We start from the raw sequence: 56,491 nt of genomic DNA, 5'->3' as shown, positions 1-56,491 counted from the left end.
CGTTCCTTCAGCGTTGCGGCGAGTACCTGGGCGTTCTCGATCACGCGCGCGGCGTAGTCCTTGAACTCAGGGCGCAGCGCTTCACCGAAGGCCACGGCCTTGGCGGCGACGACGTGCATCAGCGGGCCGCCCTGAAGGCCGGGGAACACTGCCGAGTTGATCTTCTTGGCGAGCGCCTCGTCATTGGTGAGGATCATGCCGCCACGGGGGCCGCGCAGCGTCTTGTGCGTGGTGGTGGTGGCGATGTGCGCGTGCGGGAACGGCGAGGGGTGCAGGCCAGCGGCGACGAGGCCGGCGAAGTGCGCCATGTCGACCTGGAACAGCGCGCCCACGGCGTCGGCGATTTCGCGCATGCGCTTGAAGTCGATCACGCGCGGATAGGCGGAGCCGCCGGCGATGATCAGCTTGGGCTGGTGCTCCTTGGCCAGGGCCTCGACCTCATCGTAGTCGATCAGGTGGGTGTCCTTGGTCACGCCGTACTGCACGGCCTTGAACCACTTGCCCGAAAGCGCGGCGCGCGCGCCGTGGGTGAGGTGGCCGCCGGCATCGAGGCTCATGCCCATGATGGTGTCGCCCGGCTTCACGGTGGCGAGGAGAACCGCGCCGTTGGCCTGCGCGCCCGAGTGAGGCTGGACGTTAGCGAACTGGCAGTCGAACAGCTGCTTGGCGCGTTCGATGGCGAGCGTCTCGACTTCGTCCGAAGGCTCGCAACCCTGGTAGTAGCGCTTGCCGGGGTAGCCTTCGGCGTACTTGTTGGTCAGCACCGAGCCCTGGGCTTCCAGCACGGCCTTGGAAACGATGTTTTCCGAGGCGATCAGTTCGATCTGCTTGCGCTCGCGGCTGAGTTCGTGGCCGATGGCCTTGGCGACGGCGGGGTCGCTCTGGGCAACGCCGTCAGTGAAGAAACCGGCGGAACGGATGGCGGTATCTACAGTCATGTTCGGGTTTCTCCGTTTCAGAAGACGGGGTTGGAAAGCTTTTCGACGCGGCCCGCGTGGCGTCCGCCACCGAACTCGGCCGAAAGGAAGGCATCGAGGCAGGCCTTGGCCATGTCTTCGCCGGTCAGGCGCGCGCCCATGGCGATGACGTTGGCGTCATTGTGCTCACGCGCCAGCGCGGCGGAGAGCGGCTCGGATACGAGCGCGCAGCGGCATGCGGGATCGCGGTTCACGGCAATCGAGATGCCGATGCCCGAGCCGCAAAGCGCGACGCCGAACTGGACCGTACCGTCGGCAACGACGGAGGCCAGCTTGTAGCCGTAGTCGGGATAGTCGACACGGTCCGCGGTGTCCGGGCCGAGGTCGGCGACTTCGTGGCCTTGCTCGATAAGGTATTCACGCAGGGTCGCCTTGAGGTCGATGGCGGCGTGGTCTGAAGCAATCGCAATGCGCATGGGATCGGGCTGCCTGTCCTGATGCGGAGATTCGTTGCGCCTCCCCTTAGTCGTGACTTCGTCGCATTGCGAGTCTTGCGCGCGAACGGATTCGAAAGGGACTGGTTCCCCGTGAGGGAAGTGGCATTGTGCGCGGGGAATGTTACCGGAATTTCAGGAGGATCGCATGAAAAACGGCAAGTGGCTGATGGCGGCGATCCTTCTGGCCATCGTGCTCGCTATCCTGGGCACGACACCGCCGCGCCCCGCGCCGGTTTCCGCGCCGCCCGCGGAATTCTCGGCCATGCGGGCCATGGGCGATATCGAGCGCATTGCCCGCGCGCCGCATCCCAGCGGCTCGGACGAGCACGCGGCCTTGCGCGGTTATCTGATGCAGCGCCTGGGCGGATTGGGGCTGACCGTGCGTACGCAGGACGGGCAGTTTCCGGAAGGCGCGCGCGCGGCGCTCAACCGGCGCAGCGGGGCGAAGGCGCAGCGCATTCCGCTGGTCAATGTGCTGGGGCTGCTGCGCGGCAAGGAGCCGAATCTCCCGGCCGTGGCGCTGATGGCCCATTACGACAGCGTCTGGGGCTCTCCGGCAGCGGCGGACGACGGCGCGGGTGTGGCCTCGATTCTTGAAACGGTGCGCGCGCTTTCGCTCGATCGCGACCGGAAACGCGATGTGCTGGTGATCCTGACCGATGGCGAGGAAGCCGGGCTGAACGGGGCGAAGATGTTCTTTGCCGAGGCGGGCGAGGCAGGGCGGATCGGCGCGATCGTCAATCTGGAGACCCGCGGGGGCGGTGGGAAGGCCAATCTGTTCCAGACTTCTGCGCTGAACGGCGAAGCGGCGCGGATTTGGGCGGCTTCCGCGCCGCATCCGGCGGGCACTTCGCTGGCGACGTTCATCTACAGCATTCTGCCCAACGACACCGACCTGAGCGTCGCCCTGCCGCGCGGCTATGCCGCCTGGAACTTCGCCTTCATCGGCAGGCCCGGGCTCTATCACTCGCCGCTGGCGACTGCGCAGAACCTTGATCGCGGCGCGCTTCAGCAGATGGGCGAGCAGACCCTGGGACTGGCGCGCGCCTTGACGCAAACCTCGGAACTGCCGCGGGGGGCGCCGGACATCGTGTTCTTCGATGTCTTCGGCCTGTTCGTGTTCCACTATGCGCCGTGGTGGGGCTGGGCGATGCTGGCGGTGGCTTTCGCGGGCTATGGCATGATGGCCATGCGGCGGTTCGATCCTCCGACGCTGGCGGGCGGGGCAGTGCGGATGCTGGCGCTTGTCGTGCTCACCGGCGGGTTGCTCTGGGCGCTGAACCTGGTGTCCGGAGCGGACGGCCCGGTGAACTATTACGACCGGCTGGCGGCGATCCCGAGGCTTCAGGTGGTGGCCTTGTGCGGTTCGCTCGCGGTGGGGCTGGCGTTGCTCTGGCGGCGGCCCGATTCGGCATCGGGCGAAGTGGGGCTGGTCCTGCCGGTCTGGCTGGCCGGAGCGGCGTTCCAGGTTTTCGCGCCGACGGCGGCCTATGTCCTGACCGTGCCCTTGCTGCTGGGCGGTGTGGTCGCCTTGCTGCGAGGCGCGATGCCCAGGCGCGACCCGGTCCTTGCGAGCGTGATCGTTGCGGCGCTGGTGACAGGCTATGCGCTGCTCCTGGGCTATTCGCTGATGCAGGCGGTGGGGCCGGTCGTTCCGATGGTTTGCCTGGTGCCGCTGCTGATGGCGGTGCCGGTGCTCGTGCCGCTAAGGCGGCCGCTGCCGAAAGGGGCGGCGCGAGGGGCGGCCGCGGCGCTGCTGGTGCTGGCGATCGGGATCGCGCTCTGGGTGCGGTGGGACGCCCCGGCAGCAAGCGTGGCGGCCTACGACCAGGTTCGTAAGCTCGGGGTGAAGGGCTAAGGGTTATTCCGGATGAGGAAAGACTGTAGTCTTGCGATTACCGCAAGCTGCGGGCAGCCTCGTGGCGGTTTTGACCCGCAGAAGGGAGAGCGACCGTGAAGCGTATTGTGCTGTCGACATTGGGTATGGCCGGCATTCTGGTGATGGCGGGATGCATGGAGACCATGCCGGGACCGGACCGCCCCCATCGGCCGCCTCCGCCGCGCCCTGAGCAACCGGCGATGTGCACGCGGGAATATGCGCCGGTATGCGCGGTGAAGCGCGGTAAGCGCCAGACTTTCAACAATGCCTGCATGGCGCGGGCGAAGGGCTACGACGTGGTCGATCAGCGTCCTTGCGGACGATAGCCCGGCGGACGAAGACCGAAAAAAAAGCCCCGCTTCGGCGGGGCTTTTTCCTGAGATTTCGCTGCTTTCACTGATCGAGGAACGAGCGCATCTTGCGGCTGCGGCTCGGGTGCTTGAGCTTGCGCAGCGCCTTGGCCTCGATCTGGCGGATACGTTCGCGGGTAACCGAGAACTGCTGGCCGACTTCCTCAAGGGTGTGGTCGGTGTTCATGCCGATGCCGAAGCGCATGCGCAGCACGCGCTCCTCGCGCGGGGTCAGCGAGGCAAGGACGCGGGTGACCGTTTCCTTGAGGTTCGCCTGGATCGCCGCATCCACCGGGATGATCGCGTTCGTATCCTGGATGAAATCGCCGAGGTGCGAATCTTCCTCGTCGCCGATCGGCGTTTCAAGCGAGATCGGCTCCTTGGCGATCTTCATCACCTTGCGGACCTTTTCGAGCGGCATGGACAGGCGCTCGGCCATTTCCTCGGGCGTGGGCTCGCGGCCCTGCTCGTGAAGGAACTGGCGGCTGGTGCGGACCAGCTTGTTGATCGTCTCGATCATGTGCACCGGGATACGGATCGTGCGGGCCTGATCCGCGATCGAACGCGTGATCGCCTGACGGATCCACCAGGTGGCGTAGGTCGAGAACTTGTAGCCGCGGCGGTACTCGAACTTGTCGACCGCCTTCATCAGGCCGATGTTGCCCTCCTGGATGAGATCCAGGAACTGAAGGCCGCGGTTCGTGTACTTCTTGGCGATCGAGATCACCAGGCGCAGGTTCGCCTCGACCATTTCCTTCTTGGCGATGCGCGCCTCGCGCTCGCCCTTCTGGACCATGTTGACGATGCGGCGGAACTCGGGAAGCGCCATGCCGGTGGCGGCGGCGATGTCCGAGACTTCCGCGCGGATGCGCTCGACCGGATCGACTTCGGCCTCGGCGAAGGCCGCCCACTTCTTGTCCTTCTTGGCCATGTCGGTGAGCCAGGTGTCGTCCAGCTCGCGGCCGACATAAGTCTCAAGGAAATCGGCACGCTTGACCTTGTGACGCTCCGCCAAGCGCAGCATCTGGCCGCCCAGCGTGGTGAGGCGGCGGTTGAAGGCGTAGAGGTTGTCGACGAGATATTCGATCTTCGTCGCGTGGAACTTCACCGATTCGACCTGCGCGGTCAGGTCTTCGCGCAGCTGCTGGTACTGGTCTTCCTTGGCGGCCGGGAAGTCGATGCCCAGCGCCAGCGCGTCGAGACGCTCCGACTGGAGGCGCTCGAAGGCCTGGAACAGCTCGGTGATGAGCATGAACTTCTCAAGCGCTTCGGGCTTGAGGGCCGCTTCCATCTGGGCGAGGCTGAGGGTGTTGTCCTCTTCCTCTTCCTCGGCTTCGCGCTTGGGGATCGGGTTGCCGTCCTCGTCGACTTCGTCGCCGGACTCTTCCTCGACTTCGTCCTCGTCCTTGAACGAGGGGCCGGCGGTCTTTTCGCTGATCTCGCCGTCGTCGTCGCCTTCACCGTCCTCGGACAGGCTTTCCGGCGCGGGCTCCTTCGAGAGCATGGCGTCGAGATCGAGGATCTCGCGCAGCTGCATCTCGCCGTTGTTGAGCGCTTCGGACCACTGGATGATGGCGTGGAACGTGATCGGGCTCTCGCAGAGGCCCAGGATCATCATGTCGCGGCCGGCTTCGATCCGCTTGGCGATGGCGATTTCGCCCTCGCGGCTGAGCAGTTCGACGGCGCCCATCTCGCGCAGGTACATGCGCACGGGGTCGTCGGTGCGCTCGACCGTTTCCTTCTTCTTGGTATCGACCACCATGCGGGGCGAAACGTCGTCCGAATCGGACTCCTCGTTGTCGCGGTCGTCGTCTTCCTGCTGGCCTTCGGAATCTTCATCGCTCTCGACGATGTTGATGCCCATTTCGGAGATGGCCGCCATGATGTCCTCGATCTGTTCGGAGGACATCTGGTCTTGCGGGAGAGCTTCGTTCAGTTCGTCGTAAGTAATGACACCCCGGCGCTTGGCGCGGGCGATCAGCTTCTTGATCGCGCCTTCGTTCAGGTCGATCAGCGGTGCGTCGGTCCCGTCGTCGCCGCCGGTGTTGTCGTTCTTGCTCATTCTTCGCCGTTATCCCCGTGCATTCAACCCGATTATACCGTCAGGAAGAAGCCGCCTGTCTTGTCGCCATTTGCCTGAGCCGACTATCAAATTCCAGCTTTCTCTTGAGCAGGCGCTGCTGATCGGCAAATGCCTCTTCAGACAACTCGCTTTCGAACCTTGCCGTTGCCTGAGCCAATGCCGCATCCAGAACCGGACGCTCTACCAGGAGGTCTATTGCCTGGGCCAGATCCTCTGCCGCCTGGTCCGGGCCGGTATCGGTGTTCAGGAACCCGAAGCGCAATCCCGAGTATTCTGCGGTGCCGGGAATCTCCAGACCATTCTCGACCAATATGGTGGCGAGGTGGTCGCTTTCAAGCGCGCCGCTGGCCTGGCAGCAATCGAGCAGCAACCCGAAGCGCGGATCGAGCCCGGGGGTGCGGGCCAGTGCCTCGGCGTGGCGGCGAACCTGCGCAGGCCATTGAATAAGCCCGGCAAGCACTGCGGCCGAGAGCGCATCCCGCGCGCCTCCGCCGGTTGCCCGGCGCAGGCGTTCGAGCGATTCGGGGGTCGATTCGGCCTGGGGTTGCCAGCGGCCGTTCTGGAAGTTCCCACGACCGCCGCGCGGCTGGTTTGCACGGAATTGGCCGCCACCACCTCCGCCGCCACCCTGCTGCCAGCGGCTTTCACGCTTGGGAAAGGCGAATTCGGAATAGCGATCCTGCAATTCGCGCCGGTAGAGGCTGGCGATATCCGGGTGCTGAATCGCATCGACATGCGCCATCAGGCGGGCCTTGAGGCCGGCCTTGTCCTCGGGCGTGGTCAGCGGCTGCGCGTCGCGCTCCACTTCCCAGAGCACTTCGATCAGGCTTCTGGCCGCGCCGAGAATCTCTTCCATGGCCCGGGCGCCGCGCTGTTTGATGAGATCGTCCGGGTCGAGACCTTCGGGAAGGCGCACGATGCGCAGGGAATGGGCAGGGCGGAGCAGGGGCAGGGCGCGGGTGACGGCGCGCATCGCCGCGCGCTGGCCCGCCGCATCGCCGTCGAAGCAGAGCACGGGCATTTCGACATGGCGCCAGAGCATCTCGATCTGCTGCTCGGTCAGCGCCGTGCCCAGCGGGGCGACGCATTCGCCGATCCCGGCGGCCGCCATGGCGACCACGTCCATGTAGCCTTCCACCACCACCATCCGGCCCGACTGGCGCGCGGCAGGCGCGGCGCGGTGGAGGTTGTAAAGCGTGCGGCCCTTGTCGAAGAGGGGCGTGTCCGGGGAGTTCAGATACTTCGGGGCATCCGTTTTCTCCTTGGAGAGGATGCGCCCGCCGAAGGCGATGACGCGGCCGCGCGCGTCCTCGATCGGCAGCATGAGGCGGCCGCGGAAGCGGTCGTAGGGATCGCGGTTCTCAACTTCGATCCGCAGGCCCGCCTCGATCAGCATCGCTTCGGGGAACTTGCCCAGCGCTTCCTTCATCGCCTGCCGCCCCTCGGGCGCGAACCCGAAGCCGAAGCGCTGGAGGGTATGGGCATCGAAGCCACGCGTGCCGAGATAGGCGCGCGCCGCCTCTCCGCCGGGCGACGACAGGTTCTGCACGAACCAGGCTTGCGCGGCGGCCATCACGTCATGAAGCGTATCGCGCTTTTCCGCCGCTTTGGCTGCGCGCGGATCGGGAGCAGGGACGTCCATGCCCGCCTCGGCCGCCAGCTCCTTGACCGCGTCCATGAACGACAGGCCCTGATGGTCCGTCATCCAGCGGATCGCATCTCCATGTGCGCCGCAGCCAAAGCAGTGATAGAAGCCCTTTTCGTCGTTGACGGTGAAGCTTGGAGACTTCTCGTTATGAAACGGGCAGCAGGCCTTGAACTCGCGCCCCGCCTTCGTGAGGCGGGTCGAGCGACCGATCAGCGCAGACAGCGTTACCCGCGTGCGCAGTTGGTCGAGCCATTGGGGAGTAAGCACGGTCCTGCCGCCCGATTTCGTATCAGGTCAGGCCAGCGCCGCCTTCACCCAGCCCGAAGCCTTGCCCATGTCGAGCTGGGTGCCGTGGCGCGCCTTCAGCGCGGCGACGACCTTGCCCATGTCCTTCATGCTCTCGGCACCGACTTCGGCCTTGATGGCCTCGATCAGGGCCTTGGTCTCTTCCTCGGAGAGCTGCGCGGGCAGGAAGGTTTCGATCACTTCCAGTTCGGCCTTCTCGTCGGCGGCCTTTTCGGGACGGCCACCTTCCTCGAAGAGCTGGATCGATTCGCGGCGCTGCTTCACCATCTTCTGGAGCACGTCGATCACCATGGCATCGTCGTCCGGAAGAGAATCGGCGGTGCGCAGTTCGATGTCGCGGTCCTTGATCTTGGCAAGGATGAGGCGCACGGCGGCGAGACGCGGCTTGTCGCCCGTCTTCATCGCGGTGATCTGGGCGGCCTTGATCGAATCACGAAGCATTGTTTTCCTGCTGTTCTGATAGGTTTGGGGAAGTGTCGTGGCGCAAAACTAGCAAGCCGCGCGCCAAATTGCACCTCTCGCGCCTTGACGCGGTGCACAACCCTCTCTAGCGGGCAGCCCTTAGCACACATAGTCAGAAACGCCGTAAACGGAGCGACCCACCATGGCCGACGCCGCATATACGCTTGCGCCCAAACCTGAAGGGGCGACAGGCGTTCTCGTCCTGAGCGATGGACACGTGGTCTGGGGCCGCGGCTTTGGAGCCGTCGGCGAAGCAGTCGGCGAAGTCTGCTTCAACACCGCGATGACCGGATATCAGGAAGTGATGACCGACCCGTCCTACGCGGGCCAGATCGTCACTTTCACGTTCCCCCACATCGGCAATGTCGGTGTCAACGACGAGGATCTCGAATCCAGAGTCGATGGCGCCGTGGCCTGCGTCGTCCGCGAAGACGTGACGTTGCCCTCGAACTTCCGCTCTGCCGGTGAGTTCGGCGACTGGCTCGCGCTCAAGGGCAAGGTCGGTCTTTCGGGCGTCGACACCCGCGCGCTCACCCGCCGCATCCGCCTGCAAGGCGCACCCAACGCCGTCGTCGCCCATAACCCGGACGGCGAGTTCGACATTCCCGCGCTCATCCAGCGCGCCCAGGAATGGCCGGGCCTCGAAGGCATGGACCTTGCCAAGATCGTCAGCCGCGAAATTCAGGAGGGCTGGGAAGGCTCGACCTGGGAACTCGGCCAGGGCTTCGGTGCGGCGGAGGGCGACGCTCTCCCGCATGTCGTCGCCATCGACTACGGCGCCAAGGACAACATCTTCCGCAACCTGGTGAAGGCCGGTGCACGCGTTACTGTGGTGCCTGCCGAGACCTCGCTCGACGCGATCCTCGCGCTGGAGCCGGCGGGCGTGTTCCTCTCCAACGGCCCGGGTGACCCGGCGGCGACCGGCGAATATGCCGTTCCCGTGATCCGCTCGCTGCTGGAGCGCGACGTGCCGATCTTCGGCATCTGCCTCGGTCATCAGATGCTCGGCCTTGCGGCTGGCGCAAAGACCTCGAAGATGCACCAGGGCCATCGCGGCGCCAATCACCCGGTGAAGCGCCTGGATGACGCCGTCGTCGAGATCACCTCGATGAACCACGGCTTCGCGGTCGACAACCAGACCCTGCCGGAGAACGTGGAGGAGACGCATGTCTCCCTGTTCGACGGTTCGAACTGCGGTATCTCGATCAAGGGCAAGAAGGCCTTCGGCGTGCAGTATCACCCCGAAGCCAGCCCCGGTCCGCAGGACAGCTTCTACCTCTTCGAAAAGTTCGTGGGGATGCTGGCCTGATGGGATTGGCGGGTCGGGCTCTTCTGGCGGCATCCGTGCCGCACCCCGCATCGGCGATCATTGCCGGTGCGGCCCAGCGAGCTTTCGACCCGGCATGTCCCTTTGCCTATGCAGTCGGGAGCCCGGCCTTGGTGCCGGGAACCCACCAGAGGCAAGGGGCCATACGATGACCGACCTTATCGACCACATGATCGCTTACTATATTGCCGGACAGGCTGCCGAACTCACGGTTGCGCCGCGGTTCTACCCTTACGGTGAACTGCAGCTCATCTTCGAGGACAAGGTCTCGGTGGCCGTTCGCAAGTTCGGCCCCAAAGTGCGCAAGCACGCCAAGGAAGCCGGCAAGGTCTTCATCGACCGGATGCTCGAAACGGGCGCCTGGTCGACCACGGAGGGCGAGTACGGCGGTTCGATGCACCAGTTCCAGGCTGACCGATACCGCGCGGTGATCCGCGAGGAGCAGGACAGCAACCCGATCATTCTTCAAGCCAAAGCCGAAGGCCCGGATTACTGGGACAAGGCGTTTGGCGAGCTGGTGGCCTAGGCCGCCAGTCCGACATACAAGACACACAGGACACCCCAGGACAGCCCATGCCCAAGCGCACAGACATCTCCTCGATCCTCGTCATCGGCGCCGGCCCGATCATCATCGGCCAGGCCTGCGAATTCGACTATTCGGGGACCCAGGCGATCAAGGCGCTCAAGGAAGAGGGCTACCGGGTCGTCCTGGTGAACTCGAACCCGGCGACGATCATGACCGATCCGGACATGGCCGACGCCACTTATGTCGAGCCGATCACCCCGGAAGTGGTCGCCAAGATCATCGAGAAGGAGCGCCCGGATGCGGTGCTCCCGACGATGGGCGGGCAGACCGCGCTGAACTGCGCGCTGGCGCTGTTCAACGACGGCACGCTGGAGAAGTTCGGCGTGCAGATGATCGGCGCGGACGCCGACGCCATCGACAAGGCCGAGGATCGCCAGCGCTTCCGCGACGCGATGGACAAGATCGGGCTGAACTCGGCGCGCTCGGGCGTGGCCCACACTCTGGACGAAGCGTTCGCGGTGCTGGAAACCACCGGCCTGCCTTCGATCATCCGTCCCAGCTTCACGATGGGCGGCACCGGCGGCGGCATTGCCTACAACAAGGCAGAGTTCGAGGCGATCGTCCGCTCGGGCCTCGATGCCTCTCCCACCACCGAAGTGCTGATCGAAGAATCGCTGCTCGGCTGGAAGGAGTATGAGATGGAAGTCGTGCGCGACAAGCACGACAACTGCATCATCATCTGCTCGATCGAGAACGTCGATCCGATGGGCGTCCACACCGGCGACTCGATCACCGTGGCCCCGGCGCTGACGCTGACCGACAAGGAATACCAGATCATGCGCAACGCCTCGATCGAGGTGCTGCGCGAGATCGGCGTCGAGACCGGCGGTTCCAACGTGCAGTTCGCGGTCAACCCGAAGGATGGCCGCCTGATCGTCATCGAGATGAACCCGCGTGTCTCGCGCTCGTCCGCGCTGGCTTCGAAGGCCACCGGCTTCCCGATCGCGCGCGTCGCGGCGAAGCTGGCCGTGGGCTTCACGCTCGACGAGATCATGAACGAGATCACCGGCGCCACGCCGGCCGCGTTCGAGCCGACCATCGACTACGTCGTCACCAAGATCCCGCGCTTCGCTTTCGAGAAGTTCAAGGGCGCCAAGAACGACCTCACCACCGCGATGAAGTCGGTGGGCGAAGTCATGGCGATCGGCCGCAACATCAAGGAATCGATGCAGAAGGCCCTGCGCGGCCTGGAAACCGGTCTCGACGGTTTCAACCGCGTGGTCGAACTGGAAGGCGCCGGGCGGGACGTGATCACCGCCGCACTCTCCAAGGCGACGCCGGACCGTCTGCTGGTGGCGGCCCAGGCCTTCCGCGAAGGCTTCTCGGTCGACGAGATCCACGCCATCGCGCACTACGACAAGTGGTTCCTGCGCCACATCGAAGAGATCGTCGCCGAAGAGGCGCAGATCATGAAGCACGGCCTGCCGATCGATGCGCAGGGCCTGCGCCGCGTCAAGGCCATGGGCTTCTCGGACAAGCGCCTTGCCACGCTCGCCGTGCGCTCGGTCGGCGTGGCCGGCGGCATGGGCGAAACCCAGGCGAAGAGCTCGGGCCTCGTGCACGACGCGCTGCGCGCCATGGCCGGCGCCACCAGCGAGAACGAAGTGCGCAAGCTGCGCCAGAAGCTGGGCGTCCACCCGGTGTTCAAGCGCATCGACTCTTGCGCGGCCGAGTTCGAGGCGGTCACGCCCTACATGTATTCGACCTACGAAGCGCCGATCTTCGGTGAGCCGGAGAACGAGGCGAACCCGTCGGATCGCCGGAAAATCGTAATCCTCGGCGGCGGTCCCAACCGCATCGGCCAGGGCATCGAGTTCGACTACTGCTGCGTCCACGCCTGCTTCGCGCTTGCCGAAGTCGGCTACGAGACCATCATGGTCAACTGCAACCCGGAAACCGTGTCGACCGACTACGACACCTCCGACCGCCTCTACTTCGAGCCGCTGACCGCCGAAGACGTGCTGGAAATCCTGCGCGTAGAGCAGCAGAACGGCGAACTGGTCGGCGTGCTGGTGCAGTTCGGCGGCCAGACCCCGCTGAAGCTGGCCCAGGCGCTTGAGGACGCGGGTATCCCGATCCTCGGCACCTCGCCGGACGCGATCGACCTTGCCGAAGACCGCGAGCGCTTCTCCGCGCTGGTCGACAAGCTGGGCCTGAAGCAGCCGGCCAACGGCATCGCCCGCAGCCGCGATGAAGCGGTGAACGTCGCCAACCGCATCGGCTATCCGGTGCTGATGCGCCCCAGCTACGTGCTCGGCGGCCGCGCGATGGAAATCGTCGACAGCGAGCAGCAGCTTGACGACTACATCACCACGGCCGTGCAGGTTTCGGGCGACAGCCCGGTGCTGATCGACCAGTATCTGCGCGATGCGATCGAATGTGACGTCGACGCGCTTTGCGACGGCGACCAGGTCGTCGTGGCCGGCGTCATGCAGCACATCGAGGAAGCGGGCATCCACTCCGGCGACAGCGCCTGCTCGCTGCCGCCTTACAGCCTGCCGGCCGAGATTATTGCCGAGATGGAGCGTCAGGCCGAAGCGCTGGCCTTCGGCCTCAGCGTGCGCGGCCTTATGAACATCCAGTTCGCGGTGAAGGATGGCGAGGTCTACCTTATCGAAGTGAACCCGCGCGCCTCGCGTACGGTACCCTTCGTTGCCAAGGCACTCGGTCAGCCGGTCGCCAAGATCGCCAGCCGCGTCATGGCGGGCGAAAAGCTGGCCGATTTCCCGCCCTTCAAGCGCGACCTGCCGTACATGGCGGTCAAGGAAGCGGTGTTCCCCTTCGCGCGCTTCCCCGGCGTCGATCCGGTGCTGAGCCCGGAAATGAAGTCGACCGGCGAAGTCATGGGCATCGATGCCGACTTCCCGACCGCGTTCCTCAAGGCCCAGCTCGGCGCCGGCATGCGCCTGCCCGATAGCGGCACGGTGTTCGTCTCGGTGAAGGACAGCGACAAGGCGGTGATCCTGCCTGCGGTACAGTCGCTGGTGAAGGAAGGCTTCCGCATCGTCGCCACGTCGGGCACCCACAAGTACCTGAGCGAAGCCGGTCTGCCGGTGGAACTGGTGAACAAGGTGGCGGAAGGTCGTCCGCACATCGTCGACAAGATCGTCGATGGCGATATCGCGCTGATCTTCAACACCACCGAGGGCTGGCAGAGCCTGAAGGATTCGCAATCGATCCGCGCTTCGGCGCTCACAGGCAAGGTGCCGTACTTCACGACAGCGGCTGCCAGTGTCGCTGCTGCACAGGCAATTTCTGCACAGCGCGGGAGCCAGCTTGAAGTGCGTTCGTTGCAGGATTATTATAGCTGAAATCGATCTAGCCTCCCCACATCGCTGCAGATCGGCCCAGTCCCCGGGAAAACCCTGAGGGACGGGACAGGAAACTAGTCTCACCTGACTGGTTTCGCGGAGCGGGGAGGCAGCAGGAAGGAAGTGTTTGATGGCCAGTATCGAAAAGCTCCCCATGCTCGCGGAAGGGTATGAGAAGCTTACCGCCGAGATCAAGGCGCTGCGCGAAGAGCGCCCCCGGATCGTTGACGCGATCGAGGAAGCGCGCGCGCACGGCGATCTTTCGGAAAATGCCGAATATCATGCCGCCAAGGAGCGTCAGGGCCAGGTCGAAGCGACGATTGCGGATCTGGAAGACAAGATCACGCGCGCCCAGATCGTCGATCCGGCCACGCTTTCGAGCGACAAGATCATCTTCGGCGCGACTGTGACGCTGCTCGATGAAGACGACAAGCCCGTGCGCTACCAGATCGTCGGCCCTTATGAAGCCGATGCCCGCGTCGGTCGCATCAGTTACAACTCGCCGCTGGGCAAGGCTCTGATCGGCCGCAGGGTCGAGGAAGAAGTGGAAGTCACCGTTCCGGCGGGCGACAAGTTCTATCTGGTGCAGAAGATCGAGTTCGTCTGAGCGCCGATCTTCCGTTTTGCAGACAAAAGAAAAGGCCGGCAGAAATGCCGGCCTTTTTCGTTATCCGCGACTTGCGGGTGAAGCCCCCGTGAGGGCTTGCCGCTCGTCAGGCTTCCGGCTGGTCGGGCTGAAGCAGACGGTGCAGGTGCACGATCACATACTTCATTTCCGCATCGTCGACCGTGCGCTGGGCGGACGAACGCCAGGCGTCTTCTGCCGAGGCGTAGTCCGGGTAGACGCCGACCAGATCGAGTTCATTGAGATCGGCGAATTCAAGGCTGCGGGGATCTGTGACCCGGCCGCCCATCACAAGGTGAAGCTTCTGCATGGGACCGCTTTCGTGAGTGGGAAGAGAGATGCGGACCCCATACGTTTTGCCAGGTTACAGGGCAAGAGCGGATCGCACCGGCGATCCGCTCTCATAAATGATACTGCTTCTCAATAACGAAAAGAGGAGGTCAATGCGGTAGGCGCTGAGTCAGTCCGCTAAAGATCTCGGCAATGCGGTGACTGCCGGAAGTGGCGGTTTCGCTGGCCGAATGACTGATTTTGTGCGCCTGGCGGGCGGCCACTTCACCGGCTTCGCTTGCCCGCTTTGCCGACGCGCGCCCAAGGGCACTTGCAGCAGCCAGCGCTGCCATGCCGTATTTTTCAAGTCGCTCGGCGGCAAGTTCGCCGTTCTTCTCGGCGCTGTCGGCTACCAGGCCGGCCTTCTTGCGCGCACTTGCGCTCAGATCGTGTGCCTTCTCGGCAGCTTCCTTGCCCAGCAGGGCAGTGGCAGCGCCGGCCGCTTCGGCCAGGTGCGCTCCGCGCGACAGGACGCCACGGGTCATGCGGCGCGGCAGCAGTGCGCTGACGAGCGCCCCCGCCGCCAATCCGCCTGCCACCACCAGAACCGGATGGCTCTTCACGAACGCCACCACCTTTTCCGAGGGGCGTTGCTCGGCCTTGGCGGCCTTGAGCGCCACGACCTTGCCGGGATTGGAATCGCTGGCTGAGGTTGCGGGGAGGGTAGGGGTGGTCGTTTCAGTCTTGCTCACCGTCGGACTCCTTCGGGTGTCTGCCGGAACCGAACAGTCGATCGATCCCGGCCATGATCGGGTTACGCAGAAGCCAAAGCACCAGGGCAGTGAAGGTTCCGCCAATCGCGACGGGATGCTCTTCAACGACGGTGACCGCCTCGTCGAACATGTCGGCCGCCTGTTCGACAGCCTCGTCGATGATGCGACCGGCCAGACCGCGCACTTCGAAATCGGCCTTGAGCGCGCCGTAACGGGCATCGAACACGGCCTTTGCGGTGTCCCTGGCCGAACGATCGACTTCCAGTTGGCGGGCGAGGGCGCTCATTCCGAACCTTCCTTTTCCTTCAGGATCGCCATCATCCGCTTCACACGGCCCCGCGCGGAAAGCCCCATGAACAGGGCAACCAACAGGATCGCCACCGGCACCGCGACCATGGCCAGCCATGGCCCGATCAGTGTGCCGACGGCGATGACCGCGCCGAGAACGAGGGCCATGAGAGCGAAGAACACGAAGACGGCGGCGCCGACGCCGAGAACGGCGATGGATTTCGTCTCGGCGGCGAGATAGGCGGCCCGCGTTTTCTGGTACGTGACTTCCGCCTGCGCGAACGTTCGCGCTTCGCCCAGCAACAGGCGCACGTCTTCAATCAGGGAAAGGTCCTCGCCCTCCTGAAGGGGAGGGGCGAGGTTGGCTTGGGTGTCCAGCATCGTCGTGCGAACGATAAGCGCTTACTTGCCGCTCTTGAACAGACGAGCGAAGAGATAGCCGGCTGCCACCGCCATGCCGACTGCGGCGACCGGGCTCCTGCGCACGAATTCCTTGGCTTCCTCGCCAAGTTCATCGATCGACTTCTCGTCGAGCTTGGTCGCGGTATCGGCAAGGGACTTGGACGCGGTGCGGGCATAGTCGCCGTACTTCGCGCCTGCCTTCTCGTCGATCAGGCCGGCATTGTCGTCGATCATCTTCGACAGCCCGACGATCGCCTGGCTGGCCTTGGCCTTGCCTTGGTTCGCGAAATCGGCGGCCTTGACCTTGGCGTCGTCGGCAAAGGCGCTGGCCTTGGCCTTGGCATCTTCCGAACGGACCTTGGCTTCGCTCGACAATTCGCCCTTGGTCTGGCTGAACTTCTCATGGCAACCGTCGGCCATGGCCTGAACGCCGGCCTTCGCTTCTTCGACGGCCTTGGTGAAATGGCTCTTGGCGTCGTCAGTGCCGTTTCCGGTGCTCGTGGTGGTCTCGGACATTGCGAATTCCTTCCTTGCTTCCCGTTGCGCCGTATTCATTTCGAGGCCGCTCGGTGTCTTGAGCGATATGCGGCATGAGTAACACAACTTGTCGTCGAAATGGCAACGCAACTTGTCAGGCGTAGTTCCCCTGCTAAGACGCCGGACGAGAGTGCGCCCAAGCGTCTCAGGGGGCGCCTTGCAGGAGGAATATCCCGTTATGACCGCGATTATCGATATCCACGGCCGCGAAATTCTCGACAGCCGCGGCAATCCCACTGTCGAAGTCGATGTTCTTCTCGAAGATGGCAGCTTCGGTCGTGCAGCAGTTCCTTCGGGTGCTTCGACCGGCGCGCACGAGGCCGTCGAACTGCGTGACGGCGATACGTCGCGCTATCTGGGCAAGGGTGTGTTGAAGGCCGTGGACGCGGTCAATGGCGAGATCGCCGAAGAGTTGGTCGGCATGGATGCCGAAGACCAGCGGGATCTCGACCTGTGCATGATCGAGCTTGATGGCACGGAGAACAAGGGCCGCCTCGGCGCCAACTCCATTCTCGGCGTCAGCCTTGCCGTCGCCAAGGCGGCTGCCAATGCGCGCGGCCTGCCGCTCTATTCCTACGTCGGCGGCGTTTCCGCGCATGTCCTGCCGGTGCCGATGATGAACATCATCAACGGCGGCGAACATGCCGATAACCCGATCGATTTCCAGGAATTCATGATCATGCCCGTCGGCGCCGATTCGATCGCCGAAGCGGTGCGCTGGGGTTCGGAAATCTTCCACACCCTGAAGAAGGGCCTGCACGAGAAGGGCCTGGCCACCGCGGTGGGCGACGAAGGCGGTTTCGCGCCGAACCTTGCCAGCACCCGCGATGCGCTGGACTTCATCATGGCCTCGATCGAAAAGGCAGGCTTCAAGGCGGGTTCGGAAATCCAGCTCGCGCTCGACTGCGCCTCGACCGAGTTCTTCAAGAACGGCAAGTACGAGATCAGCGGCGAGGGCCTGAGCCTGACTCCGGTGGCCTTTGCCGATTACCTGGCCGATCTGACCGAAGCCTATCCGATCATCTCGATCGAAGACGGCATGGGTGAGGACGATTTCGAAGGCTGGAAGGCCCTGACCGACAAGATCGGCCACAAGGTCCAGCTGGTTGGCGACGATCTTTTCGTCACCAATCCCAAGCGCCTGACCATGGGCATCGACAAGGGCCTGGCCAACTCGCTCCTGGTGAAGGTCAACCAGATCGGCACGCTGACGGAAACGCTGGAAGCCGTCTCGATCGCGCAGGGCAACGGTTATACCGCCGTCATGTCGCACCGTTCGGGCGAAACCGAGGATGCGACCATCGCCGACCTCGCCGTCGCCACCAACTGCGGCCAGATCAAGACCGGCTCGCTCGCGCGTTCGGACCGGCTCGCCAAGTACAACCAGCTCATCCGTATCGAGGAAGAGCTGGGCAAGGCGGCGCGTTACGCCGGTGCCTCGGCCTTCGGCCGTCTTTCGCGCTGACGGAACGACGAGGCCGGCCCGGCGGGAATATCCGGCCGGGCCAGCCTTGCGGCATGAAAAAGGGCCCGGCCTCCGTATGGGGACCGGGCCCTTTTCGTCGCGGTTCTGCTGCCCGGGAATGCCGGGTCTGGCCGGAGAAAGCCGGGTGGCCGATTTCCGTCAGGAGAAATCGACCACCCGGTCACCGCCGCATATCCCATCCTTGTGCCTGGCTAACCCCCTGTGGGGCGGAACGGGTTGGTTGCAGGCATCTGTTATAAGGCTGCCAGGATCCCGGGGCGGGGATCGTCGAGCAGCACCACGGATCGGGATGCGGAGGCGAAGTACTCGAGCATCGCGGCGTAGCCCCGCGCGCTCAGTTTCACGTAGACCCGACGCGCGTCGCCAGGATCGGCTTCGCGGACGAGAAGGCTCTGTTTTTCGAGAATGGTGATCCAGCGCAGCGCCGTTGTCGAAGGCACGGCCGAGCCGATGCATGCACTGGTGACCGATACGCGCCGGCGTTCCTTGGCGGCGATGAAAAGGTCCAGGAGGATGTCCCAGGCCGGTTCGCCGAAAAGCTCTTCCGACTGGAAGATCTTGCTGCGGCGCCGACGGTCCTCGTAAGTCTGGCGCGCCAGTTCCACCCATACGGGGTGATCCTGGCTGGCCGTCTTGGTCGTCTCCCGCGTTTCGATGGGGATGCCGATGCCCATGATGTCCGTGGCGGCACTTGCTCCGATTTCGAGTTCGCGCGCCATGGCCAGAAGTTCATTGGCGATGCCGATCAGACGAATGGCCTTCGCCCGATTGCGCATCAACTGATCGGTCTTCTCCATAAACCAGTGCCACCAGCGCCTGGCCGCAAGCACATCGCACCACCATCTCCCGATGGAATACGATCGTGTTCGCGGCTGTTACTACAGGTGTTCGCGATGGATTGATTCCAGCAGTGCCAAATTCGGTGGAACTGGTAGAAACGGTAATAGTATTCGCGAACTGGTCCAATGTTAACCACAGCGGGGCAAGTCCGTCTTGCGCAGGCTAGTCCGGTTTGGAGCGAATTTGCTCGGATTTGTGCTGACCGCGCAACGCGTCGATGGCGGCCTGGAGATGGGCCGCAGCCACGAAAGCGCCCAATTCCTCGAGTTTTTCGAGTTTCGAGCCAAGTTCACCGATCAACTGAGTCATATTAGCGTCCCTCTTCACACTCTGGTTCTCCGACAGGCGAGAGTGGCTCTCGACTGGGTCCGAACGCCCCCGGACCAGGGTTTGCGACCCGCACCGCAAAGGGGGCGGAATTTTTTCGACCAATACCTCCGAATACGATCAATATCGGAGAGATTGCCCGTGCAATTACAGAATTTTCATCGCAATGGAACAAGCAGAATGGGAGTGTCCAACTTGTGAACACGTCATGAAATTTAGTTAAAGATGAGGAAGGGGGGTATTTAATCGAGACTATGCGCGTTTTCTGATTATACAGCGTCAAAAAATAAGCGGTTCTACATATGTTGCTGCTAGAGGAATTTTAAGTTACTAAGATTTTGCTTGAAATTATCTTATCGCACGAAGTCGTACTTCACGCTGGCCTGAATGCGGCTGGCGTCACGCGCGCTGCCGTCCTGCCGCTTCAGTCGGCCATAGAGTCCCTCGATACCCACCGAGAAAGAAGCGACCGGCGACCAGATCAGGTTGAGCGCGCCGTAGCGGGATTCGGAAAAGGCATCGTCGGGCAGCAGTCCCCCGTCGCTCACGCCCAGGATGCCGGCGACGATGCTGGTCCGCAGGGCGGTGGACCAGTTGTGGGTATAGGCGCCGTAGCCGCCCGCCTGCTCGATCAGGCGGAGGCTGCCGTCGGTTCGCAGCGCGGCGTCGAGGCCCAGGCCGCCGATATCGTTGACGTAATGCGCGGCGCCTCTGCCCCAGAGCCCCGCTGCGGAAAAGGCATTGGCATCGTCCAGCGACAGCGAGCCGGAGGCGGATAGCGCAAAGCCCATGGCATTGTCCCTGGCCCCGCCGTTATCGGTGCGATAGCCGATGCGGCGCACGGCCCCGCCGAGTTGCAGATGTCCGCTGGCGCCTTCGTAGCGCCCGACAAGGACGACATCGGGCATCGTCTCGGCACTGGTCTGGTCGTCGGCCAGCGAGAGGTCGGTATCGGGTTGCTCCAGAGAAAGCGTGAGGTGAGTGCCTCGTGCCACCTTGAACGACTGGCGAACCGAGGCCTGGCGCACGAAGATCGCGCCGCCGGGGCCCCAGTTGTCGAGCGTGTCGGGCAGCGCATCGGCGTCTACCAGCGCGGAATAGCCGTAGCCGCCGTAAGTGTTGCCCACTTGCCCATAGGCGTGATTGAGGTGGAAGCTGTAATCGGTGCCATCGCCGTAGAAGTCGTTCTCGACGTAGAACCGCAAGTTGCCGAGCGTGGACGGGCGGCGGATCTCAAGGCTGAAGCGCGTGGCGCGGGCGCTGACATCCGCGCGGTTGCGGGCCTTGTTGACGAAGGGGATGGAGGGCACGGAAAACTGGTCCCGGTCCCCCACGAAGCGGGGGTCGTAGATGAGATCGACTTTGGCGAAACCGCCGATACGCACGGCGGTCTCAGTGCCGGGGATCGGGATGAAGCCCTTCAACTCGGGGTCGTTCGGCGGGCTTTCGTTGTCCGGACGGGAGGCACCGGTGATGCGGTCGCCGATGGTTTCGCGGCCGGGCAGGGGGGAAGGCATCACGCCGAGGCTGCTGGCCCCGCTTGCCACTCGCGCGCCTGAAGGAGCGGAGCGCGGTGCTTCGGGTCTCTGCGGCGGGGCCGCGGGCGTCCTGCCCGTTTCAGCGACATGGACGGCACCGGCGCCCTGGTCGGTTGCGGAGGTGGTGGGGGGCGCTTCGGCGATCTGCGCCGCACCGGCGTTTCGATCCTGCTTCATCGCCGCGATCTCGGCCTTCAGCGCATCGACCGTGGCTTTGAGGTCGGCCACTTCGCCGCGCAGCGCAGCAACGTCGCTATCCTGCGCTTTAGCGGGCAGGGCGACGGCCGCCGAGGCTGCCGCGCAGACCAGAGCGAGGCTCCGGCCGGAAGAGTGGGCCATGTATTTCCCCCTTCAGATATGGCGCACGAGCATCCTCGCTTCGGGGCCGTAGCCCTTGATCGGATCGAGCAACCCGTCGCCGAGCAGTTCGAAGCCCTGCTTTTCCCAGAAGCCGTGGGCGTCCCCGACGGCGATCAGCACGACGCGGCTGAGCCCGCGCGCCTTTGCCTCGTCCAGCGCGATCCGCACTGCGCCGCCTGCAAAACCCCGCCCGCGCGTGGAGGCGCCAAGGGCAAGGTCGTGCAGGAAGTAGCAATCGAACGGCTCGGCAAGGCCGGTCATGGGTGTGTCGAGCACCGGCGGGCGGTCCTGCCGCCCGGGATGCGAGACGAGGTAGCCGGCGACTTTGCCGTCATCCCCTTCCAGCACGTGGCAGCCGGAAGGGTAATGCCGGAAGCAGGCGGCGAAGACTTGCGGATTCTCGGGGTAGTCGAGGTGGACCATGTCCGCCACGTCCGCCACGTGGGCCACGTCATCTTCGCGCATTTCCCGCCAGTGCATCGTCTTGTCGTTTCCCTATTGGACGCCGGACGGCGCCATCTGCTGCGCGGCCTCTCCCGCCTCCGCCGGCGCCTGTTCGCGCGAGCGGAGGTCGAGGTCGTCGTGGCGGCCGACCGATAGCCAGAACATCACGACAAGGGCAACGATCGTGACCCCAAGCGCCAGATAGCGCACCCAGATCGGGGCCTTGCCGCCGGGGTGGATGTGCTTCTCGTCCAGATCGCGCTTGCGGGTGATAGAGGCGGAGTAGAACACGATGGTGGCGATCACGAAGATCAGCGACCAGCGCGTCTGCTCGCCGTCCGAACCGACCAGCGCGATCATGCAGTAGATCGCGCCTGCGAGGCCTGCCGCCACGAAAAAGGTGTACTGGCCGTGCGGCATCTTGCCGTAGCCCAGCACCTTTATCGCGATGCACGAATAGATGTAGGGGAGCAGCGTCATGATCACCGCGATCGAGGCGATCTTGCCGAACTGCTCGCTGGCCGTGGGCGACATCGTGGCGAGCACTTGCACGCTCATGATGACGGCCACGATGACGAGGCCGAGCGACGGCACGCCGCGCTTGTTCACCTTGGCGAAGATGCCGGGGAACAGCCCGTCGTCCGCCGCTGCCTTGGCCGATTGGCCGACCAGCAGGGTCCATCCCGCCAGCGATCCGAGGCAGCCCACCGCCGCGCAGAGCGCCACGGTGCTGCCCGCGAAGTCGCCCAATGCCAGGCGCGCGGCGTCGGCAAAGGGCGCGGAAGAGGCGATCAGTTCCTTGTTGGGGATCATGCCCATGATGACCGAGGAGCTGAGCACATAGGCCACCGAGGCCAGCACCACGCCGCCCACGGTCGCGATCGGCACGTTGCGCGATGGGTTTGCGACGACGCCTGCGGAGACCGAGGCGCTCTCCACCCCGATGAAGGCCCAGAGCGTGAACGTCAGCGTGGCCATCACTGCGTTGGGGCTGCTCTGGCCGGAGACGTTCCAGGCGGAGGAGAAGATCTCCGGCTTGAACCAGAACCAGCCGAACAGCGCCATGCCGAAGATCGGCACCAGCGCGAACACCGTGGTGAAGCTCTGCAGCCGTCCCACCACCTTGGGCCCCAGGATGTTGGCATAGGCGAAGAACCAGATGATCGCGATGGAGCCGAAAGCCATCACGATCGGGATCTTCAACGCCGGGAAGAAATGGGAGAGATAGCCCAGACCCGCGACGGCCAGCGCCACGTTGCCCACCACGTTGGCCAGCCAGTAGATCAGGTTGGTCTGGTATCCCATGTAGTCGCCATAGGCCTTGCGGGCAAAGGCATAAGGCCCGCCCGCCGCCGGATCGATGGCGGAAAGCTTGGCGAAGACCAGTGCCAGCGCCACTGCGCCCACCACGGTCAGGAGCCAGCCGATCAGCGCGATCGAGCCGATGGCCGAAAGGTTGGCGGGCAGCATGAACACGCCCGATCCCATCATGTTGCCGGCCACCATCAAGGTGGCGGGAACGAGTCCGATCTTGCCGCTGTCGTCGGCCGCTGCTGTTGCCATTTTTGGTCTCCCCTCAGGACTTCTTGACGACCAGGACGTTGTAGACCCCGTCCTCCACTTCCACCCCGTGGGTATCGTGCCCGAAGCCGGGGAAGCGCAGGTCGTAAAGCTCCAGCGCCCGCAGATATCCGATCAGCGCGCCCTTGGCGGGGCCGGCGTTCTCACCCGGCATCAGCAGCGGGATGCCCGGCGGATAAGGCACGATGCCGGTGGCGAGGGTGCGCCCGGCCAGGCCGTCCAGCGTCACCTTCTCGATATTGCCGCGCACCAGTTCCTCATAGGCGGAAACCGGGCTCATGTCAGGCTTGGGCAGGATGCCGAAGGCTTCGGACATCGTGGCGGTGGTCTTGAGGTCGCCCATCGCCGCGAACATCAGGTCCGCCAGTTCGCGCAGACCCATGCCGGAATAGCGCTCCGGATAGTCGGCGACGAGCGAGGGGATCGTGCGTTCCAGCGAGACGTTGGCGTCGTAGTCCTTGCGGAAGTCCAGCAGGGCGTTGACCAGCGTGCCCCACTTGCCCTTGGTCACGCCCAGCGAGAACAGGAACAGCACGGTGAAGTCCGTGGTCTTCTCCACCACGATCCCTCGCGCGCCAAGGTAGGAGGTGAGGATGCTGGCCGGAATGCCCACCGCGCGCAAGCTGCCGTCCGGATCCATGCCGGGGGTGAGCACCGAGACCTTGATCGGATCGAGCATGCAGTAGCCCGGCTCGATCTCTCCGAAGCCGTGCCATGCGGCATTGGGGACGAGTTGCCAGCAGGTGGGATCGGTGGCGAGATGCTCGGGATCGCATTCGTGGAACGGCACCGTGCGGCCGCGCGCGTCGTGGACTTCGTCGGGCTGCCAGATGTCGAAGAACCAGGCGTTGTCGTCCGCGCTTTCGGCATTGAGGCGGGCGACCATCTGGCGGAAGGCCACTGCCTCGCGGATGGACACATCGGTCAGATGCTCGCCCGAGGAGTCCATCATCGCGGCGGAAACGTCGTTGGACGCGATGATCGGATAGCAGGGCGAGGTGGAGGCGTGCATCATGAACGCCTCGTTGAAGCGCGCATGGTCGATCGGATTGCGCCCGTCGCGCACGTGGATCATCGAGGCTTGCGACAGCGCGGCCAGCAGCTTGTGCGTCGATTGCGTGGCGAAGACGGTGGGCTTGGACTTGTCGCGCGTTTCCGGATCGCCGTGCATGCCGAAGCGTTCGCGGTAGATCGGGTTGAAGCGGGCATAGCCGTACCACGCCTCGTCGAAGTGCAGGCGGTCCACGGTGTCGCCCAGGAGTTCCTCGACGCGAGCGACGTTGTAGCAGAGGCCGTCGTAAGTCGAATTGGTGATGACCGCATGGACCGGCTTGGCGCCTTCGGGCGCCAGCGGATTGTCCGCCACCAGCAGGCGCAGATGCGCAGGCGTCAGATGTTCGGGCGGGATCGGGCCGATGATGCCCAGCGCATTGCGGGTGGGCATCAGGTAGCACGGGATCGCGCCGGAAAGCGTCATCGCGTGCTCGACTGACTTGTGGCAGTTGCGATCGCACAGCGCCACCTGGTCGCGCGTGACCGAGGCCATCAGGATCACGCGGTTCGATGTGGAGGAGCCGTTGGTGACGTAGTAGGTGCGGTCCGCGCCGAAGACGCCCGCCGCATAGCGCTCACCCGCGCCGATCGGGCCGGAGTGGTCGAGCAGGGAGCCCAGATCGCCGACCGAAATCGACAGGTCCGACCGGAACAGGCTTTCCCCGAAGAACTCGAAGAACGCGCGGCCGGCGGGTGAGGTGAGGAAGGCGGTGCCGCCGGTATGGCCGGGGGTGTGCCACGAATATTCGTAAGTCTGCGCGAACTTCACCAGCGCGCCGAACATCGGCGGCAAGACGGTAGAGCGATAGCGCTCGATCGCGGCGCGGATGCGGCCGCCGATGAAGTCCGCCGTGTCCTCCAGCAGCCAGATGAAGTCGTCCGCCTTGGTCATGGCATCGACGGGAATCTGCGATGCCGCGCTACGATTGGCGACGAGGAAGATCGGTACCGCGGCATTGAACCCGCGCATGGCGTCGAGCACGCGGTGTGCATCGACGTGGTCCTCGGTGAAGCCGAGTTCCCAATCGAGCAGCAGGCACTGGATCGAAGGGTCGGTGGCGGCGATGGCAACGGCGTCCTCGACGTCGTCGGACACGATCACCTTGATCTCGCGTCGCTCCAGTTCATCGACGAGCGCGCCAAGAGCGCGTCCTGCGGCGGAAACATCTTCGAAGTCTTCGCGCACCAAAAGCGCGCGCATCGCCAGTCTCAGGCTCGAACGTGATACCATCTGAAAAGCTCCTCAATCGCGTGATCCAGCCGATCCGGTGATGAGTGTGCTGCAACCGGGGACGCAGCATGCTTTATGTTCTTGGCGACCTGTTCGTTGAGTTCGTGCTTCGGAAAAATGTAAAACCAGGAATAATCGCGGATCGAGCGTGCTTTTTGAGTCGTGATCCGAAATATGACGGAATAAACCGACCGTTCTGATCTGGCAGGCGCCAAATCAATGTCGAAAAGCCGGCATCTGTCAGGAAGTGGTGATGACGCGGATACCTCTTTCACATCGCGATTTACCGCGATTCGATTGATCCCGAACACGAGCGAAACATTGATCGAAATAGCTTTTCGTTCAAGGGGAAATATGTAAATTCCTGAGCGTCCCATTTCTGGTGAACCATGATTGCTGGCAGCGATTTTCGAAATGGAATTGTAATTGGCTGGGCCGGCATCTTTGCGATCCTGCTCGCCGGACCCATAACTGCTTTCGCCCAGGCGGGTGGTAAAGAGGCTGTTCAGGACGACGGCGCCGCGGGAACGCTTTCTTTCGATGCCGCGCGCCAGCGGCTGGACCGGGTATCTTCCGCGCTGGGCGCTGCCTCCGACGAATTGAGCGCGGCAGAGTCCACCGCCCATGCCCTCAAGGCGCTGAATCGGCCGGTCGTATCGGGCTCGGTTTCGGTGATCTCCTACCAGAAATCGCTTTCGGTGGACCTGACCGGGCAGAAGGACAGCTTCAGTAATGCCGCGGGCCAGTTCCTCGAAGGGCTGCCCGGCGAATTTCCGCCGGAGTTCTCGGGGATCGTCCAGCAAGTGACGGGACGTGTGAGCGAGGCGCTGCCGGGCCTGCTTTCGCAGCTTCCGGACGAACTGGACTTTCGCGCGCGGCAGACGGTGATCCGGCCCAATGTCACGGCGGTCATGCCGCTTTACTCGGGCGGTGCGATCCCGGCGATCCAGCACGGCGCGGAGGCCGGGGCGGAGCTGGCGCGTGCCAGGCAGGCGGGCGCGCAGGATCTCTCGCAGGTCCGGCTGGTACAGAGCTACTTCGGCCAGCAACTGGCCTCGGCGCTGCTGGCCTCCGCCACGGGCACCCGCGACGCTTTCGACAAGCACCTCGGCAATGCCCAGGCCCTGTTCCGGGAGGGGGTGATCCCCCGGTCCCGCGTGCTGGAAATGCAGGTGGCGCGCGATGCGGCGCAGCGCGCGCTGGAACGCGCGGCGATGGAAGAACACAATGCCTCGGATTCGCTGGCCCGGCTTCTCGATGCGAGCGGCGGCGTTCGGCCGACGACGCCGCTGTTCGTCAACGGCAGCGGCCTGGAGCCGCTCGACGATTTCCTCGCTACCGCTACCGGGCCGGGCCAGCCCCAGATGCGCGCGGCACAAGCGACGCGCCATCTGGCGGATTCGGGCGTGGACCTGGCCAAGTCGCGGATGCGGCCTCAGGCTTTCGCGTTCGGATCGTACAATTTCAACCGCAGCGATGCGATCCCGGTCGACCCGGACTGGATCGTCGGCCTGGGCCTGCGCTTCACCCTGCTGTCCAACATAGACCGGCGCGACACGCTCGATGCAGCGAACGCGCGCCAGAGTGCGGCGGAGAATGCGGCGCGCGACATGCGCAAGACCATCGAGATCGAGACCAGCCGCGCCTATAACCTGGTGGAGACCGCGCGCCGATCGTTCCTGCTGCTGGACAGCAACATGAAGGCCGCCGAAGAGAACCTGCGCGTCCACGAGATCGGCTTCCGCGAGGGGGAGGATACCGCGAGCCAGCTTATCGATGCGCGCAACGCTCTCTCCCTGGCGCAGACCCAGCGCATTGCCTCCGCTTACGAATATGTCGTGTCGCTTTCCGCTCTGCTGGTCGCCAGCAATCGCGGGGACAGCTTCCGCGATTACCTCCTCCGACCGGACAGGATCACCGCCCCATGAGCGAAAGCGACGCGCCATCGATCCTTCCGGCAGGAGAAGCCGACGCGGGACCGGAAGGGCGCGACCGTTTTCGCCTGCTGGTGGCGGGGCTGGTCCTGCTGGCCGCCGTGCTGCTGGCAGGCCTGTGGATCGCGGCACGGCCCGCGCCGGACCAGTTGCAGGGCATGGTCGATGCGGACGAGATCAATGTCGCGACCAAGGCGCTGGCGCGGGTCGACCGGCTCCTGGCGGAAGAGGGCGCCACGGTGACGGCCGGCACCGTGCTCGCGATCCTGTCCAGCCCGGAGATCGACGCGGGAAGGCAGCAGGCGCAAGGCGTGCTCGCCGGGGCGGAAGCCATGCGCGATCTTGCCGACAACGGCGCGCGCAAGGAGGATGTGGAATCGCTGCGCGCCGTCTGGCAGGCGGCGCAGGCCGGGTCCGATCTTGCCGCCGTCACCGCGCGCCGGGCGGACAACCTCTATGCGGAAGGCGTGATCGCCGCGCAGCGCCGGGACGAAGCCCGCGCCGCGCGCGATGCCAGCGCCCGGCAGGCCGAGGCGGCAAGGTTGCAATATGTGAAGGCGCAGTCCGGCGCCCGTGCCGAGGAAAAGGCCGCCGCCCAGGCGCAAGTGCAAGTGGCGAAGGCGGGTGTTTCGATTGCCGATGCGCTGGGCGCGGAAAAGACGCTGATCGCCCCCATCGGCGGCGAAGTGACACGGCGGTTGGCCGAGCCCGGCGAGATCGTCGGTCCGGCAGTGCCGGTGTTCCAGATCATCGACACCGCCCATCCCTGGGTAGCGCTCAACTTGCGGGAAAATCAGTTCAATTCGCTGCAGAAGGGCCAGGAGCTGATGGGCCGCATTCCGGCCCTGGAAAACCGCAAGGCGCGATTCCGCGTCACTTACATCAGCCCGCAGGGCGATTTCGCGACATGGCGGGCGACGCGCCAGTCCTCCGGCTTCGACGTGCGCAGCTTCGAGATCCGCCTGCGTCCGGCCGAAGCGATCAAGGGTCTGCGTCCGGGCATGAGCGTGTTGTTCGACTGGCCGCAATGAGCACGCCCGGTCCCGGCTATCGTGCTGCCCTGCGCCGCGAACTGGCGCATCTGCGCCGCGATCGCTGGGACCTGGGAATGCTCACGCTGTTTCCGGCCCTGGCGATCCTGATCGTGGCGGCCATGCTGATCGCGGGCGTCCCCCGCGCCTTGCCCGTTGCGGTGGTGGACGAGGACAACGGCACGCTCAGTCGCGCCATCGTCCGGGCCGTGAGCGCAAGCCCCGCGGTGACCATTGCCGAGCGACCCGAGACTTTCGCCCTTGCTGAGCGCTCTGCGCGGGCCGGGCGGGTATGGGCCATCCTGCTGATCCCGCGCGGCGTGAGCGAGGGGCTGGAGCGGCAGACCACGCCGGCCATCCAGATCTTCTACAACGCCTCTTTCCTGACCATCGGCGCAAGCGCGGAATCCGGCATCCGCTCGGCCGTCGGCGCGGTCCTGGCTGAGCGCGGGCTCGACGCAGCGCGGGCGAGGGGGTTGCCGGCGATCCGAATTCGACCACCCGTGGTCCAGGCGACCGTCCTGTTCAATCCCCAGACCAGCTTCGAATGGTATCTCCAGGCGCTGATCCAGCCCGCCGTGCTGCACCTTCTTGCCGGCTGCGTCGCCGTGATGGCCATGGGGCGCGAGTTGCAGGGCCGTTCGCTGGCAAAATGGAAAGCGGAGACCGGCGGAGGGCTCCCGGCGCTGCTGGGCAAGCTCACGCCCTATGTCGGGGTGCTCTCGATCTGGGGGCTGGTCTGGATGATCTGGTTGGTGGGCGTTCGCGGCTGGACGATGAACGGCAGCCTGCTGCTGACCCTGGCCGCGCAGGCCCTGCTCATCGCCGGGACGGCGGCGCTCTCCGCCTTGCTGGTGGTTGGCGTGCGCAAGCCCAGCTTCGCCTTTTCCGCGACGGCGCTCTATGCCGGATCGGCGCTGGCCTATTCGGGCGGGACGCTGCCGCTGGGCGGGGGATCCGTCTTCGCGCGGGGCTGGAGCCAGGCGCTGCCTTTCACCCATTACTTGCGCCTGCAGATGGACCAGTTCCTGGGCGCGCCGGTTTTGCTGGCGCTTCCGCAGATCGGCGTGCTGTCGCTCTATCTCGTCGTGCCGCTGGGCCTTTGCCTGCTGCTGCTGCGCAAGCCGGAGCAGGCGGCGTGACATTCGCGCAGGGCTTCGTCTCCGTCTTCCGCGCGGTGCTCTCGACGTTCGCTCTGGCCTCGATCGTGGTTCTCGCGGTGGTTCTATACGGTTTCTACTACCCCGCGCCTTACGCCCACCAGACCGCGCGCCAGCTTCCGGTGGTGGTCGTGGACGAGGAGCGCAGCACGCTGACCCGCGCCTTGGTGCGCAAGCTGTCCGACATGCGGGAAGTCCGCGTGGCGGGAGAGGCGCTTTCGATTCACGAGGCCGAGCAGCGCGTGCGCCGCCGCGAGGCGGACGGGATACTCCTGCTGCCGCGCGGCCTTACCCGCAGCCTGCTGACCGGCGCACCGGGCAGCGCCGGGGGCGGCGGCATCGGCATATGGGTCAACGGCACGTACCTGATCCGCGCGAAGGACATAGGCGGGGCTATCCAGGCCGCGGCGCTGGCCGTGGCTGCCGAGCGCCTTGGACCTCTGGCGCAAGGGCTGCACTTGCGCGCGCCGGTCGCCGTGGTCGAGCGGCCGCTGTTCAACACCCGCGAAGGCTATGCGGACTACGTCTTCCCGGCCGTGGCCGCGATCATCCTCCAGCAGACCCTGCTGTTCGGCACGGCCATGCTTGCAGCGGGCATGGCTGCCGAAATGCGCGAAGGCCGGGTGCCCCCGCTTTCGCCGCAAGGCTTTCTCGGCACCTGGTGCGCGCTGAGCCTGATCGGCTGCCTGGCGGCGCTGTTCTATTTCGGCTGGATATTCTGGTACCAGGACGTTCCGAGAGCGGGCAATCCGGCCGCTCTGCTCATGGCCGTACCGCTCTTCGCCGCGGCCGTTTCTGCCCTGGGCCTGCTGCTCGGCAGCCTGTTCGACAGCGCCGACCGCGCCTTGCAAGTGTTGATCCCCAGCTCGATCATCCTGTTCTTCCTGGCCGGCGCGGCCTGGCCGCTTTCCGCCATGCCCCGCTGGGTGGCGGGGCTGGCCCACCTCTCGCCCGCGACATCCGGTGCGCAAGCCTTCCTGCGCCTCAACGAGATGGGCGCCAGCCTTGGGCAGGTTCTGCCGCAGCTTGCGGGCCTCGTGGTGCTGAGCCTTGTCTACGGCGCCATGGCCGCCTGGCGGCTGACCGGCGCGGCCTGTCGCCGCCGTTCCTGACCGCAGGGACCGACCCGGCCGGACGGCATCAAACCGTCATCAGACCGCCATCCAACCTTCATCTGCCGCGCGTACCCCGCCGAGCCGTAAGGCAATTGATCTCAGGGGAAACGGCAATGAAATTCGGCACTTGCGTGGCAACTCTTCTCGCGGGCACGGCCCTGGCCGGCGTTCCTGCAACCGTTTACGCAGCCGAGGCCGACGTGGCCGCGGGCGAAGACCCCAATGCCATCATCGTCACTTCCCAGAAGATCGAGCAGCGCGCCGTCGATGTTCCCATCACGCTTTCCGTCCAGACCGGAGAGCGCATGCGCGAACTGGGCGTCACGGACATCGGCGAACTGTCGAACTACGTTCCCGGCCTCAATGTGCAGGTGCAGAGCGCCAACAACCCCGGCTTCGTGATCCGCGGCATCACCTCCGACAGCGGCTCGGCCCAGCAGGGGCCGCGCGTCACCCTGTACTACAACGGCATCGACATCTCGCGTTCGCGCGGCGCCTACCAGGGCATCTACGATCTCGACCGCGTCGAAGTCGTGAAGGGTCCGCAGGCGACCCTGTTCGGCACGGCCGCGACCATCGGCGCGATCAGCTTCGTTTCGGCCCAGCCGCAAGCTGGAACCTCGGCATCCCTGACGGGCGCCTACGGCAACCTGAATGCCTACCGCGTCGAAGGCTTCGTCAATGCCGGCAACGACGTCATCGCGGCGCGCATCGCCGGCCAGTGGAAGAAGCGCGACGGCTATATCGAGAACCTCGCGCCCGGCCAGGACGATCTCTATGCGCAGGACCAGCTCGGCCTGCGCGGTTCGCTTCGCTACACGCCCACCACCGACTTTACCGCGGACCTGACGTTCACTTACGACCGCCAGCGCAATTCGGGCACGCCGTTCCTGTCGAAGAACCTCGGCTCGACTTCGGTGAACGGCCTTTACGACGCGGCCTATCTCGGCGGCTCGCCGCTCTCCGGCGAAGTGCTGGGTGCCGACAAGCTCGGGCTGAACCGCGACGTCTATGACGGCAACCTCACCCTGAGCTGGGATTTCTCGGACGGCTGGAACTTCACCACGGTCAACGGCTACCGCCATTTCGATGCGCTGGAAGTCTTCGATGCCGACGGTTCGGCCGCCTGGTATCTCGAATTCGCGGAGCGCGCCAAGGGCTGGCAGGCGAGCCACGAGGGCCGCTTCACGTATAGCGACGACCAGTGGCGCGCCTCGTTCGGCTGGAACTACTTCATCGAGGACAGCTCGCAGTACGTCCCGCTGTCTTCGGAGCTGGGCACCTACCTTCAGTGCAGCGCCAACCTGATCCCGGGCCTGGGCTGCGTCGCTGCCGACAACACCGTCAATGCCGGGCGCGCCACTTCGTTGCTCACCGGCGGCGCCTTCACCGCCGTGCCCTATTCCAGCTGGTACAAGAACGAGGGCCGCAACCAGTCCTGGTCGATGTTCGGCGATGTCACCTGGAAGCCAGCGCCCGCACTGGAACTGACCGCCGGCGCGCGCGTGTTGATCGAGAAGCGCCGTTCGGGCTATTCCGCCAATCAGCCCGACGCCCCGGTCTATGGTCAGCCGCTGCTGCCGCTGGTGGATACCGACGGGCAGACCTTCTACGCCCGCAAGTCCTACGCCGCGATCCTTCCGCGCTTCAACGCGCTCTATCACCTGACCCCCGGCCTCAATCTCTACGCGACCATTTCGGAGGGACGCCGCTCGCCGGTGGTCCAGCTCTCGGCTGCGGCAGGTCCGGTGGCCGACCTGGACCTCATCAAGTCCGAGACGGTCTGGAACTACGAGGCGGGCATCAAGGGCACCGTGGGCATGTTCTCCGGCTCGCTGGGCGTCTATTACGACAAGTACAGCAATTTCCAGGTCTCGGTGCTCGACGCGACGACCGGCGTTGCCCGTACCGAGAGCGCGGGCTCCGCGTCCAACCTGGGCGTCGAGGCTGAACTCGAAGCGCGCTTCACCGACTGGCTGAGCGCCTTCGGCAATGTCGGCTTCATCAGCGGCGGCATCGACGACAAGGCAGCCAACGGCGTCTATGCCGGCGACCAGTTCCGTCTTCAGCCGAAGTGGCAGTGGGCTGCCGGGTTCAACCTCAACCTGCCGGTGACGCAGAGCGTGAACGTGTTCCTGATGCCGAGCGTGACCTACCGCAGCAAGATCTACTTCGAGATCCCCAACAGGGAAGCGATCAGCCAGGGGCCGGTCACGCTGGTGAATCTGCGCGGCGGCGTTTCGTTCATGGACGGCAAGTTCCAGGTCGCCGGCTATGCCCGCAACCTCACGGACAAGAAGTACCTGCTCGATGCGGGCAACACCGGCGGGTCGTTCGGCTACCCGACCTTCATCCCGGCCGAGCCGCGCACGTACGGCATCGAAATCACGGCGCGGTACTGACCGCTTTCCGCGCCGCTGCCTCGATAACCAAGGACAAGACCATGACACTTCAACTCGATCGGCGCCTGCTGCTTCAGGCAGGCGCCTTCGGGCTCGCCGCGCTCTCGACGCCCGGCGTCGCCCAGATCCTCACCGCGCGCGGGTTCACGCACGGCGTGGCGAGCGGCGAGCCGGCGGCCGGTTCGGTGCTGCTCTGGACCCGCTACGTCGGCAGCGGCGACACGAAGCTGCGCTGCGAACTTTCGGCGGACCAGAGCTTCCGCAAGGTGGCAGGCGGCGGCGAGACGATCGCCTCGCCCGCACATGACAACTGCGCCAAGCTGGTGGTGTCCGGCCTCGCGCCCGGCAAGTGGTACTACTACCGCTTCATCGCGCCGGACGGCACGAAGAGCGAAACCGGCCGCACGCGCACGCTGCCGGTGGGCGACGTCGACCGCTTCGGCATCGGCCTGTTCTCGTGCTCGAACATGCCGTTCGGCTGGTTCAACGCTTATGCCCATGCCGCCACGCGCGACGATCTCGACCTGGTCGTCCATGTCGGCGACTATTTCTACGAATACGAATATGGCCATTATCCCGAACAGCCGATGGCTGGCCGCCCGATCGAGCCGCAGAACGAGACGGTCTCGCTGGCCGACTACCGCCTTCGTTTCGCGAGCTACCGCCTCGACCCGGACTTGCGCCGCCTCCACCAGCGCTTCCCGATGATCGCGCAGTGGGACGATCACGAATTCGCCAACGATACCTGGAAGGGCGGGGCGGAGAACCACCAGCCCGACAAGGAAGGCGAATGGGCGGTCCGCCGCGCCGCGGCCGAGAAGGCTTACCGCGAGTGGATGCCGGTTTCCGACGCCCTCTACGACAGCTTCCAGATCGGCTCGCTGGCTACGCTGTTCCGCCCCGAAACCCGCGTGAGCGAGCGCATGCAGCAGCTCGACTTCGGCGCCGTGATCGCGGGCGCGGCCAAGGGCGGTCCAGCGGAGATCGGCCGGGCCCTGGCCCAGTTCCGCGACGGCCCGTGGATGTCCAAGGACCGCACGCTGATGGGCGCGCAGCAGGAGAGCTGGCTCTACAAGGGCCTGATCGATTCCGCGAAGTCCGGCACGCGCTGGCAGATCCTGGCGCAGCAGGTCGTCATGGGCTCGCTGAAGGCGCCGCCGCAGATGGCAGACCTCGTGCCCTCGGGCGGAGACCCCAAGGTCCGCCAGGCGCTCATGGCCATCGCCGCGGCCTCGCAGGCGGGCCTGCCGTTCAACATGGACTCTTGGGACGGCTATCCGGCTGCCCGCGACCGTCTGCTGCGCACGGCGCGCCAGGCCGATTGCAACCTCGTGGTTCTGGCGGGCGACAGCCACAATGCCTGGGGCAGCGAACTCTCGGTGGACGGATCGGCAGCGGGCGTCGAATATGCCGGCCACTCCGTCACCTCGCCGGGCTTCGAGGCTTACCTGCCGTCGGTGCCCGCGGCCGACCTCTCCAAGGCGCTGCGCGCGGCGAACCCGGGGCTGGCTTTCGCTGATACCAGCCGCCGCGGCTACGTCTCGCTCCAGATGACGCCGGAGCAGGTTCGCGGCGAATGGCACTTCATGGGCACGATCGCCCAGCACACCACCGCCGGCACGACCAGCGAAGGTCTGACGGTGAACTGGAACGAACGCCGCTTCGCCAAGGCCTGACGCGATCGCGCGGTTCGTCAGCCATGCCGAACCGCCCATCACGGCGCGAGGGGGCGCTCGTTCAATGCACCGACCCGCCCGCTGGCCGATCGAGCTCGCCCTGGTTTCAAGGTCGAGTTCAAAATCAGGTATGATACAAAATATCATATTGGTTGACGCGCCTTGATCGGGGTCGCAAACAGCCGGGAATTCCTCTCCCCCAAGGACTTTCCATGACCGATTCCGATCTTCCCGAACCGCAGGCCGATGCCTCCGTGGTGCGTCCGGACCGCCGCGACTTCCTGGGCGGACTGGCAGCAGCGCTGGGCGCCGCCGCCGTCGCCGGATCTCCGGGAGAAGCGGCCGCCGCAACGAAGCAGGCGCGCAAGAACAGCGCCGCTCCGGTCAGCGACGCCCGGCTGCGCGAAGCGATCGATACCGTCGTCGTGATCTATGCGGAGAACCGCAGCTTCAACAATCTCTTCGCCGATTTTCCCGGTCTCGAACAGCCGCTGGCCTCCGTCCCGGCCGAGCGCACGGCTCAGCGCGACCGTGACGGCAAGGTCATGGAAAAGCTGCCGAAGATTTGGGAAGGCCTCGTTCCCAGCAAGCAGGTGGTCGAGCATACCGAGTATCTGATCGGCCCGGATGACCTCGGCCCGATCGCCAACGGTCCCTTTGCGCTGAAGACGCCCGAGGGCGACCCCTTGCCGCATGGCCTGGTCACGCGTGACCTCGTTCACGCCTTCTACCAGAACCAGTGGCAGATCAACGGCGGCCGTAACGACGGTTTCGCGGCCTGGGGAGACAGCGGCGCGCTGGTCATGGGCCATTACGGCGACATGCGCGCGCAATTGCGTCTCTGGCAGATCGCGCGCGAATTCACGCTCTGCGATAATTTCTTCATGGGTGCGTTCGGGGGTTCTTTCCTCAACCACCAGTACCTGATCAGCGCCCAGCCGCCGTTCTATCCCGACGCTGACAAGAGCCCCGCGGCCAAGCGCATCGCGCAAGTCGAAGGCAGCGATCCCAAGGGCATCAAGCTCAAGCTCGATCCCAAGACCCCGGCCAGCGCCATGGACGGCCCGGCCATGTTCTCCGCCAGCACGCTCTCGCCCGACTTCTGGGCCGTGAACACGATGCTGCCGCCCTATGCGCCGACTTATGAACTCGATCCCGAGAAGCCGGGTTACGCCAATGCCGCCAGCGGACACACGCTCGTGCCCCAGCATCACAAGACCATCGGCGACATGCTCTCCGCGCGGAATGTGGACTGGGCCTGGTATGCGGGCGGGTGGAATGCCGCGCTCGAAGGCAAGATGAACGACGCCGCGTTCCCCTCGCGGCCGAACTTCCAGCCGCATCATCAGCCATTGAACTATTACGAGCGCTTCGCGCCCGGCTCGCCGGACCGCGCCAAGCACTTGCGCGACGGCGGAGAGGGCAGCACCGCGCGCACCAACCGCCTCCTGGCCGATGCCGAGGCCGGCAAGCTTCCCGCGGTCAGCTTCTACAAGCCGCAGGGCAACCTCAACATGCATGCCGGCTATTCCGACATCGACGCCGGCGATCGCCACATCGCGGCGGTTATCGATGGTCTGCGCGAGAGCCCGCAATGGGAACGCATGCTGGTGGTCATTACGTTCGACGAGAACGGTGGTTGGTGGGATCACGTCGCGCCGCCGAAGGGCGATCGCTGGGGGCCTGGCACGCGCATTCCGGCCGTCGTCGTCTCCCCTCATGCGAAGAAGGGCGCCGTGGACCATACGATCTACGATACGGGCTCGATCGCCCGCTTCCTGACACGCCGCTTCGGCCTGGAGAAACTGCCGGGCCTGACCATGCGTGAAGACGCCATGATCGCCGCGGGCGGCGTGGCGCCGGGAGACCTTACCGGCGCGCTCGATCTGGCCTGAGCACCTGACGATCAGCGGGCGGCGGCCGTGCCGAAGCCCGCAGCCATTCCTGAAAGCCGCGAAGGGGGGGCGGAAGCGGGAGGACGCGCAAAAGAGGTGCGTCCTCTCCTGGAATGCGACAGAGTATTGACGTTCGGCCCGATTCTCCATCGGGCATGCTCAATCACTTCGGATCGCAACGTCACTTCCGATCGCAATGCCACTTGCGATCGCAGTACCAGGGGGCAAAATATCCATGCGGGCTATCGCATCCACCGTCTTCACGCTCGGTGCCGTTCTGGCGGGCGCCACTGTCGCCCAGGCCGCACCCAAGGCCTATCCCGAGGCCGAGAAGCAGGTTCTCGAAATATCGAAGCAGGCCATCGCCCTGCGCTCCGTCGAAGGCGAGGGTAACAAGACCCGCGAAGTCGCCGAACTGTTCCGCAAGGAACTGCTCGCGAACGGCTGGACCGCCAAGGACATCGAGATCGTCCCTCACAAGGACACCGCCTACCTGATCGCAACCTGGCCCGGCAGCGATCCTTCGCTGCGGCCCCTGGTCGTCTCCGCGCACATGGACGTGGTGGAAGCCAAGCCCGCCGATTGGGAGCGCGATCCCTTCACCCCCGTGGTCGAGAACGGCTACCTCTACGGACGCGGTGCCAGCGACACCAAGTTCGAAGCGGTGCTGGCGATGGAATCGATGATCGCCTTGCGCCAGCAGGGCTTCAAGCCCAGGCGCACTCTCGTCATCGCCTACTCGGGCGACGAGGAAACCTCGATGGCGACATCGAAGCTGATCGCGGAGCGGCTGAAGAACGCCGAACTCGTGCTCAACGTCGACGGCGCCTCGGGCACGCTTTCGGAGAAGACCGGCAAGCCCTCGTTCTGGTCATGGCAGGGTGCCGAGAAGACTTACGTCGACTACCAGATCGAGGTTACCAACCCCGGCGGGCACAGTTCGGCGCCCCGCACGGAGAACGCGATCGTCCAGCTGTCGCAGGCACTGGAACGGATCGGCAGCTATCACTTCAAGCCCGAGCTGAACGACATCACCCGCGCTTACTGGGTCGAGGCTGCCAAGCTGGAGCCCGATGCCACCCTGGCCGGCGCCATGCGCGCCTTTGCCGCCAATCCCGGCGATGAAGCCGCGCTCAAGGTGCTGCGCGCCAATCCCTCCATGGTCGGCCGCACGGGCACGACTTGCGTTGCGACGATGATCTCGGGCGGCCATGCCCAGAACGCCTTGCCCCAGCGCGCCACGGCCAACATCAACTGCCGCATCTTCCCCGGGCACACGCGCGAGGAGATCATGACGGAACTGGAAAAGGTGGCGAACATGCCCGCGGCCAAGTTCTCCGACGCGACCGGGGATGCCTCGACAATGTCGCCGGCCTCGCCGATGCGGCCGGACTTCGTGGCCGCGACGCGCAAGGCGGTGACTGCGGCCTGGGGACCGATCCCGATCATCCCCTCGCAGGCTTCGGGCGCCTCGGATTCGATGTGGTATCGTGCGCTGGGCGTGCCAAGCTACGGCGCCAGCGCTTCGATGATGAAGGACTCCGATGAGTTCGCCCACGGCCTCAACGAGCGCCTGCCGCTGCTCAATGTGCGGCCCGGCATCACGTACTACATCAGCCTCTACACCGATCTCGCGGGAAAGTGAGCGCGGCCTGAAACGGGGGAAGCAGGGACTGGCGGCTCAGGTGGCCGCCAGCTTCCTCCTGCTCAGCCTGCCGCCGCTGAGGATGCGGGCAGGCCCCGGAGCAGCGCGGCTGAGCAGGGTGCCCAGAAGCACCACCGCCAGCAGGACGATCAGCGGCTGGGCCACCAGGTAGACCGGGTATAGCGGCGAGCCGAGCGTGCCGAACAGGCGGCCCAGAAGCGGCCCGCCCAGCCAGATCAGGATGAGGTGCGAGCAGAACAGGAAGAACGCGAAAGGCTCGATCTTCAGCAGCGGCGTTCGCACCACGGTTCCCGCCAGACCCCAGGATATGCGCCAGTAGGCAAGGGCGGCCGAGATCCGCACCGCAAGGTCCAGCGTGGCGGCGGGCAGGCTGATCGGGGACCAGTCTACGACGAGCGTGAAATAGAGCTGCACCGCAGTCAGCACGGCGAAAGGCGTGAGGGCAGCGGAGAGCGGCCAGGCCGCGATCCGGTCGGCCAGGTTCTCGCGCCGGGCGATGATGCCCAGGGTGAAGAAGAACGGGATCGAAGCGCGCATGAACACCGGCGGACCGTAGCCGCCGATCTGGCACAGCGCTGCCACCAGCGCGATGGCGAAGAGCGTACGCTTGCCGCAGCGAACCAGCAGCGGCGCCAGCAGCATGCAGAGGAACAGGTCGCGCAGGAACGGCATCTGGACATTGATGTCCGGGTTGCGGCTGGCGATGAAGATTTCCTGGAAGATCCAGTCCATCGATTGCGGCGTAGGCGCCGCCAGCTTGGTCGCCACCGCCGCTCCGGACACGAGGAGGATCGCGAGCGCGTTCCAGAGCACCATCGGCAGGAGAATGGTCTTGGCCTTGCGGCCGACATGGCTGGCCCAGTCGAAGGTCCGGCTCGATCCCGCGACCAGCCAGCCGGAAATGAGGCCGAGCAGAGGCACGGCGCTGCGTCCGAACACGTCCATCAGCACCCACCGCAGATTTTCCTGCGGCGTGCCATGGGCAAGCTGGAGGTCATATCCGGTCAGCCCGGTCCAGGCGTGGACATAGACGACCCCGAGTATACAGATCACGCGTGCAACGGATATTGCATCGGACCTGCGCCGTACGTCGGTATTGAGTATTCCGGACAAATGATTTTCCTGGCTTTTTGGCAACCCGCCGAACTGCTTTCACATGCCCGCCAGGAAGCGGGCGAGTAAAAACGGTTCGTCTACTTGCCTCAAACCAATTACGGCCATTCGGGTCTGTCTCTATTCGGCCAGATGACCGAGAGAAGGGATGAAGCGGCGCCGACTTGCAAATAAGTCATGAAACGAAGCGCGCGAAGCCATTCCCGAAGCGTCTGGTGTCCGCAATCACCTCATGGGCGCAGTTGTGGCCGGGCGCACCCGTCACTCCGCCGCCGGGGTGGCTGCCCGATCCGCACATGTAGAGGCCCTTGATCGGCCCTCGATAGGCGCCGTGGCCCAGCACCGGCCGCGCCGACCACATCTGGTCGAGCGTCAGGTTGCCGTGCATGATGTCGCCGCCGACAAGCCCGAACTCGCGCTCCAGACCCTTGGGGCTGAGCACCTGGCGGCCGAGGATCGAGGCACGGAAGCCCGGCGCATATTGCTCCACCGTATCGATGATGGTGTCGGCCGCCTTGTCTTCCTCGGCGTCCCAGTCGCGGGGCGTTCCATCGTCACTGGCCGGCAGTTCCGGTGCGAACTGCTGGCAGAACAGGCTGGCGACATGCCGGCCTTCGGGCGCGAGGCTGTCGTCCACGGTGGAGGGGATCAGCATCTCCACGATCGGCTTCTTCGACCAGCCATGCGTCTTGGCGTCAAGGAACGCGCGGTCCATGTAGTCCAGCGTCGGCGCGATGATGATGCCCGACCGATGATGCTCTCCCGGTTCGGGCAGGCAGGTGAACCTCGGCAATTCGGACAGCGCCACGTTCATGCGGAACGTGCCGCTGCCTGTCTTGAAGCCCTTCATCCGGCGCTGGAAGTCGGGGGTGAGGTCGCTCCCGGCGATCATCGTGCCATAAAGCAGCTTGGGCCCGACATTGGCGATCACGCGGGTTGCCGCGATCTCCTCGCCGCTTTCCAGCCGCACGCCGGCGACCTTGCCGCCGTCGATGAGCACTTGCTCCACGGGGCTCTCCAGGCTGATCTCCACGCCCAGCTTGCGGCAGACTTCGCCCATGATACGGGTGATCTGGCCCATGCCGCCGACCGAGTGGCCCCAGGCGCCCTTCTTGCCGTTCACTTCGCCGAAGACGTGGTGCAGCAGGACATAGGCGCTGCCCGGCGTATCGGGTGAGGCATAGTTGCCGACCACCGCGTCGAAACCGAAGGCGGCCTTCACCGCCTCGCTCTCGAACCAGCCGTCCAGCAGGGAGCGGGCGGACTTGGTGAACAGGTCCAGCACGTCGCGCTGCGCTTCGATGGAGAGGCCCGCCAGCTTGCGACCCTGCAAGGCCGCATCGATCAGCCCCCGCCAACCGTCGCCAGCATTGGGCGGCGATTTCAGGGCAAGATCGCGCAGCACTTCGGCCACGACTTCCAGCGCATCGTAATAGGCCGGCAGCACTTCGGCATCGTGCGCGGAGAACCGGCGGAACTCCGCCTGCGTGCGCGCCAGCCCGCCGCCGAGCTTCAGGTAGCCGCCGTCTTCCTGCGGCAACAGGTTCGAGATCGGGCGCTCGATCACGCGGTAGCCGTGCTCGGCCAGGCGCATGTCGGCGATGACCTTGGGCTGGAGCAGGCTGACCGTGTAGCTGGCGACGGAATTGCGGAAGCCGGGATGGAATTCCTCCGTCACCGCCGCTCCGCCGACCACGTCGCGGCGCTCCAGAATGCGAACCTTCAGTCCCGCGCGGGCAAGGTAGAACGCGCAGACAAGGCCGTTGTGGCCGCCGCCGATGATGACGGCATCGTACTTCCGGGTCATGCCTGGCTCCAGCCGGATGAAGGCCGCTCGTTGTGGCGGGCTTCGGGAATCAGTTCGCGGATGCGCTTGCAGAAGCGGCGCAGGCAGACTTCCTTGTCGGAAAGCGGCCCGACCGAAAAGCTGCGCGAGGCCATGCCTGCCTGCACGCGGGTGATGAGGGCGGTATCCTCGGCATTGACCTGCCGGTTGATGCGCCAGTTGAGATAGCGCGCGGCGCGCATCTCCCGCCGGTCATCGTCCAGGACGTAGCTGATCTCGCGGATCGTGCAGGTTTCCGGACCGGTCGGCAGCCACTGCATGAAATCGACCTGATCGGGATAGATATCGAAGGCGACGTTCGGCCAGAGCTTGAAATAGAGCCAGTGGCGCTGGCGATCCTCCGGCAAGTGCGGAACCGGCGGCAGCAGGCGCTGGTACATGCGTTCGGACCAGTTGGCCGAGGGCCGGTCCATCAGATCGCCCCACATGCGATCGACATGCGGCTCCGCCTCGACCCCGTAGCTGCGGCCGAACAGGCGCGTCAGGCCGGGATGGGCGACGGGGATATGCAGTCCGTCCGAATAGTTGTCGCCCACGTTCTTCCAGTTCACCCCGCGCGGGCGCGTGGTGACACGGCCGAGGGTCTTCAGTTCCTCGAAACGGTAGGGAGCGACCATGGCTTCGTAAGGAGCCATCATCTGGCCGACCGTGGGGCCGCCGTCATCGACCAGCCGCACGAAGATGAACCCGCGCCAGACTTCGATGCCCACGGGAGAAAGGCCGTGCCGGGCCTTGTCGAACTCGGGATAGCTCTGGCTGTCGGGCACACCGGTCAGGCGGCCGTCGAGGTCGTAGACCCAGGCGTGATAGGGGCAGACCAGCTTCCTGGCGCAGCCGCTCGGTCCATCGACCAAGCGCGATCCGCGATGACGGCAGACATTGGTGAAGGCGCGCAGTCGCCGGTCATGGCCGCGCACGACGATCACGCTTTCGCCGATATATTCCAGCGTGTGCCAATCGCCCGCTTCGGCCAAGTCGCTCTCATGGCAGACCACTTGCCAGCTTGGCGCGAAGACGCGTTCTCTTTCGGCGGCGAAGAATTCGGGATCTGAATACGTCCAGGCCGGCAGGCTCCAGCCATCGAGCGGGTCGGTCTCCGCGATGTCGCGGGGCTGCGTTGCCATGGGTCTCTCCTTATTGTACGATCGTATAACAAGGTGATGGGCAAGCAGCAATCCTACACGCGGGAACATCCCGACGAGCGGCGGCAAAGCCTGGTAGAGGCAACCGCGCGCTGCCTGGCCGCGCAAGGCGCCGGCGGCACTTCGGTGCGATCGATCTGCGCGGCGGCCGGCGTTTCGCCGGGGCTGCTCCGCCACTATTTTTCAGGCGTCGGGGAAGCGATTGCCGAAGCCTATCGCTGGACGGGCAACCGCGTGGCGCTGGCGCTGGAAGAGGCCGTGGCGGAAGCAGGCGCCGATCCGAGAGCGCGGCTTCTCGCCTATCTCTCCGCCAGCTTCCGGGCGCCGATCGCCGACCCCGAACTGCTCGCGACATGGCTGGCGTTCTGGAGCATGACGCCGACCGACCCTGCGATCGCCCGGCTTCACGAGGAGATCTACGGGGAGTTTCGCAGCGGGATGGACGACCTGATCCGCGCGCTGCGACCGGACCTTGCCGATACGCGCCTGCCCGCGGTGGCGCTGACGGCGCTGATCGACGGGCTCTGGCTGGAACTGAGCCTTGGCAAGCCGCCCTTCACGCCGGTCGAGGCCGAAGGGCTCGTCGAAAAGTGGCTCGACTGCCTGCTGGCCTAGTCGATTTCGTTGCGCTTCAACCAGAGCCAGATCGGCAGGCCCAGGACCATCAGCACGAAGCTCAACCCGCTGGCGCCGATACCCGCACCCCATAACGTCCAGAGCGCATAGAGCGCGCCGATCAGCGCCGGTATGCGGGCAATGCCCAGCTTGAGCGCAGCAAGCGCGCAAGCGAGGTAAAGCCACAGCGTGGCGGAAGTGGAGAGCAGCAGCAGATACTCGAACAGGGCCTGCATCGTCCGGCTGGCGTTCATCGCGGCGAAGAAGCTGGCGATCACGGCCGAGATCAGCAGGGCCCGGCGCGCAGTGCCGCGCGCGTCGGTCTCTGCGAACCAGCGCGGGAGCAGGCGGCGGGCGGCCATGTCGCGCACCATTTCGGCTTCGAGCAGGGTCCAGCCGTTAAGCGCGCCGATGCAGCTGATGACCGCGAATACGGCAACCAGCGTGGCGACGTCTCCATCGAGGAAGCGGGCGACGAAAGTGGCAAAGGGGGCTGCGGAATGGGCCGCGACATCGCTCGGCAGCAAAAGGGCGATGGCGGAACAGACCATGAGATAGAGCACCCCCGTCAGCGCCGTGCCCCAGAGCGTCGCGCGCGCGACGTTCACTTCGGGATTGCGGACCCGCGCGGCGGCGACGCTGGCAGATTCGAAGCCGAGCAGCGCCCAGAGCGTCAGGGTGGCGGCGCCGTTGATGGCGCCGAGATGGACCTGCCCGGCATCGAAGGCCGGAAGCTGCGCCTTGCCGCTCGACAGGATGTAGATCGCCAGCAGGATCACGACCAGCAGCGGAATGACCTTGAGCGCGAGCGTGACGATCTGGAAATTCCCGGCGGCCCGTGTTCCGCGCAGGTTCACCAGCGTCATCAGCCAGAGCAGGGCGATAGCGGCCAGGGCAGGGACGTGCTCTCCATAGCCCAGGAAGGGCACCATGCTCGACAGGTAGCTGACGGCGGCCACGGCAATAGTCACGACCGAGGTCCAGAGCGAGACGAGATAGATCCAGCTGATGAAGAACCCCGCCGGACGCCCGAAAGCGTCAGTGACGAAGCCGGCCGGGCCGCCCGCAGCCGGACGCGCGCGGGTGAGCCGGCTGAGCACATAGGCCAGGATCAGCGCGCCGCTGATGGTGGTCGCCCAGCCGATCACGCCGTTCCATCCGAAAGGCGCCAGGCTGGCCGGCAGCAGGAATACGCCCGAGCCGATCATGTTGCCCATGACCAGCGCGATGGCGGCGGTCAGCCCGAGGCTTCCTGCGGAGGACCTGATGCCGGGACCTTCGCTCTGTCCGTCCTGATCGCCTGCCATGTCGTCTCCCTTGGGGGCGGTGGGATTGAAGGCAGCGGCCCCTAGGCGAACATTATGCTATTTTCAACGCGATGGAAGGCGAACTGCGTTCAGAACCCGCGCGCCACGCCTTCGCGCCGGGGATCGGCGCCGCCGACATAGCCCTTCGGCGTCGCGACGATAGCCTGGAGCCCGGACTCTTCCCCGCGCGAGGTGGACAGGGTCATGCCCCGCGCGGCCAGGCCCTGCATGATCGGCTGGGGGAACATGTCGGCGCTGTAGCTGTCTCCCTTGGCGACGAGATTGGGCAGCGAGACGGCGTCCTGCGGCGTCATCTTCCAGTCGAGCAGGGCCACCAGCACTTTCAGGTTGTAGGCCTGGATTGCGGAACCGCCCGGCGATCCCGCGGCGGCCACGAACTTCTTCTGCGGCGTCAGCACGATGGCGGGCGCCATGCTGGAGCGCGGACGCTTGCCGGGCCCGGGGGCGTTGGCCGCTTTCGCGCCGTCGTCAACGGTGGGGCTGAACGAGAAGTCGGTGAGCTGGTTGTTGAGGAAGAAGCCGCCCACCATGCGGCCGGAGCCGAAGATGCTCTCGACCGTGGTGGTCATGGACACGACGTTGCCTTGTGCGTCGATCACGACGATGTGGCTGGTTCCGCCCGGCTCGTCGGTGGCGTCGATCCCGACTTTGGGGGCGCCCCGGGGCATGCCGAACGTCACCGGCCCGGCCCGGTCGCCGATCTCGGCCGCGCGGCCCTTGAGATAGTGCGGATCGAGCAGGCCATCGAGCGGCACCTGCACGAAGGCCGGGTCGCCGACGTAGCGGTCGCGGTCGGCGTAAGCCAGGCGGCTGGCCTGGGCGAATTCGAACCAGGCTTTCTCGTCAGTGGCACCGCGCTTGTCGATGTCGGTGTGTTCGAGCACGCCGAGCGCGATCTGCAATCCGGGGCCGCCCGAGGGCGCCTGGGGCGTGCAGACGAGGTAGATGCGGTAAGGATTGCAGAGCGCGGGGCCGGAGTGCGGGCGATAGCTCGCCAGGTCCGACAGGGTGAGCGTGCTCGGGTACGGCCCCTGGTGCACGCGCTCGACGATCTGCTGCGCAATCGGCCCGGTCAGCAGGCCGGAAGCACCGTACCGTGCAATGCGTTCCAGCGAGCGAGCATAGTCGGGATTCTTCAGCCGGTCGCCGGCCAGATAGGGCGTGCCGTCGGCCTTGGTGAAGTAGCGCCTGGCGTCGGGCGCGGAAGCCTGGGGTGCCTTGCTTGCGATCATGCGGGCCAGGCGCGGGCTGACGGCGAAGCCGTCCTGCGCGAGGACATGGGCTTGATCGAAGAGCTTGCCCCAGGCGAGCTTGCCGTGATCGCGGTGGGCCATGTCGAGCATGGCGATGGCGCCGGGCACGCCGGTCGAGATGCCGCCCAGCACGGCGGTGACGAAAGGCAGCCGCTTGCCGTTCTCGTCGAAGAACAGATGATCGCCGGCACCGGCGGGTGCGACTTCGCGGCCGTCATAGGCTGTCGCCTGCCGGGTCTTCGCATCGTAGTAGACCATGAAGGCGCCGCCCCCCAGGCCCGAACTCTGCGGCTCGACAAGGCCGAGCACGGCCTGGATGGCCACGGCTGCGTCGATCGCCGAGCCGCCGGCCTTGAGAACGTCCACCCCCGCTTTCACCGCCAGCGGATTGGCAGCGGCGACCATGGCGTGGGGGGCGGTGGCGGACTGCTCCTCCCGGGCCGGAGCAGTAACCGGCGCGGCCTCTGCCACCTTTTCCGCAGCCTCGGTCTGGCGGGCGAGGGCGGGCTGCGTGGCAGCCAGCACAAGGGCAGACAGGCCGAGGGCGAGGATCGATCGGCGCAAAGTTATTCTCCGGGCGGTAATGGGCATTTGCAGCGACTTAGCGCCCTCGTTTCACAGGCGCCACCCCTGCGAGCTTTTGCAAAGTCGCTCTGGCCGGTCAGCAATAGCAAGACGGGCGCCCGGATTGCGGCAGGAAAATTCGGCGCGGCGCCAGCATATCGGCCCGAAACCTGAGCCTGCGGATCGGATGGAATTGCATCCCGGCCATGCCGCCGAGGCCGACGGGCTCATTTGCAATAAACTCAACTCCGATGCCGCAATATCGACGCCAAAATATCTTGCGAAGATTAGTTAGCACTCTAATTACCCAGGCCATGCAGGATCGACAATCGAGCGAGAAGGCTCTGGCCGCAAGGTTGGGGCCGGTTTCGCGTTCATGGCAGCAACTGGCCGATTCGGCGCTGTCCTCGCTGGGAGTTTCCAACTCCTCGGGGTGGGCGCTGGTCCACCTGCTGCGCCTCGGCAACGAGGTGCGGCAGGGCGACCTTGCGCGCGCCATCAACGTGACGGAACCTTCGCTCGTGCGAACCCTGCACTTGCTGGAAGATGCCGGTCTCGTCGAGCGCATCGCCGACGACAGCGACCGCCGTGCCAAGCACTTGCGCCTCACCGACGAGGGCGCCGCCGCTGCCCGCCGCATCGACAAGCGATTGATCGAGTTGCGCGCGACGCTTCTGGATGGCATTCCAGGCGAAGACGTCGAGACTGTCGTGCGGGTGCTTGACCGCATCGCTGCGCGCATAGCGGAAAGCGCCGCCCGGCAATGACGAAGCGTTTCGGACTGGACGCCGCGCTGTTCTCCGTGAAGGCCTACCTGGCCTCGATGCTGGCTATCTATGTCGCGCTTTCGATCGGGCTGGAGCGACCCTACTGGGCGTTCCTGACATCCTACATCGTGGCGCAGCCCCTGGCCGGCGCCGTCGTGTCCAAGGCGATGTTCCGCGTGATCGGCACTTTCGTCGGCGCGGGAATGGCCGTCATCATCGTGCCGAACCTCGTCAACTCCCCCGAACTGCTGACCATCGGCATCGGCGGCTGGCTGGCGCTGTGCGTCTTCGTCTCGCTTTTGGACCGCACGCCGCGGTCCTATGCTTTCGTGCTGGCGGGCTATACCGCCGTGCTCATCGTGCTGCCCAGTGTCGACGTGCCGGACACGATCTTCACCGTGGCGACCCTGCGCGTGCAGGAGATCACCATCGGTATCCTCTGCGGCAGCTTCGTCCATGCGCTGGTCCTGCCGCAATCGGTTTCGGCCTTCATGCTGCAGCGCGTGTCCAACATTCTGGCCGACGCCGAGCGCTGGTCGCGCGATTCGCTCCAGCTTGAAACCGATCCGGCGATCGACAAGGAACGCCAGCGGCTCGCGCTGGACGTCACCGAGTTGCACCAGCTCTCGATCCACCTGCCTTACGAAAGCACGCGCATCGCGCCGCGCATCCGCACCGTGCGTGCGCTTCAGGATCAACTCTCGCTGATCATGCCGCTGGGCGCCGCCGTGTCCGACCGGATCGCGCAGCTTCACGCGGTGGACGCGGTTCCTGCCGCAGTTCAGGCCCTGCTGACGGATGCGCGTGACTGGTTCGGCGGCCTTGGCGCCATGTCGCTGCCGGAACGCGAGGAGGCGGCCATAGCGCTGCAGCAGCGGAGCCGTGCGCTGGAGCCTCGGATCGGCCCCGATGCCTCGTGGAATGCGCTGATCCTGCTCAGCCTGCTCTCGCGCCTTTCCTCGCTGATCGGGGCGCACCGCGATTGCCGCATCCTGGCCGAGCAGCTTGGCACCAACACCACCCGGCCGGTCAGCCCGCGCGCTGCCGAACTCGTGGAAGGCCGCCGCGGACGCGAGCTGCATGTCGATGTCGGCGGCGCCACGCGCGGTGCCATCGGGGCATTCCTGACGATCGCCATCGGCTGTGCGCTGTGGATCGGCAGCGGCTGGCACGAAGGCGCGACGGCGGTCATGCTGGCAGGCGTGTTCACCGCGCTGTTCGCGGCCGCACCGGACCCGCTCGCGCCCTTGCGCACGTTCTTTGCCGGAACCCTCATCGCGACGCTGATCGGGCTGCTCTATGGCTTCGTCCTCATGCCGCGGCTCGATGGTTTCCTGGAATATGCCGCAGCCATGGCGCCGATGCTGCTGATGCTGGGCGCGCTGATGCAGTCTCCGCGCTGGAGCGGCATCGCGCTGCCGATGCTGCTGGGCCTGGGGTCGCCGGTGCTCGTTTCCGACCGCTATGTGGGCGGCTTCGCGGGCTTCGTGAACGGAGCGCTCGCGCAGCTGGTGGGCATCATCTTCGCCATCATCGTCATCCGCCTGCTCAGCTCCACCGGCACTCATGCCGCGATCCGTCGCACCGTTCGGGCGGGCTGGGCCGACATCGCCGAGCGCGCCAACATGATGAGCCCGCCGGACGTGCGCGCCTGGATCAACCGCATGCTCGACCGGATCGCCCTTCTGGCGCCGCGTCTGGCCATGTCCGGCCGCTCGCCCGGCGCGCCGCTCTACGACGCCTTGCGCGATCTGCGGACCGGCGTGGCCATCGGCGAACTGCGCGAACTGCGCCTGGCCATGCCCACGTCCCGCCGTGGTCCGCTCACCGAAGTGCTTCGGAAAGTGGGCGAATATTACCGGGGTCTCGATCCCGACCGCCCCGCGCCCGCCGACCCCATCCTGCTTGAGGATATCGACATTGCCATGACCGCCGTGCTGAACGACGAAGACCCGCAGCTCAGCCGTGCGGGGGCGCTGGGGCTGGTCAGCCTGCGCCGCAATCTGTTCCCCTCCGCCGGTCCTTCGCCGGCGGCGCCGCTCTCGGAGATGCCGGCATGAGGGGCGAAGTCTCCATCGACGGGGTGTTCCTACCCACGCTTCTGGTTCTTGCGGTCATCGCCTCGATCATCACCCTGGTGCTGATGCGCATTGCCAATCTTATCGGTTTCTACCGCCTCTTCGCTTATCGTGCAGCGGTGGACCTGTGCCTCTACATCCTCGTGCTCGGGCTTCTCGTCTGGGCCTCTCCCTTGATCGGTTTCCGCCAATGAAGCGCTTTCTTGCCCGGCTCGCTCCCAGCCTCGCCACCACCATCCTCGTGATCCTGGCCGCAGTGATCGCGGTCTGGCTCTGGCGCCATTACGAGGACAGCCCCTGGACACGCGACGGCCGCGTTCGTGCGGACGTCGTGCGCGTCACCCCCGATATCGGCGGGCTGGTCACATCGGTGGAAGTCAGGGACAACCAGGAGGTCAAGGCCGGCGATCTGCTCTTCGTGATCGACCGACCGCGCTATTCGCTGGCGGTGGAGCAGGCGCAGGCTGCCGTGGCGAGCGCGCAGGCCAGGCTGGGCCAGGCCCAGCGTGAAGCCAAGCGCGACCTTGCGCTCGGCGATCTCGTGGCCACCGAGACTCACGAACAGAACGTCGCCGCCGTCGCCACCGCGCGCGCGGCCCTGGACCAGGCGCTGAGCGCGCTCGACAAGGCCAAGCTCGACCTGGCGCGCACCAATGTGAAGGCTTCGGTGAATGGCACCGTCACTAACCTCGACCTGCATCCGGGCGACTACGTGGCGCCGGGCAACCAGGCGATGGCGCTGATCGACCGCGATTCCATCCGCATCGAGGGTTATTTCGAGGAAACCAAGCTCGCCAATATCCATGTCGGTTCGCCGGTCACGGTCGTGCTCATGGGTGAGGCGCGTCCGCTGAAGGGCGTGGTCGAGAGCATCGCCGCGGGCATCAACGACACGACCCGCAGCGACTCCCGCAATCTTCTTCCGAGCGTCGATCCGACGTTCACCTGGGTCCGTCTCGCCCAGCGCATTCCGGTGCGCGTGCGGCTGACCGAGGTGCCCAGGGACGTGAGCCTGATCGCCGGACGCACGGCCACGGTGACGATCGAGCAACCGGGCGATGCCGGCCGCAGGAATGCCAGGCCGGTCCAGCCCGCCCAGAAGGCACAGCCGGTTCAGCCAGCGCCCTCCGGGGAGCCCACGACGTGATCCGCAGCGGCGTTTCGCTTCTGGCGCTCGCACTTCTGGCCGGCTGCGCCACGGCCGGACCGGACTACGCGCCGCCCGCCGATTCCGCGGCGACGACGCCGGCCGCGAACGGTCCCTTCGTCTCGGGGCAGGGGCCGCAGTTCTCGCAGGCCGAACTGCCTGATCGCTGGTGGAAGCTCTACGACGATCCGCAGCTGGACGGCCTCGTCGAGCAGGCGCTTGAGGCCAATGCGAACATTCGCGTGGCCGATGCGAACTTGCGCAAGGCCGATGCCGTGCTTCGGGAAACTGCGGGCCAGAAGACCCTTGCCACCACCATCGGCGCCGACGCCGACCTGGAGCGTGACTACTCGACCGCTTCGGCCGGTACCAATCTGCCGGGCGTGCTGACGTACGATCTCGGCCTGACCCTGTCCTACCCGCTAGACCTCAATGGCAAGATCAAGCGCGCCATCGAGAGCAGCCTGGCCGACCGCGAGGCGGTGGAGGCCGCGCGCGATGCCGTGCGGATCAGCGTTGCGGCCGCCACTACCAAGGCTTATGCCGACGTCTGCGCCGCGAACTACCAGATCGCCACGGTCCAGAAAGTGATCACGCTGCAGCAGCAGACGCTGAACGCCACCGGAAGGCTCCAGCGCGGTGGGCGCGGAACGGCTTTCGATGTCAGCCGCGCGCGCACGGCCGTGGAAAGCAGCAAGGCCAACCTGCCTTCGTTCTATGCCAAGCGGCAGTCCTCGCTCTATCTGCTGGCAACCCTGCTCGGCAAGGCGCCGGCGGAGTATCCCCGGGAAGTGGAGAGCTGCGCGACCCTGCCGCGCCTGTCGCAGCCGATGCCAGTCGGCGACGGCGCCGCGCTGATCCGCCGCCGCCCGGACATTCGCCAGGCCGAGCGCACCATTGCCGGCGATACCGCCCGCATCGGCGTCGCCACGGCAGACCTCTACCCCACGGTCAGCATCGGCGGGGGCATCATCAACGACGGCAAGCTGGAGAACTTCGGCAAGACCCATAGCTTCGGCTTCAGCCTGGGGCCGCTGCTCAGTTGGTCCTTCCCCAATCGCCCGATCATCCGCGCCCGCATCGAAGCGGCGAATGCCCAGGTAGAGGCGGACATCGCCAGGTTCGACCAGACCGTACTCGAGGCCCTGCGCGGCACCGAGACGGCGCTGGAATCCTATGCACGCGATACCGACCGTGCCGCGGCCCTCGGCCGTGCCAGCGACAGCGCGGGCCTTTCCGCGCAGCAGGCCGGCAAGCTGTTCCGGTTCGGGCGCAGCGATTTCCTGAATCTGCTCAGCGCCCAGGGTGCCTTGGCGACGGCCCAGGTCAATCATGCCGCGGCGGAAACCGCGCTTGTCGACGATCAGATCGCGGTCTTCCTCGCGCTTGGCGGAGGTTGGCAAAGGACTGAAGCGCAGGCGGGGCAGCCGGCAGGACAACAGGCCCGGTAGGAAACGGAAGGGCAGGTTGCCCGGCGAAGGCCAGGCTTCTCAGGCAGCCCTGCGCTGCCGGACGAGGCACTGGGCGTAAGCGGCGAAGAGTTCGCGGAAGTGCTCTTCCATGGTCCGCGCCGTCACGGCGGGGCGGGGGCGTGTACGCACCACGTCCAGGATCGCCGCCGCCGCCGCATTGCAATCGGCCGCCGCGTAAGTCCGTCCGGCGCCGCCTGCCGCATGGTCGGCCGCCCCGCCGGCATCGGGCACGATGACGGGGATGCCGCTGGCCCGCGCTTCGGCAGCCGTCATGCAGAACGTCTCCGCCTCGCAGCCATGGACCAGAGCATCCGCGCTCGCCATGATTCGCGCGAAGGCGGCCCGGTTGCGTTCCGGCGCGAAGAGGCGGACATGGGGATTTCCGGCGATGTGCCTCAGGATCGCGCGCTGTTCGCGGCCTTCGCCCAGCATGACGAGACCGATGGGGCTCTGCTGGCTGGCCATGCTCACCGCGTCGATCACCAGCGGCCAGCGCTTCTCCGGCGCCAGGCGTCCCACTGCCAGCAGCAGCGCGGCGCTTTCGGGCAGGCCGCAGTCTGCCAGCAGGTGTGCCCGCAAGGCCGGGTCGCGATGAGCGGGCGAGAAGCAGTCCGCTTCCACGCCCATCGGGATGGTGACGGTGTGAGAGACCCCGCCTTCGTCGAGCCGGCGCGAAAGATCGCTGTTGGCGCAGACCACATGATCGAACTTGCGGCTGTGGCGGCGCAAGTGCTCCCAGAATACGGAGAACTGCCGGTCGATCGTCTGGCGCGAGAAGATGTTGCCAAGCCAGCGATAGGCATAGGCGGAAAGCGGGTCGGCATGCATGACAAGGCTGCGCGGAGCCGCGCCCGGCCAGTCCGCCACCAGCCCGGCACTCCGCCAGGGTGAGGTCGCCTCCACGAAATCCGGGGCCAGTGCATCCAGCGCCGCGTGGAGCCGTTCGGCCTCGGCGAAGTAGCCATATTTCCGGTCGAGCGGGAAGCGCGGGCTTTTCACGGTCACGATGCGCGCACCGGCTCCGCGTTCGATCACGGCGTCCTCGTCTCCGGGGGCGAGGATGACGATCTCGTGGCCCAGCATCGGGCCGATCCGCAGTTTCTGCTCCACATAGGTGCGTACACCGCCGCCCTGGGGCGAATAGAACGCGCAGACATCGACGATCTTCATGCCGTCAGGTTCCTTGCCTGAGCGGGGCGACTCCCAGCCCGCTGCGATAATTGAGGACGATGCGGAGCGCGGTGAGCCCGCTTCCCGCCGTGGCGCTCGCCTTGCGGACGCTTGGTTTGCCCCAGCCCAGCTTCGGATTTCCGGCGAAACCGATGCCGTCGATCTTCCAGTTGAACTTGCGGTCGTTGTCGCGGTCGTGAAGCAGGCTGACGGCATAAGTGCCGGGGCCGGGCAGGCGGATGCAGAGGCTCGGCGTGCCGCTGACAGGCAGGGGTACCTCCACCCGGCGGAAGACCTTGCCCGTGCTTACCAGCAGGTTGTCGTCGGCCAGGAAGTCCTTCTCGTTCGCGGGATAGACCTCCAGCTTCAGCTTGCCCGTGCGATCCTTGAGGCCCACCGGCTCGACGACGAAGGCCGGCCCGCTCTCGTTCGCGCGGCAGAGACCTTCGGCCTTGCCGAGGTCCGGCGTGGAAGGAACCAGCGCGGCAGCGAGGAGAGGGGTGATCGCCAGCGGGCTCATGCCGGCTGTTCCGGCGCTGTCAGGTCCTTGATCGCCAGCATGCCGCCCAGCAGCAGGTGCGCGGCCAGGATCAGTCCGGCCATCAGCGTCATCAGCGCGCCGATGTCCTGCTCGCGGCCGAGAGCGAGGACGGCGACCCCCGCGAAAAGCAGGTCCTTGTTCGGGATCAGCGGCAGGCGCGATACCAGCAGGCGCAGCGTTGCCAGGAACAGCCACCAGGACAGTTGCACCTCGGGCAGGACGAGATGCCAGAGCATGGCGTTGAACAGGGTGGTCAGGGCGATGCGGCCGAGGTGGATCTGGGTGATCATGGCCAGTTCGGCGCGGGGCAGGGTGAACACTCGCCGGCGGAAGACCATGGCGATGGCGGAGACCACCACCAGCACGCCGAGCGAGAGGGTAACCATACTGGCGTCGAGACCGAGGCGGGTGGTGCCCACGATCGGCACCATCACGGCCAGCAAGGCGATCGTCACGCCGTTTCCGGCCATGGCCGAGAGAATCGCCACGTCCTTCACCGCGCCGAAGGGCGCCGCGTCCAGCGATACCCGCCGCCGTGCCCAGGTGTAGAAATAGGCTTCGCCGAGATAGCCCAGCAGCAGCTCGTTGTAGACCTTCTTGCGCAGCAGCGCGAGCATCCCGGCGCCGGGAATGCCCCAGAGCCGGCGGAAGATCAGCCACTCGCTGGCAGGCGTCACGAGGTAGCTCGCCGCGAAGACGGCCCAGAACACCGGGCTTTCGGGCACCATGGCCAGGAGGCGGCGCATGTCGAGCCCGCCCATCTCGTGGAATACCGCCGCGATCACGGCAAGGGACAGGGCGATCGAGAACAGGGCATTGCGCCCGAGGCGCGGGTTGCGATCCTGCGGGGTGAGCTGGATGGCGGGCGTATCGGGCGCCAGGACGGCTGCGGTTTCTGTCACGAAGTTCTCCGCGAAGGGTTCTGGGTCAAAGCGACCGCTGCCAGGGTGAGTGCGTCGCCCAGGCACTCAGCCCCAGCCGGTGTCGCCGCTGGTTTTCGCGTTCGCGGCGCACTTGCGCCATCATGTCGAGATAGCGGCGCGCCGCCTCCTCGACTTCGTATCGCGCGGCGATGTCGCGTGCCCGCTGGGGGTCTCCTGCAAAGTCGCGGATGCGGGCGAGGCCATCGGCAAAGGCTTGTTCGTCGCCGCGCGGCACCAGCAAGCCGGTGCGGCCGCCTTCGACCAGGCAATCCATGCTGACGCAGCAGTCGGTCGACAGCACCGGCAGTCCGGCGGCAAGCGCCTCGACGATGACGCCGGGAAGCCCTTCGTAATCGGAACTGAGAACGAAGGCGTCGGCCTCGGCCATCAGCGGGTCGATGCTGGCAAGGTGACCGGCCAGGCGCACCCGGTCGGCAATGCCCAGTTCCGCGGCGAGCCGCTCGATGGCGCCGCGCTCGGGGCCTTCACCGGCGATCGTCAGGCTGTCCGAAGGCCGCGCGGCATGGGCGAAGGCGCGCAGCAGCATGGCGTGGTTCTTCTGCGGCACGAGGCGGCCAGCCGTCAGGTAGCGCGTGCCCCAGACCGAACCGGGACGCCTTTCGCTGCGCGCCAGCGCACGCAGGCGGGCGCGGGTCAGGATGGGATTGGCGATGACATCGACCCGCGCGGCCTCGGCGCCCGTCGTCTCGCGAATTTCCCGCGCCATCGGTTCCGACAGTCCGACCAGGCGATCGAACAGGCGGCCCTGGGCGCGCAGCCAGATCCCGTAGCCTCGCCGCACGAAAGCGGGCATGTCGGGACGATGCAGCGCATTGCTGACCTTGAGCGTCATGGGCGGCGCGTGATCGCCCAGCAGCAGCTTCATCGCCGCGCCGACCACGGCATATGTATTGCCCGGTAGGAAGACGACGTCTGCGCGGTGCGCGATCAGGTAGCTGTAAAGGCAGTGGACCATCCAGGGCGTTTCCCAGGAGGCCGTGGGAACCCGCGAGGGGATCTGCCAGTAATCGAGGGCCGGTGCGCTTGCGAGGTGGCTACAGCCGGAGCGTCCGAGGACGATCGTCACCGCGTGCCCGGCCTGCTGCCACTGCGCTGCGAGCCCCAGGGCCACGCGCTCGACTCCACCGGGATCGAGGCTGTGGATGGGCACGACAATCCTGAGCGCGTCCTTCATGCGAATCCCTAAGCGACCTTGATGCCTGGCGTGTGTGCCTTTGGGCAGCAACCGGCGGTGACCCCGCCGAACTTATCCTTGCGGGGAGGCTCCTATGGGGACCAGATGTCGGGTTTGTGACGCGGGGAAGCATGGTCATGGGCGAGACGTGAAACTGCTTTGAAAGCGTCACTGCGGTGCCATGAATCTGCCTAAATCCCGGTACCTTGAGGGAGTATGCGTAGCCGTGAAGCGCCGCAGCGTGGCGTCGATGCTGGCCAGGAGTGCGGGCTTGGTGACGTCTCCGGGATGGGCGGCGATCCGCACGGTTCGCGTCAGCGGCAAGGCGGTCCGCGCGAGGGCGGCAAAGGCCAGGGACGAGGCCGTGCGTGCCGCCGATCGGCTGGCCCAGGTTACCACGGGACCGCGCGCCAGCACGTTGCCGTCGCCCGCGGCCCAGACCCGCCAGTGATCCTCGACGATGGGCAGGCCTGCCTGGCGCAGCGCGGCCCGGGCGCCCTCGCCATAGAGCCAGGCCGGGGCGATGAAGCCCGCCGTCGGGCGGCCGATCACGTCCTCGATCAGCGCCTTGCCATCGAGCATGCGGGAGAGGGCCGTGGCTTCGTCGAGGCCGAGGAATTCGCCTTCCCCGGCGGTCATGTGGCGGGCCTTGAACTGCGCGGCGCCGCGATGGCGCGCCTCGTCCTTGTGATACCAGCCGTGGACGAACATCTCGATCCCGGCTTCCGCCCAGCCGCGCAGCCTGCGTTGAAAGGCCCGGTCTTCCGACAGCGGGTGGCGGCCCCAATGGTTGGGCACCACCAGCATCGCGAAGCTGGGTCCGCCCAGGCGGCGCTGGAACAAGTCGGCAAGCTGGAGGACGGCCCGTTCCGATGCCGGCCCGACATCATGAATCGAAGCCAGGAGGCGCTTCTGGCGGGTATTTTCGGTCATCATCGGCTCCGTTCACCCCGCGCGGCGCCTAGACCCGCTCCGTGAAAATCCCGTGACGCTCGGGGGTTTTCCGGGGGGCTGCGATCGATTATTCTGCGCTAGCGCAAGGCCATTGTTGCCTTTTGTGAAATTGGTGCGCGCCAAACCCGACTTTTTTGTCTATGGAGCGCCTCAACCAGGGCCCGTTGGGTCGCACACTCCACACCAGGCTCACTCATACAGACCGCGCCGGCGGCACAGGACAGATTCAAAACGCATGACATTTTCCCAGCTCCCCCAGCCTCTTGCCGACGCGCTTACCGCGCATGGCTACGAGAACCTGACCCCGGTCCAGGCCGCCGTCGCCGAAGCCGAGGCGCGTGGGCGCGACCTGGTGGTGTCGGCGCAGACCGGCTCGGGCAAGA

Annotated in this window: 49 protein-coding genes (2 of these 49 running past the window's edge); 22 read left to right on the top strand and 27 right to left on the bottom strand. The window is 65.8% G+C overall.

Translation table 11 applies throughout. The features are described from left to right. Positions 1-938 carry the 5' portion of a serine hydroxymethyltransferase gene (gene glyA, locus AC1VV3_RS02905; protein ID WP_431567455.1) on the bottom strand. Its footprint begins 361 nt before the window's first position, so 938 of the gene's 1,299 nt are visible here — the first part of the coding sequence; it begins with the start codon at positions 936-938; its stop codon lies beyond the left edge, outside the window. Positions 939-955: 17 nt separating this feature from the next. Further along, on the bottom strand, positions 956-1,393 hold the full coding sequence (gene rpiB / locus AC1VV3_RS02900) for a ribose 5-phosphate isomerase B (RefSeq protein ID WP_132262908.1): 438 nt from the start codon (positions 1,391-1,393) through the stop codon (positions 956-958). Positions 1,394-1,559: 166 nt separating this feature from the next. Here rpiB and AC1VV3_RS02895 point away from each other — a divergent pair, with 166 nt between their 5' ends. Together AC1VV3_RS02895 and AC1VV3_RS02890 are read left to right on the top strand one after the other, a co-directional pair. Continuing rightward, on the top strand, positions 1,560-3,272 hold the full coding sequence (locus AC1VV3_RS02895; RefSeq protein WP_431567456.1) for a M28 family peptidase: 1,713 nt from the start codon (positions 1,560-1,562) through the stop codon (positions 3,270-3,272). Between the two features lie 95 nt (positions 3,273-3,367). Then, positions 3,368-3,619 carry a hypothetical protein gene (locus AC1VV3_RS02890; RefSeq protein ID WP_132262905.1) on the top strand — a complete coding sequence of 84 codons (252 nt, stop codon included), beginning with the start codon at positions 3,368-3,370 and terminating at the stop codon, positions 3,617-3,619. Between the two features lie 67 nt (positions 3,620-3,686). Here the strand turns inward: AC1VV3_RS02890 and rpoD are convergent, their stop codons facing one another. From rpoD to AC1VV3_RS02875, 3 genes are read right to left on the bottom strand one after another with little or no spacing between them, the layout of a single operon-like run. Further along, on the bottom strand, positions 3,687-5,705 hold the full coding sequence (gene rpoD, locus AC1VV3_RS02885; RefSeq protein WP_132262904.1) for an RNA polymerase sigma factor RpoD: 2,019 nt from the start codon (positions 5,703-5,705) through the stop codon (positions 3,687-3,689). Positions 5,706-5,745: 40 nt separating this feature from the next. Then, positions 5,746-7,641: a DNA primase gene (gene dnaG, locus AC1VV3_RS02880; protein ID WP_431568550.1), complete on the bottom strand. Its 1,896-nt coding sequence runs from the start codon at positions 7,639-7,641 to the stop codon at positions 5,746-5,748. Between the two features lie 27 nt (positions 7,642-7,668). Further along, the gene (locus AC1VV3_RS02875) at positions 7,669-8,121 is read right to left on the bottom strand and encodes a GatB/YqeY domain-containing protein (protein ID WP_431568551.1); all 453 of its coding nucleotides are present in this window, start codon (positions 8,119-8,121) and stop codon (positions 7,669-7,671) included. Between the two features lie 163 nt (positions 8,122-8,284). Between AC1VV3_RS02875 and carA the strand changes: the two genes are divergently transcribed. The 4 genes from carA (at position 8,285) to greA (ending at position 13,973) form a co-directional block, all read left to right on the top strand. Beyond that, on the top strand, positions 8,285-9,451 hold the full coding sequence (gene carA, locus AC1VV3_RS02870; RefSeq protein WP_431568552.1) for a glutamine-hydrolyzing carbamoyl-phosphate synthase small subunit: 1,167 nt from the start codon (positions 8,285-8,287) through the stop codon (positions 9,449-9,451). Between the two features lie 166 nt (positions 9,452-9,617). Then, the gene (locus AC1VV3_RS02865; RefSeq protein WP_132262897.1) at positions 9,618-9,995 is read left to right on the top strand and encodes a hypothetical protein; all 378 of its coding nucleotides are present in this window, start codon (positions 9,618-9,620) and stop codon (positions 9,993-9,995) included. A gap of 47 nt (positions 9,996-10,042) precedes the next feature. Continuing rightward, complete coding sequence (gene carB, locus AC1VV3_RS02860) at positions 10,043-13,366, top strand: carbamoyl-phosphate synthase large subunit (RefSeq protein ID WP_431568553.1); 3,324 nt, start codon at positions 10,043-10,045, stop codon at positions 13,364-13,366. Positions 13,367-13,496: 130 nt separating this feature from the next. Continuing rightward, positions 13,497-13,973 (top strand): transcription elongation factor GreA, encoded by a 477-nt coding sequence (gene greA / locus AC1VV3_RS02855; RefSeq protein ID WP_132262894.1) that lies wholly within the window; start codon positions 13,497-13,499, stop codon positions 13,971-13,973. Positions 13,974-14,079: 106 nt separating this feature from the next. Here greA and AC1VV3_RS02850 read toward each other — a convergent pair whose 3' ends face one another. From AC1VV3_RS02850 to AC1VV3_RS02830, 5 genes are all read right to left on the bottom strand, one after another. Beyond that, positions 14,080-14,301, bottom strand: a complete 222-nt coding sequence (locus AC1VV3_RS02850; protein WP_132262892.1) for a DUF4170 domain-containing protein — start codon at positions 14,299-14,301, stop codon at positions 14,080-14,082. A gap of 130 nt (positions 14,302-14,431) precedes the next feature. Next, a complete protein-coding gene (locus tag AC1VV3_RS02845; protein ID WP_243840836.1) occupies positions 14,432-15,013 on the bottom strand; it encodes a hypothetical protein in 582 nt (193 codons plus the stop codon). Beyond that, positions 15,000-15,320: a hypothetical protein gene (locus tag AC1VV3_RS02840; RefSeq protein WP_132262891.1), complete on the bottom strand. Its 321-nt coding sequence runs from the start codon at positions 15,318-15,320 to the stop codon at positions 15,000-15,002. Before AC1VV3_RS02840 ends, AC1VV3_RS02845 begins: the two co-directional genes overlap by 14 nt. Then, positions 15,317-15,703: a phage holin family protein gene (locus AC1VV3_RS02835; protein WP_431568554.1), complete on the bottom strand. Its 387-nt coding sequence runs from the start codon at positions 15,701-15,703 to the stop codon at positions 15,317-15,319. The genes AC1VV3_RS02840 and AC1VV3_RS02835 overlap by 4 nt, the downstream gene beginning before the upstream one ends. A 21-nt stretch (positions 15,704-15,724) precedes the next feature. Next, positions 15,725-16,240, bottom strand: a complete 516-nt coding sequence (locus AC1VV3_RS02830; RefSeq protein WP_132262887.1) for a hypothetical protein — start codon at positions 16,238-16,240, stop codon at positions 15,725-15,727. Between the two features lie 199 nt (positions 16,241-16,439). On the opposite strand from AC1VV3_RS02830, the gene eno reads away from it, so the two are divergent. Continuing rightward, positions 16,440-17,726 carry a phosphopyruvate hydratase gene (gene eno, locus AC1VV3_RS02825; protein ID WP_132262885.1) on the top strand — a complete coding sequence of 429 codons (1,287 nt, stop codon included), beginning with the start codon at positions 16,440-16,442 and terminating at the stop codon, positions 17,724-17,726. A 254-nt stretch (positions 17,727-17,980) separates the two neighbouring features. On the opposite strand, the gene AC1VV3_RS02820 is transcribed toward eno, so the two are convergent. The 7 genes from AC1VV3_RS02820 to AC1VV3_RS02790 all read right to left on the bottom strand — a co-directional run bounded on the left by AC1VV3_RS02820 (position 17,981) and on the right by AC1VV3_RS02790 (position 25,747). After that, positions 17,981-18,544: a helix-turn-helix domain-containing protein gene (locus tag AC1VV3_RS02820; protein WP_132262883.1), complete on the bottom strand. Its 564-nt coding sequence runs from the start codon at positions 18,542-18,544 to the stop codon at positions 17,981-17,983. Between the two features lie 205 nt (positions 18,545-18,749). Then, positions 18,750-18,896, bottom strand: coding sequence for a hypothetical protein (locus AC1VV3_RS02815; protein ID WP_165921328.1), 147 nt, complete (start codon positions 18,894-18,896; stop codon positions 18,750-18,752). Between the two features lie 371 nt (positions 18,897-19,267). Further along, a complete protein-coding gene (locus AC1VV3_RS02810; RefSeq protein ID WP_431568555.1) occupies positions 19,268-20,791 on the bottom strand; it encodes a DcaP family trimeric outer membrane transporter in 1,524 nt (507 codons plus the stop codon). Between the two features lie 12 nt (positions 20,792-20,803). Next, a complete protein-coding gene (locus AC1VV3_RS02805; protein ID WP_482961950.1) occupies positions 20,804-21,277 on the bottom strand; it encodes a GNAT family N-acetyltransferase in 474 nt (157 codons plus the stop codon). Between the two features lie 30 nt (positions 21,278-21,307). Beyond that, positions 21,308-22,819 carry an arginine/agmatine antiporter gene (gene adiC, locus AC1VV3_RS02800; protein ID WP_431568557.1) on the bottom strand — a complete coding sequence of 504 codons (1,512 nt, stop codon included), beginning with the start codon at positions 22,817-22,819 and terminating at the stop codon, positions 21,308-21,310. A 13-nt stretch (positions 22,820-22,832) separates the two neighbouring features. Then, a complete protein-coding gene (locus tag AC1VV3_RS02795; RefSeq protein WP_482961949.1) occupies positions 22,833-25,121 on the bottom strand; it encodes an Orn/Lys/Arg family decarboxylase in 2,289 nt (762 codons plus the stop codon). Beyond that, positions 25,100-25,747, bottom strand: coding sequence for a hypothetical protein (locus AC1VV3_RS02790; protein WP_431568559.1), 648 nt, complete (start codon positions 25,745-25,747; stop codon positions 25,100-25,102). The genes AC1VV3_RS02795 and AC1VV3_RS02790 overlap by 22 nt, the downstream gene beginning before the upstream one ends. Here AC1VV3_RS02790 and AC1VV3_RS02785 point away from each other — a divergent pair. From AC1VV3_RS02785 to AC1VV3_RS02750, 8 genes are all read left to right on the top strand, one after another. After that, positions 25,721-27,049: a TolC family protein gene (locus AC1VV3_RS02785; RefSeq protein ID WP_431568560.1), complete on the top strand. Its 1,329-nt coding sequence runs from the start codon at positions 25,721-25,723 to the stop codon at positions 27,047-27,049. The two genes, AC1VV3_RS02790 and AC1VV3_RS02785, sit on opposite strands and share 27 nt — an antisense overlap. Beyond that, entirely contained in the window at positions 27,046-28,086 is a 1,041-nt protein-coding gene (locus tag AC1VV3_RS02780) for an HlyD family secretion protein (RefSeq protein ID WP_431568561.1), read from the top strand. Before AC1VV3_RS02785 ends, AC1VV3_RS02780 begins: the two co-directional genes overlap by 4 nt. Next, a complete protein-coding gene (locus tag AC1VV3_RS02775) occupies positions 28,083-29,228 on the top strand; it encodes an ABC transporter permease (protein WP_431568562.1) in 1,146 nt (381 codons plus the stop codon). Before AC1VV3_RS02780 ends, AC1VV3_RS02775 begins: the two co-directional genes overlap by 4 nt. Next, on the top strand, positions 29,225-30,358 hold the full coding sequence (locus AC1VV3_RS02770; protein ID WP_431568563.1) for an ABC transporter permease: 1,134 nt from the start codon (positions 29,225-29,227) through the stop codon (positions 30,356-30,358). The genes AC1VV3_RS02775 and AC1VV3_RS02770 overlap by 4 nt, the downstream gene beginning before the upstream one ends. Positions 30,359-30,474: 116 nt before the next feature. Further along, on the top strand, positions 30,475-32,763 hold the full coding sequence (locus AC1VV3_RS02765; protein ID WP_431568564.1) for a TonB-dependent receptor: 2,289 nt from the start codon (positions 30,475-30,477) through the stop codon (positions 32,761-32,763). Between the two features lie 41 nt (positions 32,764-32,804). Then, entirely contained in the window at positions 32,805-34,439 is a 1,635-nt protein-coding gene (locus AC1VV3_RS02760) for an alkaline phosphatase D family protein (protein WP_465128095.1), read from the top strand. A 212-nt stretch (positions 34,440-34,651) separates the two neighbouring features. Next, on the top strand, positions 34,652-36,334 hold the full coding sequence (gene acpA / locus AC1VV3_RS02755; RefSeq protein WP_132262864.1) for an acid phosphatase: 1,683 nt from the start codon (positions 34,652-34,654) through the stop codon (positions 36,332-36,334). Between the two features lie 235 nt (positions 36,335-36,569). Further along, the gene (locus AC1VV3_RS02750) at positions 36,570-37,979 is read left to right on the top strand and encodes a M20/M25/M40 family metallo-hydrolase (protein ID WP_314465357.1); all 1,410 of its coding nucleotides are present in this window, start codon (positions 36,570-36,572) and stop codon (positions 37,977-37,979) included. A 36-nt stretch (positions 37,980-38,015) separates the two neighbouring features. On the opposite strand, the gene AC1VV3_RS02745 is transcribed toward AC1VV3_RS02750, so the two are convergent. From AC1VV3_RS02745 to AC1VV3_RS02735, 3 genes are all read right to left on the bottom strand, one after another. After that, positions 38,016-39,113: an acyltransferase family protein gene (locus AC1VV3_RS02745; RefSeq protein WP_132262861.1), complete on the bottom strand. Its 1,098-nt coding sequence runs from the start codon at positions 39,111-39,113 to the stop codon at positions 38,016-38,018. 175 nt (positions 39,114-39,288) lie between these two features. After that, complete coding sequence (locus AC1VV3_RS02740; protein ID WP_431568566.1) at positions 39,289-40,920, bottom strand: phytoene desaturase family protein; 1,632 nt, start codon at positions 40,918-40,920, stop codon at positions 39,289-39,291. Beyond that, on the bottom strand, positions 40,917-42,083 hold the full coding sequence (locus AC1VV3_RS02735) for an aromatic ring-hydroxylating oxygenase subunit alpha (protein WP_482961948.1): 1,167 nt from the start codon (positions 42,081-42,083) through the stop codon (positions 40,917-40,919). Before AC1VV3_RS02735 ends, AC1VV3_RS02740 begins: the two co-directional genes overlap by 4 nt. A 36-nt stretch (positions 42,084-42,119) precedes the next feature. On the opposite strand from AC1VV3_RS02735, the gene AC1VV3_RS02730 reads away from it, so the two are divergent. Then, positions 42,120-42,716 (top strand): TetR family transcriptional regulator C-terminal domain-containing protein, encoded by a 597-nt coding sequence (locus AC1VV3_RS02730; protein WP_314465349.1) that lies wholly within the window; start codon positions 42,120-42,122, stop codon positions 42,714-42,716. Here AC1VV3_RS02730 and AC1VV3_RS02725 read toward each other — a convergent pair. Continuing rightward, positions 42,713-44,023, bottom strand: a complete 1,311-nt coding sequence (locus AC1VV3_RS02725; RefSeq protein ID WP_431568568.1) for an amino acid permease — start codon at positions 44,021-44,023, stop codon at positions 42,713-42,715. The two genes, AC1VV3_RS02730 and AC1VV3_RS02725, sit on opposite strands and share 4 nt — an antisense overlap. 89 nt (positions 44,024-44,112) lie before the next feature. Continuing rightward, positions 44,113-45,861 carry a gamma-glutamyltransferase gene (gene ggt / locus AC1VV3_RS02720; RefSeq protein ID WP_431568569.1) on the bottom strand — a complete coding sequence of 583 codons (1,749 nt, stop codon included), beginning with the start codon at positions 45,859-45,861 and terminating at the stop codon, positions 44,113-44,115. A gap of 314 nt (positions 45,862-46,175) precedes the next feature. Here ggt and AC1VV3_RS02715 point away from each other — a divergent pair, with 314 nt between their 5' ends. The 5 genes from AC1VV3_RS02715 to AC1VV3_RS02695 are packed head-to-tail and all read left to right on the top strand — an operon-like array spanning position 46,176 to position 51,304. Then, entirely contained in the window at positions 46,176-46,628 is a 453-nt protein-coding gene (locus AC1VV3_RS02715; RefSeq protein WP_132262851.1) for a MarR family winged helix-turn-helix transcriptional regulator, read from the top strand. Next, entirely contained in the window at positions 46,625-48,688 is a 2,064-nt protein-coding gene (locus tag AC1VV3_RS02710; protein WP_431568571.1) for an FUSC family protein, read from the top strand. Before AC1VV3_RS02715 ends, AC1VV3_RS02710 begins: the two co-directional genes overlap by 4 nt. Then, complete coding sequence (locus tag AC1VV3_RS02705) at positions 48,685-48,900, top strand: DUF1656 domain-containing protein (protein ID WP_132262848.1); 216 nt, start codon at positions 48,685-48,687, stop codon at positions 48,898-48,900. Before AC1VV3_RS02710 ends, AC1VV3_RS02705 begins: the two co-directional genes overlap by 4 nt. Further along, positions 48,897-49,853 (top strand): efflux RND transporter periplasmic adaptor subunit, encoded by a 957-nt coding sequence (locus AC1VV3_RS02700; protein WP_431568572.1) that lies wholly within the window; start codon positions 48,897-48,899, stop codon positions 49,851-49,853. The genes AC1VV3_RS02705 and AC1VV3_RS02700 overlap by 4 nt, the downstream gene beginning before the upstream one ends. Next, complete coding sequence (locus AC1VV3_RS02695; RefSeq protein WP_431568626.1) at positions 49,853-51,304, top strand: efflux transporter outer membrane subunit; 1,452 nt, start codon at positions 49,853-49,855, stop codon at positions 51,302-51,304. Before AC1VV3_RS02700 ends, AC1VV3_RS02695 begins: the two co-directional genes overlap by 1 nt. Positions 51,305-51,343: 39 nt before the next feature. On the opposite strand, the gene AC1VV3_RS02690 is transcribed toward AC1VV3_RS02695, so the two are convergent. From AC1VV3_RS02690 to AC1VV3_RS02670, 5 genes are all read right to left on the bottom strand, one after another. After that, positions 51,344-52,495: a glycosyltransferase gene (locus tag AC1VV3_RS02690; protein ID WP_431568573.1), complete on the bottom strand. Its 1,152-nt coding sequence runs from the start codon at positions 52,493-52,495 to the stop codon at positions 51,344-51,346. 4 nt (positions 52,496-52,499) lie between these two features. Continuing rightward, entirely contained in the window at positions 52,500-53,015 is a 516-nt protein-coding gene (locus AC1VV3_RS02685; RefSeq protein WP_431568574.1) for a DUF2141 domain-containing protein, read from the bottom strand. Further along, positions 53,012-53,938: a hypothetical protein gene (locus tag AC1VV3_RS02680; protein WP_132262841.1), complete on the bottom strand. Its 927-nt coding sequence runs from the start codon at positions 53,936-53,938 to the stop codon at positions 53,012-53,014. The genes AC1VV3_RS02685 and AC1VV3_RS02680 overlap by 4 nt, the downstream gene beginning before the upstream one ends. A 25-nt stretch (positions 53,939-53,963) precedes the next feature. Beyond that, positions 53,964-55,154, bottom strand: coding sequence for a glycosyltransferase (locus AC1VV3_RS02675; protein WP_431568575.1), 1,191 nt, complete (start codon positions 55,152-55,154; stop codon positions 53,964-53,966). A 168-nt stretch (positions 55,155-55,322) separates the two neighbouring features. Then, a complete protein-coding gene (locus AC1VV3_RS02670) occupies positions 55,323-56,090 on the bottom strand; it encodes a DUF2334 domain-containing protein (RefSeq protein ID WP_431568576.1) in 768 nt (255 codons plus the stop codon). Positions 56,091-56,343: 253 nt separating this feature from the next. On the opposite strand from AC1VV3_RS02670, the gene AC1VV3_RS02665 reads away from it, so the two are divergent. Beyond that, on the top strand, positions 56,344-56,491 hold the start of the coding sequence (locus AC1VV3_RS02665; RefSeq protein WP_134092922.1) for a DEAD/DEAH box helicase. Its footprint extends 1,649 nt past the window's final position; the window shows 148 of its 1,797 coding nt (coding positions 1-148); it begins with the start codon at positions 56,344-56,346; its stop codon lies off the right edge, out of view.

Source organism: Novosphingobium sp. BL-S-34, from assembly GCF_056857015.1.
The sequence above is the reverse complement of the archived record's forward strand: the minus strand, read 5'-3'. Positions and strand labels throughout refer to the sequence as shown.

What these genes read in the sequence shown, in the direction of transcription:
- carA (WP_431568552.1), top strand. Translation starts at nt 8,285, where the DNA reads ATGGCCGACGCCGCATATACGCTTGCGCCCAAACCTGAAGGGGCGACA.
- carB (WP_431568553.1), top strand. Translation starts at nt 10,043, where the DNA reads ATGCCCAAGCGCACAGACATCTCCTCGATCCTCGTCATCGGCGCCGGC.
- acpA (WP_132262864.1), top strand. Translation starts at nt 34,652, where the DNA reads ATGACCGATTCCGATCTTCCCGAACCGCAGGCCGATGCCTCCGTGGTG.
- AC1VV3_RS02705 (WP_132262848.1), top strand. Translation starts at nt 48,685, where the DNA reads ATGAGGGGCGAAGTCTCCATCGACGGGGTGTTCCTACCCACGCTTCTG.
- adiC (WP_431568557.1), bottom strand. Translation starts at nt 22,819, where the DNA reads ATGGCAACAGCAGCGGCCGACGACAGCGGCAAGATCGGACTCGTTCCC.
- AC1VV3_RS02700 (WP_431568572.1), top strand. Translation starts at nt 48,897, where the DNA reads ATGAAGCGCTTTCTTGCCCGGCTCGCTCCCAGCCTCGCCACCACCATC.
- AC1VV3_RS02810 (WP_431568555.1), bottom strand. Translation starts at nt 20,791, where the DNA reads ATGGCCCACTCTTCCGGCCGGAGCCTCGCTCTGGTCTGCGCGGCAGCC.
- AC1VV3_RS02835 (WP_431568554.1), bottom strand. Translation starts at nt 15,703, where the DNA reads ATGCTGGACACCCAAGCCAACCTCGCCCCTCCCCTTCAGGAGGGCGAG.
- AC1VV3_RS02765 (WP_431568564.1), top strand. Translation starts at nt 30,475, where the DNA reads ATGAAATTCGGCACTTGCGTGGCAACTCTTCTCGCGGGCACGGCCCTG.
- AC1VV3_RS02840 (WP_132262891.1), bottom strand. Translation starts at nt 15,320, where the DNA reads ATGAGCGCCCTCGCCCGCCAACTGGAAGTCGATCGTTCGGCCAGGGAC.
- AC1VV3_RS02830 (WP_132262887.1), bottom strand. Translation starts at nt 16,240, where the DNA reads ATGTCCGAGACCACCACGAGCACCGGAAACGGCACTGACGACGCCAAG.
- AC1VV3_RS02730 (WP_314465349.1), top strand. Translation starts at nt 42,120, where the DNA reads ATGGGCAAGCAGCAATCCTACACGCGGGAACATCCCGACGAGCGGCGG.
- AC1VV3_RS02715 (WP_132262851.1), top strand. Translation starts at nt 46,176, where the DNA reads ATGCAGGATCGACAATCGAGCGAGAAGGCTCTGGCCGCAAGGTTGGGG.
- AC1VV3_RS02735 (WP_482961948.1), bottom strand. Translation starts at nt 42,083, where the DNA reads ATGGCAACGCAGCCCCGCGACATCGCGGAGACCGACCCGCTCGATGGC.
- AC1VV3_RS02805 (WP_482961950.1), bottom strand. Translation starts at nt 21,277, where the DNA reads ATGCGCGAAGATGACGTGGCCCACGTGGCGGACGTGGCGGACATGGTC.
- AC1VV3_RS02815 (WP_165921328.1), bottom strand. Translation starts at nt 18,896, where the DNA reads ATGACTCAGTTGATCGGTGAACTTGGCTCGAAACTCGAAAAACTCGAG.
- AC1VV3_RS02795 (WP_482961949.1), bottom strand. Translation starts at nt 25,121, where the DNA reads ATGGTATCACGTTCGAGCCTGAGACTGGCGATGCGCGCGCTTTTGGTG.
- eno (WP_132262885.1), top strand. Translation starts at nt 16,440, where the DNA reads ATGACCGCGATTATCGATATCCACGGCCGCGAAATTCTCGACAGCCGC.
- AC1VV3_RS02775 (WP_431568562.1), top strand. Translation starts at nt 28,083, where the DNA reads ATGAGCACGCCCGGTCCCGGCTATCGTGCTGCCCTGCGCCGCGAACTG.
- AC1VV3_RS02895 (WP_431567456.1), top strand. Translation starts at nt 1,560, where the DNA reads ATGAAAAACGGCAAGTGGCTGATGGCGGCGATCCTTCTGGCCATCGTG.
- AC1VV3_RS02675 (WP_431568575.1), bottom strand. Translation starts at nt 55,154, where the DNA reads ATGAAGGACGCGCTCAGGATTGTCGTGCCCATCCACAGCCTCGATCCC.
- AC1VV3_RS02740 (WP_431568566.1), bottom strand. Translation starts at nt 40,920, where the DNA reads ATGACCCGGAAGTACGATGCCGTCATCATCGGCGGCGGCCACAACGGC.
- AC1VV3_RS02760 (WP_465128095.1), top strand. Translation starts at nt 32,805, where the DNA reads ATGACACTTCAACTCGATCGGCGCCTGCTGCTTCAGGCAGGCGCCTTC.
- rpoD (WP_132262904.1), bottom strand. Translation starts at nt 5,705, where the DNA reads ATGAGCAAGAACGACAACACCGGCGGCGACGACGGGACCGACGCACCG.
- AC1VV3_RS02875 (WP_431568551.1), bottom strand. Translation starts at nt 8,121, where the DNA reads ATGCTTCGTGATTCGATCAAGGCCGCCCAGATCACCGCGATGAAGACG.
- AC1VV3_RS02865 (WP_132262897.1), top strand. Translation starts at nt 9,618, where the DNA reads ATGACCGACCTTATCGACCACATGATCGCTTACTATATTGCCGGACAG.
- AC1VV3_RS02780 (WP_431568561.1), top strand. Translation starts at nt 27,046, where the DNA reads ATGAGCGAAAGCGACGCGCCATCGATCCTTCCGGCAGGAGAAGCCGAC.
- AC1VV3_RS02820 (WP_132262883.1), bottom strand. Translation starts at nt 18,544, where the DNA reads ATGGAGAAGACCGATCAGTTGATGCGCAATCGGGCGAAGGCCATTCGT.
- AC1VV3_RS02690 (WP_431568573.1), bottom strand. Translation starts at nt 52,495, where the DNA reads ATGAAGATCGTCGATGTCTGCGCGTTCTATTCGCCCCAGGGCGGCGGT.
- AC1VV3_RS02850 (WP_132262892.1), bottom strand. Translation starts at nt 14,301, where the DNA reads ATGCAGAAGCTTCACCTTGTGATGGGCGGCCGGGTCACAGATCCCCGC.
- AC1VV3_RS02670 (WP_431568576.1), bottom strand. Translation starts at nt 56,090, where the DNA reads ATGATGACCGAAAATACCCGCCAGAAGCGCCTCCTGGCTTCGATTCAT.
- AC1VV3_RS02685 (WP_431568574.1), bottom strand. Translation starts at nt 53,015, where the DNA reads ATGAGCCCGCTGGCGATCACCCCTCTCCTCGCTGCCGCGCTGGTTCCT.
- greA (WP_132262894.1), top strand. Translation starts at nt 13,497, where the DNA reads ATGGCCAGTATCGAAAAGCTCCCCATGCTCGCGGAAGGGTATGAGAAG.
- AC1VV3_RS02790 (WP_431568559.1), bottom strand. Translation starts at nt 25,747, where the DNA reads ATGGGCGGTGGACTCTGCCGCGCTCAATTCGTCGGAGGCAGCGCCCAG.
- AC1VV3_RS02750 (WP_314465357.1), top strand. Translation starts at nt 36,570, where the DNA reads ATGCGGGCTATCGCATCCACCGTCTTCACGCTCGGTGCCGTTCTGGCG.
- AC1VV3_RS02725 (WP_431568568.1), bottom strand. Translation starts at nt 44,023, where the DNA reads ATGGCAGGCGATCAGGACGGACAGAGCGAAGGTCCCGGCATCAGGTCC.
- rpiB (WP_132262908.1), bottom strand. Translation starts at nt 1,393, where the DNA reads ATGCGCATTGCGATTGCTTCAGACCACGCCGCCATCGACCTCAAGGCG.
- AC1VV3_RS02710 (WP_431568571.1), top strand. Translation starts at nt 46,625, where the DNA reads ATGACGAAGCGTTTCGGACTGGACGCCGCGCTGTTCTCCGTGAAGGCC.